At 38.1% G+C, this 57,671-nt stretch carries 46 protein-coding genes, 2 tRNA genes and 1 pseudogene (2 of these 49 running past the window's edge); 20 read left to right on the top strand and 29 right to left on the bottom strand.

All coding sequences use genetic code 11. The features are described from left to right. Together DYQ05_RS05025 and DYQ05_RS05030 are read left to right on the top strand one after the other, a co-directional pair. On the top strand, positions 1 to 1,265 hold the 3' portion of the coding sequence (locus tag DYQ05_RS05025) for an ABC transporter ATP-binding protein (protein ID WP_252723525.1). 538 nt of this gene lie to the left of the window's left edge; only the last 1,265 of its 1,803 coding nucleotides appear in the window; its start codon lies beyond the left edge, outside the window; its stop codon occupies positions 1,263 to 1,265. A 12-nt stretch (positions 1,266 to 1,277) separates the two neighbouring features. Continuing rightward, positions 1,278 to 3,029, top strand: coding sequence for an NAD(P)/FAD-dependent oxidoreductase (locus DYQ05_RS05030; protein WP_206183963.1), 1,752 nt, complete (start codon positions 1,278 to 1,280; stop codon positions 3,027 to 3,029). Positions 3,030 to 3,064: 35 nt separating this feature from the next. On the opposite strand, the gene DYQ05_RS05035 is transcribed toward DYQ05_RS05030, so the two are convergent. Then, a complete protein-coding gene (locus DYQ05_RS05035) occupies positions 3,065 to 3,922 on the bottom strand; it encodes a hypothetical protein (RefSeq protein WP_206183964.1) in 858 nt (285 codons plus the stop codon). A 386-nt stretch (positions 3,923 to 4,308) separates the two neighbouring features. Between DYQ05_RS05035 and DYQ05_RS05040 the strand changes: the two genes are divergently transcribed. Genes DYQ05_RS05040 through DYQ05_RS05055 form a run of 4 tightly spaced genes read left to right on the top strand, consistent with a single transcriptional unit; the run spans position 4,309 to position 9,669 of the window. After that, positions 4,309 to 5,325: a GumC domain-containing protein gene (locus tag DYQ05_RS05040; protein WP_206183965.1), complete on the top strand. Its 1,017-nt coding sequence runs from the start codon at positions 4,309 to 4,311 to the stop codon at positions 5,323 to 5,325. Continuing rightward, positions 5,322 to 6,761 (top strand): polysaccharide biosynthesis/export family protein, encoded by a 1,440-nt coding sequence (locus tag DYQ05_RS05045; RefSeq protein WP_206183966.1) that lies wholly within the window; start codon positions 5,322 to 5,324, stop codon positions 6,759 to 6,761. The genes DYQ05_RS05040 and DYQ05_RS05045 overlap by 4 nt, the downstream gene beginning before the upstream one ends. A 28-nt stretch (positions 6,762 to 6,789) precedes the next feature. Further along, positions 6,790 to 7,797 carry a phosphate acetyltransferase gene (pta, locus tag DYQ05_RS05050; protein ID WP_024468537.1) on the top strand — a complete coding sequence of 336 codons (1,008 nt, stop codon included), beginning with the start codon at positions 6,790 to 6,792 and terminating at the stop codon, positions 7,795 to 7,797. Positions 7,798 to 7,818: 21 nt separating this feature from the next. Next, a complete protein-coding gene (locus tag DYQ05_RS05055) occupies positions 7,819 to 9,669 on the top strand; it encodes a tetratricopeptide repeat protein (protein ID WP_020964867.1) in 1,851 nt (616 codons plus the stop codon). Positions 9,670 to 9,834: 165 nt separating this feature from the next. Here DYQ05_RS05055 and pepF read toward each other — a convergent pair whose 3' ends face one another. The 3 genes from pepF to DYQ05_RS05070 form a co-directional block, all read right to left on the bottom strand. Further along, positions 9,835 to 11,673 carry an oligoendopeptidase F gene (gene pepF / locus DYQ05_RS05060; protein WP_024466800.1) on the bottom strand — a complete coding sequence of 613 codons (1,839 nt, stop codon included), beginning with the start codon at positions 11,671 to 11,673 and terminating at the stop codon, positions 9,835 to 9,837. A gap of 123 nt (positions 11,674 to 11,796) precedes the next feature. Beyond that, the gene (gene clpB / locus DYQ05_RS05065) at positions 11,797 to 14,376 is read right to left on the bottom strand and encodes an ATP-dependent chaperone ClpB (protein WP_020964869.1); all 2,580 of its coding nucleotides are present in this window, start codon (positions 14,374 to 14,376) and stop codon (positions 11,797 to 11,799) included. Next, positions 14,373 to 14,900: a shikimate kinase gene (locus tag DYQ05_RS05070; RefSeq protein WP_024466802.1), complete on the bottom strand. Its 528-nt coding sequence runs from the start codon at positions 14,898 to 14,900 to the stop codon at positions 14,373 to 14,375. Before DYQ05_RS05070 ends, clpB begins: the two co-directional genes overlap by 4 nt. 49 nt (positions 14,901 to 14,949) lie before the next feature. Here DYQ05_RS05070 and DYQ05_RS05075 point away from each other — a divergent pair, with 49 nt between their 5' ends. Then, positions 14,950 to 15,630 carry a PrsW family intramembrane metalloprotease gene (locus DYQ05_RS05075; protein ID WP_252723526.1) on the top strand — a complete coding sequence of 227 codons (681 nt, stop codon included), beginning with the start codon at positions 14,950 to 14,952 and terminating at the stop codon, positions 15,628 to 15,630. Here DYQ05_RS05075 and truA read toward each other — a convergent pair. The 5 genes from truA to pgsA form a co-directional block, all read right to left on the bottom strand. Further along, entirely contained in the window at positions 15,617 to 16,429 is an 813-nt protein-coding gene (gene truA, locus DYQ05_RS05080) for a tRNA pseudouridine(38-40) synthase TruA (RefSeq protein WP_429615463.1), read from the bottom strand. The genes DYQ05_RS05075 and truA overlap by 14 nt on opposite strands. Then, complete coding sequence (locus tag DYQ05_RS05085) at positions 16,429 to 17,310, bottom strand: DUF2225 domain-containing protein (protein ID WP_024465231.1); 882 nt, start codon at positions 17,308 to 17,310, stop codon at positions 16,429 to 16,431. Before DYQ05_RS05085 ends, truA begins: the two co-directional genes overlap by 1 nt. A gap of 852 nt (positions 17,311 to 18,162) precedes the next feature. Beyond that, positions 18,163 to 19,011 (bottom strand): pyridoxal 5'-phosphate synthase lyase subunit PdxS, encoded by an 849-nt coding sequence (gene pdxS, locus DYQ05_RS05090; protein WP_024468213.1) that lies wholly within the window; start codon positions 19,009 to 19,011, stop codon positions 18,163 to 18,165. 572 nt (positions 19,012 to 19,583) lie between these two features. Further along, entirely contained in the window at positions 19,584 to 19,814 is a 231-nt protein-coding gene (locus DYQ05_RS05095; RefSeq protein ID WP_024467864.1) for a YdbC family protein, read from the bottom strand. Then, entirely contained in the window at positions 19,811 to 20,395 is a 585-nt protein-coding gene (gene pgsA / locus DYQ05_RS05100) for a CDP-diacylglycerol--glycerol-3-phosphate 3-phosphatidyltransferase (RefSeq protein WP_194076565.1), read from the bottom strand. The genes DYQ05_RS05095 and pgsA overlap by 4 nt, the downstream gene beginning before the upstream one ends. Before the next feature lie 114 nt (positions 20,396 to 20,509). Between pgsA and DYQ05_RS05105 the strand changes: the two genes are divergently transcribed. Then, on the top strand, positions 20,510 to 21,877 hold the full coding sequence (locus DYQ05_RS05105; RefSeq protein WP_020964880.1) for an MATE family efflux transporter: 1,368 nt from the start codon (positions 20,510 to 20,512) through the stop codon (positions 21,875 to 21,877). A gap of 125 nt (positions 21,878 to 22,002) precedes the next feature. Here the strand turns inward: DYQ05_RS05105 and DYQ05_RS05110 are convergent, their stop codons facing one another. From DYQ05_RS05110 to DYQ05_RS05140, 7 genes and pseudogenes are all read right to left on the bottom strand, one after another. After that, positions 22,003 to 24,096 carry a methyl-accepting chemotaxis protein gene (locus DYQ05_RS05110; protein WP_206183967.1) on the bottom strand — a complete coding sequence of 698 codons (2,094 nt, stop codon included), beginning with the start codon at positions 24,094 to 24,096 and terminating at the stop codon, positions 22,003 to 22,005. 385 nt (positions 24,097 to 24,481) lie between these two features. Further along, positions 24,482 to 25,732, bottom strand: coding sequence for an ATP-dependent Clp protease ATP-binding subunit ClpX (gene clpX / locus DYQ05_RS05115; protein WP_024465751.1), 1,251 nt, complete (start codon positions 25,730 to 25,732; stop codon positions 24,482 to 24,484). Continuing rightward, positions 25,719 to 26,319: pseudogene (gene clpP, locus DYQ05_RS05120) on the bottom strand (ATP-dependent Clp endopeptidase proteolytic subunit ClpP). The gene clpX and the pseudogene clpP overlap by 14 nt, the downstream one beginning before the upstream one ends. Positions 26,320 to 26,333: 14 nt before the next feature. Next, a complete protein-coding gene (gene tig / locus DYQ05_RS05125; RefSeq protein WP_206183968.1) occupies positions 26,334 to 27,701 on the bottom strand; it encodes a trigger factor in 1,368 nt (455 codons plus the stop codon). Between the two features lie 113 nt (positions 27,702 to 27,814). Then, positions 27,815 to 27,886, bottom strand: a tRNA-Gly gene (locus DYQ05_RS05130). A 35-nt stretch (positions 27,887 to 27,921) separates the two neighbouring features. Then, positions 27,922 to 28,001 (bottom strand) — tRNA-Leu (locus tag DYQ05_RS05135). Positions 28,002 to 28,187: 186 nt separating this feature from the next. Further along, positions 28,188 to 29,366, bottom strand: a complete 1,179-nt coding sequence (locus DYQ05_RS05140; protein WP_206184107.1) for a cystalysin — start codon at positions 29,364 to 29,366, stop codon at positions 28,188 to 28,190. A 268-nt stretch (positions 29,367 to 29,634) separates the two neighbouring features. Between DYQ05_RS05140 and DYQ05_RS05145 the strand changes: the two genes are divergently transcribed. Next, positions 29,635 to 31,506, top strand: coding sequence for an MFS transporter (locus DYQ05_RS05145; RefSeq protein WP_429615097.1), 1,872 nt, complete (start codon positions 29,635 to 29,637; stop codon positions 31,504 to 31,506). Between the two features lie 111 nt (positions 31,507 to 31,617). Continuing rightward, on the top strand, positions 31,618 to 32,253 hold the full coding sequence (locus DYQ05_RS05150) for a helix-turn-helix domain-containing protein (RefSeq protein ID WP_024469061.1): 636 nt from the start codon (positions 31,618 to 31,620) through the stop codon (positions 32,251 to 32,253). Between the two features lie 38 nt (positions 32,254 to 32,291). Here the strand turns inward: DYQ05_RS05150 and DYQ05_RS05155 are convergent, their stop codons facing one another. The 4 genes from DYQ05_RS05155 to DYQ05_RS05170 are packed head-to-tail and all read right to left on the bottom strand — an operon-like array spanning position 32,292 to position 37,039. Next, positions 32,292 to 32,729, bottom strand: coding sequence for a response regulator (locus DYQ05_RS05155; protein ID WP_020964889.1), 438 nt, complete (start codon positions 32,727 to 32,729; stop codon positions 32,292 to 32,294). Positions 32,730 to 32,746: 17 nt separating this feature from the next. Then, positions 32,747 to 33,211, bottom strand: a complete 465-nt coding sequence (locus DYQ05_RS05160) for a chemotaxis protein CheX (protein WP_020964890.1) — start codon at positions 33,209 to 33,211, stop codon at positions 32,747 to 32,749. A 41-nt stretch (positions 33,212 to 33,252) separates the two neighbouring features. Next, entirely contained in the window at positions 33,253 to 34,596 is a 1,344-nt protein-coding gene (locus tag DYQ05_RS05165; RefSeq protein WP_029409682.1) for a CheR family methyltransferase, read from the bottom strand. 22 nt (positions 34,597 to 34,618) lie between these two features. Continuing rightward, positions 34,619 to 37,039: a chemotaxis protein CheW gene (locus DYQ05_RS05170; RefSeq protein WP_206183970.1), complete on the bottom strand. Its 2,421-nt coding sequence runs from the start codon at positions 37,037 to 37,039 to the stop codon at positions 34,619 to 34,621. 218 nt (positions 37,040 to 37,257) lie between these two features. Between DYQ05_RS05170 and DYQ05_RS05175 the strand changes: the two genes are divergently transcribed. Next, positions 37,258 to 38,412: a hypothetical protein gene (locus DYQ05_RS05175; RefSeq protein ID WP_020964893.1), complete on the top strand. Its 1,155-nt coding sequence runs from the start codon at positions 37,258 to 37,260 to the stop codon at positions 38,410 to 38,412. Next, positions 38,412 to 39,272, top strand: coding sequence for a hypothetical protein (locus DYQ05_RS05180; protein WP_020964894.1), 861 nt, complete (start codon positions 38,412 to 38,414; stop codon positions 39,270 to 39,272). Before DYQ05_RS05175 ends, DYQ05_RS05180 begins: the two co-directional genes overlap by 1 nt. Before the next feature lie 70 nt (positions 39,273 to 39,342). On the opposite strand, the gene tsaD is transcribed toward DYQ05_RS05180, so the two are convergent. The 5 genes from tsaD to dut all read right to left on the bottom strand — a co-directional run bounded on the left by tsaD (position 39,343) and on the right by dut (position 42,919). Next, positions 39,343 to 40,359: a tRNA (adenosine(37)-N6)-threonylcarbamoyltransferase complex transferase subunit TsaD gene (gene tsaD, locus DYQ05_RS05185; protein ID WP_206183971.1), complete on the bottom strand. Its 1,017-nt coding sequence runs from the start codon at positions 40,357 to 40,359 to the stop codon at positions 39,343 to 39,345. Positions 40,360 to 40,386: 27 nt separating this feature from the next. After that, positions 40,387 to 41,634, bottom strand: coding sequence for a divergent polysaccharide deacetylase family protein (locus tag DYQ05_RS05190; protein WP_206183972.1), 1,248 nt, complete (start codon positions 41,632 to 41,634; stop codon positions 40,387 to 40,389). Positions 41,635 to 41,719: 85 nt separating this feature from the next. Next, a complete protein-coding gene (locus DYQ05_RS05195; protein WP_206183973.1) occupies positions 41,720 to 42,175 on the bottom strand; it encodes a hypothetical protein in 456 nt (151 codons plus the stop codon). Positions 42,176 to 42,178: 3 nt separating this feature from the next. After that, positions 42,179 to 42,406 carry a NifU family protein gene (locus DYQ05_RS05200; protein ID WP_020964898.1) on the bottom strand — a complete coding sequence of 76 codons (228 nt, stop codon included), beginning with the start codon at positions 42,404 to 42,406 and terminating at the stop codon, positions 42,179 to 42,181. Between the two features lie 78 nt (positions 42,407 to 42,484). Beyond that, positions 42,485 to 42,919 (bottom strand): dUTP diphosphatase, encoded by a 435-nt coding sequence (gene dut, locus DYQ05_RS05205; RefSeq protein ID WP_024465653.1) that lies wholly within the window; start codon positions 42,917 to 42,919, stop codon positions 42,485 to 42,487. A gap of 157 nt (positions 42,920 to 43,076) precedes the next feature. Here dut and DYQ05_RS05210 point away from each other — a divergent pair, with 157 nt between their 5' ends. Together DYQ05_RS05210 and DYQ05_RS05215 are read left to right on the top strand one after the other, a co-directional pair. Beyond that, the gene (locus tag DYQ05_RS05210) at positions 43,077 to 43,796 is read left to right on the top strand and encodes a DUF4912 domain-containing protein (RefSeq protein ID WP_024469954.1); all 720 of its coding nucleotides are present in this window, start codon (positions 43,077 to 43,079) and stop codon (positions 43,794 to 43,796) included. Next, the gene (locus DYQ05_RS05215) at positions 43,786 to 45,357 is read left to right on the top strand and encodes a 1,4-alpha-glucan branching protein domain-containing protein (RefSeq protein ID WP_206183974.1); all 1,572 of its coding nucleotides are present in this window, start codon (positions 43,786 to 43,788) and stop codon (positions 45,355 to 45,357) included. Before DYQ05_RS05210 ends, DYQ05_RS05215 begins: the two co-directional genes overlap by 11 nt. Before the next feature lie 108 nt (positions 45,358 to 45,465). Here the strand turns inward: DYQ05_RS05215 and gltA are convergent, their stop codons facing one another. The 3 genes from gltA to DYQ05_RS05230 all read right to left on the bottom strand — a co-directional run bounded on the left by gltA (position 45,466) and on the right by DYQ05_RS05230 (position 48,346). Next, positions 45,466 to 46,980: an NADPH-dependent glutamate synthase gene (gene gltA / locus DYQ05_RS05220; RefSeq protein ID WP_024466097.1), complete on the bottom strand. Its 1,515-nt coding sequence runs from the start codon at positions 46,978 to 46,980 to the stop codon at positions 45,466 to 45,468. A gap of 11 nt (positions 46,981 to 46,991) precedes the next feature. After that, entirely contained in the window at positions 46,992 to 47,828 is an 837-nt protein-coding gene (locus tag DYQ05_RS05225; protein WP_206183975.1) for a sulfide/dihydroorotate dehydrogenase-like FAD/NAD-binding protein, read from the bottom strand. 374 nt (positions 47,829 to 48,202) lie between these two features. Beyond that, positions 48,203 to 48,346, bottom strand: a complete 144-nt coding sequence (locus tag DYQ05_RS05230; RefSeq protein ID WP_020964905.1) for a hypothetical protein — start codon at positions 48,344 to 48,346, stop codon at positions 48,203 to 48,205. A 336-nt stretch (positions 48,347 to 48,682) separates the two neighbouring features. On the opposite strand from DYQ05_RS05230, the gene DYQ05_RS05235 reads away from it, so the two are divergent. The 6 genes from DYQ05_RS05235 to DYQ05_RS05260 all read left to right on the top strand — a co-directional run bounded on the left by DYQ05_RS05235 (position 48,683) and on the right by DYQ05_RS05260 (position 56,836). Continuing rightward, positions 48,683 to 50,257 carry a transglutaminase domain-containing protein gene (locus DYQ05_RS05235; protein WP_206183976.1) on the top strand — a complete coding sequence of 525 codons (1,575 nt, stop codon included), beginning with the start codon at positions 48,683 to 48,685 and terminating at the stop codon, positions 50,255 to 50,257. Between the two features lie 176 nt (positions 50,258 to 50,433). Beyond that, on the top strand, positions 50,434 to 51,993 hold the full coding sequence (locus DYQ05_RS05240) for an NAD-dependent epimerase/dehydratase family protein (protein ID WP_206183977.1): 1,560 nt from the start codon (positions 50,434 to 50,436) through the stop codon (positions 51,991 to 51,993). A gap of 245 nt (positions 51,994 to 52,238) precedes the next feature. Continuing rightward, positions 52,239 to 53,414, top strand: coding sequence for a DegT/DnrJ/EryC1/StrS family aminotransferase (locus DYQ05_RS05245; protein WP_206183978.1), 1,176 nt, complete (start codon positions 52,239 to 52,241; stop codon positions 53,412 to 53,414). 2 nt (positions 53,415 to 53,416) lie between these two features. Further along, positions 53,417 to 55,504 carry a molybdopterin cofactor-binding domain-containing protein gene (locus DYQ05_RS05250; protein WP_024468523.1) on the top strand — a complete coding sequence of 696 codons (2,088 nt, stop codon included), beginning with the start codon at positions 53,417 to 53,419 and terminating at the stop codon, positions 55,502 to 55,504. After that, positions 55,494 to 55,973, top strand: a complete 480-nt coding sequence (locus DYQ05_RS05255) for a (2Fe-2S)-binding protein (protein ID WP_020964911.1) — start codon at positions 55,494 to 55,496, stop codon at positions 55,971 to 55,973. The genes DYQ05_RS05250 and DYQ05_RS05255 overlap by 11 nt, the downstream gene beginning before the upstream one ends. A gap of 17 nt (positions 55,974 to 55,990) precedes the next feature. Beyond that, a complete protein-coding gene (locus tag DYQ05_RS05260; protein WP_024467760.1) occupies positions 55,991 to 56,836 on the top strand; it encodes an FAD binding domain-containing protein in 846 nt (281 codons plus the stop codon). A gap of 43 nt (positions 56,837 to 56,879) precedes the next feature. On the opposite strand, the gene DYQ05_RS05265 is transcribed toward DYQ05_RS05260, so the two are convergent. Then, positions 56,880 to 57,671 carry the 3' portion of a DMT family transporter gene (locus DYQ05_RS05265; RefSeq protein ID WP_206183979.1) on the bottom strand. The gene runs 120 nt beyond the window's last position, so 792 of the gene's 912 nt are visible here — the last part of the coding sequence; its start codon lies off the right edge, out of view; it ends in the stop codon at positions 56,880 to 56,882.

Here is a 57,671-nt window from a genome sequence, read left to right on the forward strand (position 1 = left end):
TTTGTACTTCCGTTATAAGTTTTATATTAACAAATGCGGTAAACACTTGGAAGTATAAAAATAAATCGGAAGAGGAAAAACATATTACAAAACTTCATTATATTACCGAGTGTAGTAAAAGTAAAGAGTTCGCAAAAGATATACGTATGTTCGGCATGCAAAATTGGTTTAAAGAGTTATACCTTAAGCATCTTAAACTTTATATGTATTTCCAATTAAAAGGAGAAATACGTTATTTTTTTGCAGACCTTTCAGATATTATTTTAACCGCATTAAGAAACGGCCTTGCTTATTATTGGCTTATTTCCTCAGTAATAAAAAATGCCTTAAGTATTCCGCAATTTATTTTATACTTTACGGCGGTAACGGTTTTTACTCAATGGATTATGGAAATATTAAATACGGTTTCAACCTTGCATAAACAGTCATTGGAGATTTCCTGTTTTCGGGAGTTTCTTGAATATAAAGAAGATTTTTTATTTGCAAAGGGTGAAGAGCTTCCCGTTTTAAAAGAAAATACAGTCGAACTTCAAAATATAACCTTCCGTTATTCGGAAAACGGTACTTGCATTTTAGATAATTTTAATTTAAAGATTAAGCCGAAAGAAAAACTTGCAATAGTCGGATTAAACGGCGCGGGTAAAACTACATTGGTAAAACTTATTACGGGGCTTTACGACCCTAATGAAGGCAGGGTTTTATTTAACGGAAAAGATATAAAAACTTTTACCCGCAGTGAATATTATAAGTGTTTTAGCGCGGTATTCCAAGAGTTTTCAATTTTACCTGCCCCTATTTTTGTTAATGTTGCACAAGCTGAAGAAAGCGCCGATAAAAACAAAGTTAAAGAATGTTTAGAACTTGCAGGTCTTTTAAAAAAGGTTTGCTCGTTACCTGATAAAGAAGACACGCGCCTTTGTAAAGATATTTTTTTCGATGCGGCGGAATTATCCGGAGGAGAAATTCAAAAACTGTTATTGGCGAGGGCTCTTTATCAAGATAGACCTTTTTTAATTTTAGATGAACCTACCGCCGCCCTTGACCCCGTTACCGAACAGGAAATATATTCCAATTTTAACGGAATGGTAAAAGATAAAACTTCCGTTTTTATTTCACATCGTCTTTCTTCATGTAAATTTTGCGATGAAATTATAGTTTTCGATGAAGGGCAAATCGTTCAACACGGGACCCATGAAGAACTTGTAAAAGATACGAACGGCGTATATAAAACTTTATGGGATTCGCAGGCCCGGCATTATTTATAAGGATTTTGATAAATGGATAAACTTTTTCAAAAAAAATTAAAACGTCTTAAAACAAAATTAAAAAAAATCGGACTTGAAAAAAAAGTTAATCTTTCCATTGATTTTAATTCCGTTGTTTTAACGGGAGACGTTTCTTCAATTGAGGAAAGAACTCTTGCAGGGTATGCCGCCGCCCGTTTCGGCTTTAAGGGAGTTGTAAACGATTTAACCGTAAACGGAAAAGGCGAAGAGCCTATGAGCCTTCCTTTAAGCGGCGGGAATTTTTTGCAAGATAAAAAATTCGACGTTGTTATAATAGGAGGCGGGGTTATAGGCTGTGCAATTGCAAGAGAGCTTTCACGCTTTGATTTAAAAATTGCAGTAATTGAAAAAGAAAGCGATGTTGCAATGCAAGCTTCAAGTCATAACGACGGAATGATTCATCCGGGTTTTGCGGATAATCCTAAAAAGAAAAAAGGCAAGCTGAATACACGCGGGAACCGTATGTATACAAAGGTGTCGGAGGAACTCGGTTTTGAAATAAACCGCTGCGGAAGTTTTCTGTTATTCTACACTCCTTTTTTAATTCCTCTTGTTCCTCTTATGAAATTGAGATGTAAATTAAACGGTGTTGACGGCGATTACGGTTACCGCTCCCGCTCCCAAATAAAAAAAACGGACCCGTATATGACCGATAAAAATTACGGAGGCTTTTGGCAGCCTTCTGCGGGAGTGGCATCTCCTATGCAAGTAACAATTTGCTATGCGGAAAATGCGGCTCAAAACGGAGTTGAGTTTTATTTTGATACGGCTGTTATCGGAATGAAGAAAACCGGTAATTTAATTTCGCAAGTGGTAACTACTTCAGGAACTTTCGACGCGGCTCTTGTTATAAATGCCGCAGGCGTATGGGCGGATAAGGTTGCAGGTTTTGCGGGAGACCGATTTTTTTCAATTCACGGAAGAAAGGGAACGGACGCAATTTTAGATAAACGTTTAGCCGGTATGCAAAAAACAAGCTCCGCAATGCCCAGTCTTTTAAAATTAAAAAAAGGGCATTCAAAGGGCGGAGGCATTATGCCTTGCGTAGAAGGGAATTTGTTAATAGGGCCTAATGCAATTGAAGTTATGAACCGTGAAGATTTTTCTACAAATATCGAAGCATTTAGCGATATAAAAAAACATTTAAACTTAAATGAAAAAGTTTCCGCTTCGGATATTATTACGTATTATAGCGGAGTGCGAGCATGTACTTGGGAAGAAGATTTTATAGTTGAAGCTTCGGAGCGTGTGGAGAATCTTGTACATGCGGCAGGGATTCAGTCTCCGGGTTTTGCCGCCGCTCCTGCAATTGCGGAAGACATTGTAAATATTTCCGTTTCGATTTTAAAAAAGAAAATGAAAGTGAACTTAAACAAAAATTTCAACCCGATACGTTCCGTCTCGAAACCTGTTGCCCGTCTTTCTTCCGAAGAGCGGCAAAAAATGATAGAAAGAAATCCTCTGTACGGAAAAATTATTTGTCGCTGCGAAGAAGTCAGTGAGGGTGAAATTCGCGATGCTGTAAATAATGTTTTAAACGTCGTTACCCTTGACGGAATTAAAAGAAGGGTTAGGGCCGGTTCGGGAAGATGTCACGGCGGGTTTTGCACACCGTACATTTTAAAGATAATATCCGAAGAAAAAAATATCGGAATTGAAAGTATTACAAAAAAAGGAAAAGGCTCGGAGCTTGTACAGCCTATAGAAGGGTTTGTACCCTTTGAAGGAAACAAAGAAATTTAAAAATAAATTTCCGCCTGCGCAGTACAAGTTCTTTTTTATATTTGTTTTACAATCCAATGCTTGGGATACTTCTTTTTTAACTCTTTATATTTTTGTTCTTTTAATTTCGGGTCATTTTCGAGTTGCCATGAATATACCTTAAACGGAATGAATTCTGGAAATGTGTCTATAAGAGTAGGTAACAGTTCGATAACATATTCTTTATTTTTTATTCCCAAATTCTCTTCCAATGCCCATAAAAATATGAGAGGATGAGCCGTTTCAAGTTTGAATCTGTAAAGGTATTCTAAAAGTACATTTTGCACATTGGTATAATTAAGATAGTGATTTTTTTGTGAGTTATATCCGTAATATAAGCATATACCGTAAATAAGGTCTCTGTTTTCGGTATCGATATTTACGGCAAGTTCAAAATTTTCTTTTATAAGTTTATTTAGTTTACCGCTTTCGTAAGGATTATCGTTGCCGTTAAAAATATCGTAAAAACTATTTAAAATTTTATCAACGTTATTTTTTTCACTTTTTTTTGTATGGTTTGAAAGGGATAAAACCCACAAAGGGATAACAGGACTGTGCGATATGATTTGTATTGTGCCGTCTCCGTTCATATCTAAAAAGAAAAGTTCTTGACCTTTTTCGTATCGGCTAACTCCTATGAGCTGTCCGCCTGCAAATAAAAAATTTGTATCTTTTTCGGAAGGTGTTTCCTGATAGCTTTTTACTTCTAAAGTCCCCTCAGGCATATCAAAGATTTTCGCTATTTTTATTGTATGTTTAGGGGGACTTTTTTTAATTCCCGATATGACATCTCCTACATTAAAATAATGATTTTGTGCTGTAAGTGCCGTTATTACAAAACATAAGATAAGTTTAATAAAAATGCGTTTATTCATATTTCCCTCCGAAATTTTACCGAACGGTTTTTATATCATATACCTTATATATACCGTTAAAAGCGGTATTTTTTAAAATTGTATATGTCGTATCAATATCCTTAAAGTATTAGTATATCATAAAACGAAAAAAAATGCTATTCGGTTTATTGTTTTAGGAGGTGTTTTAATTTTTCAAAAACCGCATATTGTACGGTAAATCCGTTTAAGCATATATAATCATAAATTTTTTGTAAGAGGCTGTATTCTGCTATTAAAATAAGACCTTCTCTATTTAACCTCGGCATACTTTAAATTTAACGTAACTTTTCCGGCTCAGGCTCTTAAAATACGTTTAAAAATTCATATCTGGACACAAAGAGAAAAAAATGATAGTATAAAGAAATATGAGTGCTCAATTCCAAGAAAAAAATGATGAAATAAGTTTGCTTGACTTATTTGTAGTTGTATTTAAATACAAAAAAATGATTATTCTTACGACTGTTTGTGCGGCCGTTTTTATCTTAATATATTCGGTTATTTCATTAATGCTTCCTCCTGAAAAATCGTTTTTGCCTAATGTATATAAGTCCACGGCTCTGATGCTTATAAAAACGCCCTCCGCCTCCTCGGCAGGAGGCTTATCGTCAAAACTGGAGTCAAGCGGTTTGGGTGATATAGCATCTCTTATGGGGTTCGGAGGAGCATCGGGACCTTCTTACAGTAAACTGGCGGCTTTTTTAGCTACTACTAATTCCCTCTTGGATGCGATAACTGAAGAATTCAATATTATTGAAAAGTATAAAATAGAAAAAAATCCTAAAACAAATGCAAGAAAAATTATATCGAGAAATTTAAAAGCGGCTTTAGACGAGAAAACCGGGGTATTTGCCATATCTTATGAAGATATCGACCCAGAATTTGCAAAAAACGTAACTTCTTTTTGCGTAAAATATTACGACAATAAATTTATGGAATTGGGATTGGACCCCGATAAACTCGAAAAAGAAAATGTTGAAGCCGCCATTGCGACATGTTTAAATGATATAAAAACAATAAAGCTTAAAATTCAACAACTTGAAGAAAGGACCGCTTATAATTACAGTGCGAATATTTCCGAAATAGCCACCGAATCGGAACACTTAAGAATGGAACTTGAAACTCAAAAAAATATATACAGTCAGTTAAAAATAAAATTCGAAATTCTTAAAATAAAAGTAAGCAGCGAACACCCGGTTTTACAAGTTATAGAATACCCTGAAGTTCCGGAATCTAAGTCCAAACCGAGCAGGGGAATGCTTTGCATTATCGTAACTTTTACAGCCTTTCTTTTATCTCTTTTTATGGCCTTTGTATTAAATGCGGTAAAAAATATAAAAAACGACCCGGAAGCATTGGCAAAATTAAAAGGAACGAAAAAATGAAAAAATTGAAATTTATATCCGCATTTTTAATCATAAGTGCTGTTGTATTAAATTTAAACGGTGAAGAAGCCGTTAACTTATCTACATCGCCTTCTCAGCATTCAGCTATTGAAGCTATGTCCAATCCCAACTATCTCGTAACCATAGGAGACGTTTACGAGCTCGGATACCTTGCAGGAGCAAAAGCCGTAACCTATAAAATAGTGGTGGACGCTTCTTATAACGTACGCGTTGCAAATTTAACGATTATAAATGCCCGAGGATTAACCTTTTTACAGCTTAAAAGGCAAATTGAAAACATAATAGTTAAAAATTATCCTATGAGCGGCGTACAATTTATTATGGTATCGCTGGGAGCTTTTACGGTTGCGGTAAGAGGTGAAGTAAAAACGGCCTTTGAAGCAAGCGTAACGGGATTGGTACGTTTATCTAATGTAATTAAATCGGGCGTTACGGATTATTCGTCCATTCGGGATATTGAAATTCTTTCCGTTACAGGTACGAAAAAAAAATATGATCTTTTTAAAGCAAAACGATACGGGGACTTTTCGCAAGACCCGTTTTTACGTCCCGGAGATACTGTTATAGTAAACAGAGTAAAACGCTCCGTTACTATAGACGGAGGCATAGAAAGACCTGGAAAATACCAGCTTTTGGACGGTGAGGACTTAAAAGAGCTTATCGAAATTTACGGCGGAGGACTTGTCGAATTTGCCAACGAAAATAAGGTAACCGTTAAACACAATTCCAAAAGCACCGAATTTCCGTTAGGACAATCGGTAACTTTGGAAAAAGAAGAAGAATGGGCATCTTTTGAGCTTAAAAATTACGATTCGGTTTATGTTGAAAATTCCGCCTCATTAAAAGGCCTTGTCTATTTTGAAGGCTCCTTAAATTCGGCCGAAAAGGTTGTTCCCGTTCAGTTCACTATGGGAGATGATTTAGTTTCCGTAATAAGAGAAAGGCGGACTCTTTTTTCCTCTATGTCGGATACGAAAAACGCATATTTAATGCGTAAGGGTCAAAAAATATATGAAAATTTTAACCGTATTTTTTACGACACGGAATATAGCGAAAAAATTCTTTTAGAGCATGAAGACAGAATTGTAGTTCCGTTTTTACAACAAGTTGTAATAGTGGCCGGAGCCGTAGTAAAACCGGGCTCATATCCTTACTCGCCGGGAAAGTCTTTTGAGTATTACGTATCCTTGGCTGGAGGATTTGACGTTACAAGAAACGTAGGTTCGGCAGTAGTTATAACCGACGCTTCAGGCAAAAAAATGAAAAAAACCGATGATATTTTACCGGATACCGTAATAACTGCAAAATCAAACTCTTTTGTTTATAATTTCAGCAGGTATGCTCCCGTCGTATCAATAATTGCAACGGTACTCAGTATAGTTACATCAGTAATAGCTCTTACACGAAATAGATAAATTTTAACCGAAATTAAGGAGTAAATATATGAGTTTTGTACAAAATATGAAACAAAAGGCAAAAGAATACGGCAACCGCCTTGTTTTGCCTGAAGGAACGGAAGAAAGGACTTTAAAAGCCGCCCGCGCCATTGTAGACGAAAAACTGGTTTCGGAGCTTTTTTTAATCGGTAACGACAGAGAAATCGTCGCCGCCGCCGGAAAAGCGGGGGTTAAACTTGACGGAATTACCGTCATTGAGCCGGTAAAATCGGAATGGCTTGATTCTTTTAGCGCCGCTTATTATGAAAAGCGTAAGGCTAAGGGTATGACCGAAGAGCAAGCCAAAACGGAAATGAGCTCCGCATTGGGTTTTGCGGCTATGATGCTTGTTCAAAATAAGGCGGACGCTATGGTAGCCGGAGCTTTTAACACAACCGCCGATGTTTTGCGCGCCGGATTGAAGGTTATAGGCACTCAAGCCGGAATGAAAACCGCATCTTCCTGCTTCTTAATGGATACTAAAAATCCCAATTTAGGTGCAAACGGAGTATTTATCTTTTCGGACTGTGCCGTAATTCCCAGCCCCTCTTCCGAACAGCTTGCCGACATAGCCTGCTCCGCTGCTCAAAGCTGTAAAACCTTTACCGGTGCGGAACCTATAGTAGCAATGCTCTCGTTTTCCACCAAGGGTTCAGGCGGCGACAAAGACGAAAACATTTTACGGGTACGCGAAGCGGTAAAAATACTTAAAGAACGCAAACCCGATTTTATTTTTGACGGAGAAATCCAATTGGATTGCGCAATCGTGCCTTCGGTAATGCAAAAAAAAGCTCCCGATTCTCCCGTAAAAGGAATGGCAAACACCCTAATCTTCCCCGATTTGGGCGCAGGCAACATCGGGTATAAACTCGTACAAAGAATTGCCGGCGCGGAAGCTCTGGGCCCCTTCCTTCAAGGATTTGCAAAGCCGATTTCGGATTTATCGCGCGGCTGCTCGGTTGACGATATTATAACAACCTCTGCCGTAACCCTGGTTCAAGCGGGGAAAAAATAATTTTTCCTAAAAATAAAATAAATGGCTAAGTCCGTACATACCTTAATTGCCGAAGCTGTAGAAGCGGGAAAAAAAAGAGATTATAAGACTTCCATTAAAATATTGGAAAATTTAGCCGCACAGGGCTTAGCCGAAACTTCTTCGCCCTTTGCCGCTGAAAAAAACGGCAATCCTGAAATATACTTATACCTTTCACGCAGCTGGGCTGCCGAAAAAAACTTTACGCGGGCAATTGCTTACGGACGAGCCTATATAAAACGCTGCGGAAACGACGGTACCGGCTGGTTTTTCTTAGGAAGAAACTATATTCTGGCGGAGCAATTCGACAAAGCCGCATACTGTTTGGAAAAAAGCCTTAAAATAAACCCCTCAATTCTTGAAACACGCGCAATGCTCGGTCTTGCATATTTAAAAGGAAAAAAAGCCCGTCTTGCCCGTCAGGTTTTTGAACAAGCCCTAAAGTATGACCCCGGCAATATAAAATTGAACAACGGGTACTTAAACTCGCTTTTTATAGAAGCCGTGAACGAACTTAGAAACGGAAGTCTTGATATGGCCTCCCAAATGTTCACTTTTGTAATAAACAACAAAATGGACGGTGTTCTTCCGAGATTATATCTTGCCCACTCATTAAAAATGCAAGGTCTCTTATCCGAAGCTCTCTTACAATACGAAGCCGCCTGTAAATTCGCTCCGGAAGATGCCTCTCTTAAATGGTACACCGCAATGATTAAAATGGAGCTGGGCGATGCGGCAGGTGCATGCGAGGATTTGGCGGGTTTAGGCATTCAAATACCTGATGACGGAATTTCGGGACAATTCTTTGCTCTTGGCGCCGTTAAAAAACACCTTGAATCCGGCAATTATTCACGGGCGGCAACGGCCGCAAGAATTTATATACGAACCTTCGGAAGCGACATCGAAATAAGACTGTTGGCAGCCGAAGCTCAACGCTTAATGGGCAATATAAACACCGCATTAAACCATTATAAATGCGCAATAGAGCATGACCCGCAAAGCCCGTATCCTCATTACGGTATACTGCTTTCTCTGCAAGAATCCTTCAGATGGGAAGAATTAAGCAGTGCAATTTTAAGGGCCGAAGCCGCAAATGTATGCGACGAAAATGAAATCTACTATTACAAAATAATTACCGCAGCCCATATCGACAACCCTCCCGAAGAAGTTTTGCCCCACCTTCAAAGCTTAATTCAAAACGGAAGGGCGGATTGTGCAATCTTTAACGCAATGGGGTGTTCATATGTTAAACTGGATATGCCTGAACTTGCCGTCAAATGGTACGAAAAAGCCTTGCAATTAAATCCCAATGACGAAGAAGCCGCTATCGGAAAAATCGCATGTTTTGAAGCTCTGGATATGGAAAAAGAAGCTCACAGCCAATATACAAGCTGCCTAAAAAACTACAGCGGCAACATATACCTTCGCCGCGACTTTATTCAATTTTTAGAGAAGGGTGAAAAATGGGAAGAAGCTGCAAACCAGCTTGAAATTCTGACGGGACAAACTGAAGGAGTAAACTTCGACCCGGAACTTGCATTATTCAGACGGAAAGCGGGACAATATCAAAAAGCGGCAATTTTATATAGAAAAATGCTATTGGCAAAACCTGAAGAGCGGATTTTATTGCATAATCTGGTATTTTGTCTCGATAAAATGAAACAGACAAAAACAGCTCTGGAGCTGCTGAAAACAGCCCGTAAAACCTTCGGAATAAATGCGGATACGTTTTTAATTGAAGGTATTTTGCAAATGCGTTTAAAAAATAAAGAAGATGCGATACGGATTTTCCAGTACATTGCGGAAAAATATCCTCAAAACAGACACGCTGCGGAATTTTTAAAGAAAGTTTAACCTGTCGAACCGCCCATACACGTTTATTTTAAATTGATATTTATGTTTTAAAAAGAAATCCCCTTGAACCTCTTGAGTCCGTTATTTTAACTGCGGGTTTGCCTTTCGGCAAACGTCGTGATTGTATGCCGTTTTTCATACTTACAGAGACTCAAGGGATAAAAGCTATTTTTTCAGTTCTTCCAAAACTTTTTCAAGTTCGTCTACGATTTTTGCAAAGTTATCGCAGGCGGCCTGTACGGGTTCGGGGCTTGACATATCCACTCCCGCAACCCTAAGCGATTCAATCGGGTAGCGGGAACCGCCCGATTTTAAGAATTTAAAATAATCTTCACGCTCGGAACTGCCGCCCGAACAAACCCGTTCCGCAAGAGCCATAGAGGCTGAAATACCGGTAGAATATTTATAAACATAAAACGCTCTATAAAAGTGAGGAATACGTAAACCTTCCAAATCGCTTACATCTTCAAACACCATTTCGGGACCGAAATAAGTTGTCAAAAGTTTTTTGTACTCGCTTCTCAAATTGTCCACCGTAAGAGGAGTTCCGCTTTCAACGAGAGCGTGAGTTATCTTTTCGTATTCGGCAAACATAGTTTGGCGGTAAAGAGTTGCAAGCACATCGGACGCCCTTACACTTAAAAGGTAGGCTTTCATTTTCGGGTCGGAGGCGGTTTTAAGCATATACCTGAATAAAAGCTCTTCGTTAAATGTGGAGGCAACTTCAGCTTCAAAAATGGTATAGTGATAGCAGGGATATGGATTGTTGTGTGTAGAATACCATGAGTGCATTGAGTGCCCGCCTTCGTGGATAAGGGTAAACACATCACGTATAACATCTTCCTTATAGTTCATAAGAATGTATGGGTCACCGTCATACCCGCCGGCAGAAAAAGCCCCGGAGCGTTTTCCTTCATTTTCGTACTTATCGACCCAACCGTTTAAAAGTCCGTTGCGGATTGTTTTTACATACTCCTCTCCCAGAGGTTGAAGAGCTTCCGTAATAATATCTACAGCTTCATTATAAGGTGTAATTTTTTTTACTTCGCTTACAAGCGGAATATACACATCGTAATGCCTCAGTTCTTTTACGTTTAAATTCTTTTTTATAAGCCCGTAAAATTTATAAAGAGGTGCCAAATTCTTATGTACGGTATCGATTAAATTATCGTAAACCGAAACGGGTACCTTATCGGGATAAAGCGCACGTTCGCGTGCGGAATTGTATCCGCGTATTTTTGAAAGAGCAACATTTTGTTGAACCTGTCCCGTATATAAACTTGCAATAGTATTTTTATGGTTATTGTAAACTCCGTAAAGCTGCTTATACGCTTTTTCGCGCAAAGAGCGGTTAGGGTTTAACATCAATTTCGAATATGAAGATTGGGTAAGTTGAATCTCTCCCTCTTCGGTTTCAATTTTACCGAAATCCAAATCGACATTGGTTAAAACCGAATAAGTTTGGCTGGGTGTTCCGTGAGGCTCACGTAAAAGGCTTAAAATCTTTTCTTCTTTGTCGGAAAGAGTATGAGGTTTTAAGTGAAGAGTTTTTTCAAGAGATACTTTAAAATCGGCAAAATCTTTTCCCGTAGGGCCTTCGGGGTCAATCCAAGAGCGGATTTTTTCTTCAGGGATTTCCATAATGGCGGGCATTAACCAGCTTGTTGCGGCGGAAAGTTCGGTAACCGTCATCATATATTTTCCCATACGCTGAATATTTTCCGCATCTCCCTCATTTGAAGATTTCATCAAAAATGCATAATTGCCGACCTTTTCCGCAATACGGTCAACATTTGTAGAAGCTTTTAAGCAGGCAAGTAAGGTTGCCGCATCAATGGTTTCGGGTTTTGAAAAAGCTTCTTTGTATTTTAAGATTTCTTTTCCTCCGGCGGGAATGGAAGCGAGAGCGGCTTCCCATTCTTCATCATTTTTAAAAAGCAATTCAATGTTCCATTTATCGCAGGCAGCAATTTCGGAACGTTTCGGTGTAGTTAAGTTTTTCATACTTTAATTATACACTAAGTATGTGTAATTGGCAAGAGAAAGATTTAAAAATATCGGGCATAAATAATGACGCCCGATATTTTTTATATTAACTTAAATCGTTTAAAAATAAAACGGCAACCGTTACCCTTTTTTAAAAGTTAATCCCGCTTCTCCCTTATCGACAAAGATAGTAGAGCCTTCCGGGAATTTACCTTCAAGCACTTCACGTGCAAGTTTATTTTCAAGTTCTGCTTGAATTGCTCTTTTTAAAGGTCTTGCCCCGAACATCGGGTCAAAGCCTATGTCGGCAAGTAAATCCTTTGCGGCGTCCGAAACTTTTAAATTCAAGCGGCGGGCTTGAAGACGCTCCGCAACGGAAGCGAGCTGGATTTCGACAATCTTACGTATATGTTCTTTTTCGAGCCGGTTAAATGTAATAATTTCATCAATACGGTTTAAAAATTCGGGTTTAAAGTTAGCGCGCAAAATTTCGGTAATTTGCGGTTTTATACTCTTCATATCTTTTGCACCGAGAATAAATTCCGAACCGATATTGCTCGTCATAATTATAATCGTATTTTTAAAATCTATTATTCTGCCCTGTCCGTCCGTAAGTCTTCCGTCATCTAAAATCTGTAAAAATACATTAAACACATCCTGATGTGCTTTTTCGATTTCGTCGAATAAGACTACGCTGTAAGGACGGCGGCGGACGGCTTCGGTAAGCTGACCGCCCTCATCATAACCGACATATCCCGGAGGAGCTCCGATTAAGCGGCTTACGGAATGTTTTTCCATATATTCGCTCATATCGATTCTTGTCAAGGCTTTTTCATCGTTAAATAAAAAATCCGCAAGCGTACGGGCAAGTTCGGTTTTACCGACACCTGTAGGGCCTATGCACAAAAAACTTCCCAAAGGACGGTTCATATCGGAAAGTCCCGCCTTGTTTCTGCGGATTGCGTCCGCAGTAACCCGTACGGCTTCATCTTGTCCGACAACTCGCTGTTGTAAAACCTTTTCCAAATCCAAGTATTTTTGCATTTCGCTTGCCATCATTTTTGCAACCGGAATCCCCGTCCACATTGAAACTATTTTAGCTATATCTTCTTCGCAAACTTCTTCGCGCAAAAGCTGCCCTGCGGAACCCGCTTTTTTTTCAAGTTCGGCGGTAACCGCCGCAATCTTTTTTTCAAGTTCCGGGATTTTTCCGTATTTTAATTCGGCAGCCTTATTTAAATTTCCTTCGCGGCTGTAGCGAGTTTCTTCATTTCTAAGCTGCTCCAATTCTTTTTTATATTCACGGGATTCGTCTATGCGGGATTTTTCATTTTGCCACTGAGCCTGCATAGCATTCCGTTTTTCGCTTAGCTCTGCGAGTTCTTCTTCCACTTTTTTAAGCCTTTCTTTTGAAGCCGCATCGGATTCTTTACCGATAGAAACTTTTTCTATGTTTAATTGCAAAATTTTCCGTTCGACCTGGTCAAGCTCTACGGGCTGACTTTCAATTTCCATTTTAAGACGGCTTGCGGCTTCATCAACCAAGTCTATTGCCTTATCCGGCAAAAAGCGGCTTGTTATGTAGCGGTCGGAAAGAACGGCGGCTGCAATCAATGCTTCATCGCGAATTCTTACGCCATGATGCACTTCATATTTTTCCTGTAAACCGCGCAATATTGCAATCGTATCTTCCACTGTCGGTTCCGGGCAATACACTTGCTGAAAACGGCGCTCAAGAGCGGCATCTTTTTCTATATATTTACGGTATTCGTTGAGAGTAGTAGCACCGATTGCTCGAAGTTCTCCCCGTGCTAAGGCGGGTTTTAAAAGATTTGAAGCGTCCATAGACCCTTCACTCGCACCGGCTCCTACCAGAGTATGAAGCTCATCTATAAATAAAATAACCTTGCCTTCCGATTTTTGCACTTCGGAAATTACAGCCTTAAGCCGCTCTTCAAATTCGCCGCGGAATTTAGCCCCCGCAACCAAGGCTCCCAAGTCAAGCGATAAAAGGCGCTTTCCTTTTAAGCTGTCGGGAACATCGCCTGAAACAATTCTCCGCGCCAAGCCTTCAACTATTGCGGTTTTTCCTACACCCGGCTCTCCTATTAAAACCGGATTGTTTTTCGTTCGGCGTGAAAGCACTTGCATAACACGTCTTATTTCTTCATCGCGGCCTATAACGGGGTCTATTTTTTCCTGACGTGCAAGCTGTGTTAAATCGCGGCAAAATTTTTCCAAACTTTGAAATGTGGATTCGGGATTATCGGTTGTAACACGGTTATTACCGCGTATTTCTTTTAATGCGGAAAGAACCGCTTTAAAATTTATTCCGCGCGAGCGTAAAAGATTTCCCGCAGAATCTTGCGCTTCGGTTAAAGCTAAAAGAAAATGCTCTGTAGAAACGTAATCGTCTTTCAGTTTATCGGCATATCCTTCCGCATGGGCAAACACTTTTGCCAAAAGCGGCGACATATAAGTTTGTGCCGACTGTCCAGTAACTCGGGGCTTTTTATCGAGGATTTTATCAAGTTCATCTAAAATAGAATCAGGCTGAACGCCTATCTTTTCTACAATCGGCGGAACAATTCCGTCTTCCTGTTCCAAAAGAACATACAAAAGATGTTCGCTTTCAATTTGACTGTGGTCGTCCCGCTGAGCAAGGGACGAAGCTTCCTGCACGGCTTCGCTTGCTTTAACGGTGTATTTATCCATATTCATATAAAAGAATTTAATAAAAAAACGGAAGAAAGTAAAGAGTCGGAGGACTTAAAGATAAGTTCCGATATATTTTTATATATTTTTATTCTTTTATTGTAAATGGAATAAAGAATATTTTTTGCTTTTTCTTCCGTCGGATTTTCCCCCAGAAATTTGGGATAACCTTTCCCCGAGGAAACTTCTTTTTTTATACGCTCGAAAATTATTTCAATATCCGTATCAAGTAAAACGGTTCTCTTGGAATTTTTTAAAAACTCTACGGCATCGGAATTTTCTGCAATGCCGCCGCCCGTGCATATAACCGAACTTTTGTCGGCGCAGTGTATGCTTATTTCTTTTAAAATATCGAACTCGGCTATACGGAATTTTTTTTCACCTAAATTCTTATAAATATCGCTTATTTTAAGTCCGTATTTTTTTTCAAGCTCTGCATCCGTATCGAAAAAAAATGCGCCGCATTTTTTTGCAAGAGTTTTTCCCGTTTCGGTTTTGCCTGCACGGCTCATTCCGACTATAAAAAGCATTTGTTTTCTCCACTTGATTTTAATTTTTATTCATTATATTATAAATAATATGAAAATTATAGCCGTTATGTTGTTTTCTTTTACTTCGGCTCTTATTTTTGCATGGATAATTACGAAAAAAGAAAACTTGTCGATAAAGCCGTTATTATATATTTTTTTATTTTCATTTTCAGCTGTACTCATATCTATTTTAATTCAAACCGCTGTAGAGTTTTTCTTTTTCGATTTTCTGCGGAAAGCGGATTATATAAAAATTATTCTTTTCGAGAGTTTTGCAGCCGCAGCTCTGATTGAAGAATTTACAAAAACCGTTATTTTTTATGCCTTTGTAAAATTTTTGTGGTCGGATAAGATTACTAAGGTGGACGAAAATCTTCCGGGAGAAATGCGCGAGCAAATACGAATTCTTTTATTTCTTTCAATCCTTTACGGACTTGTTTTTGCCTCCTTTGAAACTCTGGCATATACTGTCCGCGAGGGAAAATTTATTTGGGCACGTCTTTTTACCTCAAATTTTTTACATGCGGCATTCGGCATTTATTATTTGCAAATAAGTATGAGCCGCAAATTTAAAAAAACGATTTTACCTTTTTTTTCCGTTTGGATTTTACACGGCTTATATAATATGTTTTTATCTATGGGGATTTTCTTTTCGGTGTTTTCATATACAATTGTTTTATTTTTAATCGGTAATGTTTTAAGGCAATATGACAGATTTAAAGAGAACTGAAAGATATTCGGTTTTTTTGCAGAAGTCTTTCAGGATATTCAGCTTTCCAAAAAAATAAACCGTGCGGCGGAGCCGTAGGACCTGCCTCTATGCGGTTTTTATCGGAGAGTATTTTTTTAAATTCATTTTTTGAAAAACCTTTTTCTTCAAGCCGCAAAATTGTTCCGGTAATTGCTCTTACCATTTTCCATAAAAAAGCGTTTGCACAAATTTCAAAAATCAAAAAACCGTTTTCGATAAAAAAGATTGAGTTTTTTATAAATCTGTGTTTACTTACACTTTGGTCTCCGGCTGCGGAAAATGCGGTAAAATCCATTTCGCCTGAAAGACAAGAAGCCATTTCGTTTAAAACCTCAAGGTCGGGATATCGTCTTATATGAAGACAATAGGGGCTTTCATGCGCAAAAACGGTTTTGCCGCATTTTATAAAATAGCGGTAAGTACGCGATAGGGAATTAAAGCGTGCGTGTAAATCCGGAGAAACTTCCGCCGCATTTACAATGCGTATATCTTTCGGCAAAATCGAATTTAATGCGGGAATAAAATTTTCAGCCTGCATACTTTTTATATCGGTAAAAAAATTTACGGCTTGCCCTACGGCATGTACCCCGGAATCCGTTCTGCCGGAGCCTATTGTTTCTATATTTCGTTTATGGATTTTAAAAAGAGCTTTTTCCAATTCGCCCTGTATCGTTCGATAGGTTTCATTCCCGTTCTTTGTCTGTTTTTGCCAACCGCAAAAATCGGAGCCGTCATAAGAAACGGTTAAAAGAATATTACGCAAATCTTCGGACTTCATTATTCTTCGTCCGTTTCTTTTAATTCTACTTTTAAAGCGTCATAAAGGTCTCGTGCAGCCTCTAAAAGAGGACCGGGTTTTGATTTACTCGATTTTCCAAGCCCGAACATTTTTGCTAAAGCAAATTTTTGATACTCCATACGCTTTAATCTTGCTTCCATATCGGTTTTTTGACCGTACTTATACTCAAGTAAGGCAGAAAGATAAATAATACCGTCATAACCGTAATTTTTATCAACATCGGGACCGAAAGATTTTAAACCTGCAATAATTTCTTTTCCGCCGCTTTCAAGCTCCAAGGCTCGTCTGTATAAAAAAGTCGCTTTCCGGTAAAACACATCGGAAACATATTTATAATTTTCTTCAGGGTATTTTTTCCCCAAATCGTCAAAAAGCCAAGCGGCTCTTATTGAAGAAATTGCCTGCTTTATTGTGGGCGAAAATTTTTCTTCAAAAAGTTCGTAACACAAAATTGCCAAATAGTATGAAGCGGCTCCCTCATTTAAACCTCTGGACTTGGAAAAATCCACATTATGAAAAAGCCTCTTTATTGAAGTATAGCGGGCTTCCATTTCATCAAACAGTTTTTCAATTACCGGTTTTGAAGGAATATTAAAGTCTTGAGGAAAGGCTGTAAAAAGGCATTTAGGACAAACCGTAAGATTATAAATTGCCGGATATACTTCGCCGTACTTTGCGGAAGGTTCGTATAAACGCCTAAGCTCATCGGTTAAATCTCCGGCAATCAATCTTCCCCCGCCTGAATGAAGTTCTTCCCGTTTAAATTTTGTATGGCATACGGGACATTCGATTTGTTCTTTAGAATAAAACGTAATACTTCCCGTTTTGGTTTCTTTTTCGGAATGTTTTCTTCCTAACATGATATTCTCCCTATAAATTCATCAAGCGCAGATTTTATCAAAAATCGAGCATTGATGAATTTCCGCCGTTTTGCAAGAGCAGCTGAAAAACGGCATACAATCCCGACGTTTGCCGAAAGGCGAACTCGCAGTTAAAATTAAGCGACGCTATCTTAGGAGCTTAATTTTAACCTCCCTATAAAATAAACAAGCGCAGAAAATATCAATTTTCGAGCATTGTTTATTTTCCGCCGTTTTGCAACGGAGTGAAAAACGGCATATAATACACGATGTTTGCCGAAAGGCAAACTCGCAGTTAAAATTAAGCGACGCTATCTTAGGAGCTTAATTTTAACCTCCCTATAAAATAAACAAGCGCAGATTTTATCAAAAATCGAGCATTGATGAATTTCCATCGTTTTGCAAGCACAGCTGAAAAACGGCATATAATACACGACGTTTGCCGAAAGGCGAACTCGCAGTTAAAATTAAGCGACGCTATCTTAGGAGCTTAATTTTAACCTCCCTATAAATTCATCAAGCGCAGATTTTATCAAAAATCGAGCATTGATGAATTTCCGCCGTTTTACAACGGAGTGAGAAACGGCATATAATATACGATGTTTGCCGAAAGACAAACTCGGCAGTTAAAATTAAGCGACGCTATCTTAGGAGCTTAATTTTAACCTCCTTTTTTATTATCGGCACAATATAAAGGGATTTTTAGAAAAAGTTATAAAATGCCTTGTAAGTAAATTATAAAAAATCCTATTTAAATTAAAGCCGGTATAGCCTTATCTTATATAAAAAAATTAAAAAAACGGGGACTTTTTAAAGTCCCCTTGCAGCTGCATAATTCCGTAAGTATAGAATTTATACACCTCTTTCACTCATAATTGTCTTTATTTCTTCTTCATTTATGCCTACCATAGCAGCCCCCAAATCTTCGGAAACTTCGGCAAGTATTTTAGGGTTGTTATAATTTTTTACGGCCTTTACTATTGCCGCAGCTCTTTTTTCGGGGTTTCCTGATTTAAAAATCCCGCTTCCTACAAAAACGCCGTCGGCACCCAAGTGAACCATAAGGGCCGCATCGGCAGGTGTTGCAACTCCTCCAGCCGAAAAATTCGGAACGGGCAGTTTTCCGTTTTTATGAACATATTCCACAAGGGAATAGGGTACTTGATAATTCTTTGCGGCAACATAAAGTTCGTCTTCTCTTAAAACCGTAAGCTGTTTCATTTCGCTTTGAATTTGCCTCATATGTTTTACGGCTTGAATAACATCGCCTGTTCCCGCTTCGCCTTTTGTGCGAATCATTTTTGCCCCTTCTTGAATACGTCTGAGAGCTTCGCCCAGATTACGTGCTCCGCAAACAAACGGAACTTTAAACTGAGTTTTATCGACATGATAAACTTCATCGGCAGGCGAAAGGACTTCAGATTCATCGATAAAATCTATATCGATTGCTTCTAAAATTCTTGCTTCAATAAAATGTCCGATACGGACCTTTGCCATAACAGGAATGTTTACCGCTTTCATAATTTCGCGTATCATCTTAGGGTCGCTCATTCGGGAGACCCCTCCTGCAGCGCGGATATCGGCGGGGATTCTTTCAAGAGCCATAACCGCAACGGCTCCCGCTTTTTCCGCAATCTTTGCCTGTTCAGGAGTAGTAACATCCATAATTACTCCGCCTGCCAATTTCGTTAAAATATCCATAAAGCCTCCATAATCAAGATTAAAAAGATATTTATTTTGTTAAAGGTGAGTATACACTATTTTAGTGTCGATATAAATAGGGCCTTTGAAGATTTTTCCATATTTTTTTTAAAGATAAAATCTCTTAATTTTTCTAATGTACAAGACGGAAAAATACAACTGAGATTGGATATAATTATAAAGTCGGTTTTTGTAAATTTAAACCGAGGCTTATTTTAGACAATGCAGATAGCATTGTCTAAAAACGCTGTCGAGTTTGCCTTTCGGCAAACGTCATGATTGTATGCCGTTTTTCACTGCGTTGCAAAACGGCGGAAATTCTGCAATCCTCAGAATTTGAAAATTCTTGCGGTTACAGAATTTATAGGGAGGCTTATTTTAGACAATGCAGATAGCATTGTCTAAAAACACTGTCGAGTTTGCCTCTCGGCAAACATCGTGATTGTATGCCGTTTTTCACTTAGTTGTAAAAGTGCGGAAAATAAACAAGCGAAGAAAAGATCAATTTTTTGCGCTTGTTTATTTTGTAGGGCCTTTTAATTTCCGGGCATTTACCGCTATGCGGATAAAAATTAAATATCTATGGAATTTAACAGTCTTTTTAAAGATACCGCTTCTTCTTGTGTAAGAGTTACACCTTTCCCCATTTTTTGGTGATCCGGAGCCCATGTTCTTATGTCGAATTTACTCGGACGGTCATTCCATGAAACCTCGTTTAGTTCCATATTCCAGCCGCCTTTTCCTTCGGAAATAATTCCGTAAGATTTAGTAATTTCAAATTTAAATTCGTCGTTATTGTTCATCTTATTTTTCCTTTTTTATATGAAGTAATATAATCAATAAACGATGTAAGCGATAAAATCACTGCAACACCGTATAGAAACCAATTAAAATAAAGAATGTATTGTATATATAATTTCGGCAAAAACGAATATATCCTTTCAAGTTTTAAAAACATTGAAACGCTTGCAGCAATTATATAAAAGACGGTTTTTGTCTTTCCGCCTTTTTTTGCACCTATGGTAATACCTTCTCCACGAGCTTTCATACGCAAAAACATAATTCCGAATTCGCGGTACACAATAATCAAAAAAAGCGGTGCAAATAAAAATCCGTCCAACATAAAACAAAATAAAACGGTTATATTTGCAAAGACGTCGGCAAAGGGGTCGAATATTTTTCCAAAGTCGTCAACTTCATTTCTGAGCCGCGCATAATACCCGTCCAAATAATCGGTAAATTCCATATAAATGAAAATCGGAATTATAAGTAAAATAGTAATTTTAGGATTAACCGCCGAAAACCAGTGAGGTAAAAAATATAAAACATAAATCAGCGGAGCGAATACCAGTCTTGACGATGTAAAAACATTCGAAATTTTCATAACATTATGATGTAGCTTTATAGCTTTTTTGTCAAGCGGGCATAAACTTTTGCTTAAAACTTTTATTCCGTGTATCTTCCATATTTCTTTATAATCTGTTACACTGTTTAAATTATGAAATTAAAGCTGACAGGTCAAACTACGGCACAGCGAAGGGAATTAATTTTAAATTCTTCACCTATTAAAACTTTGCTGATTCTTTCGGTTCCCGCTTTGATGATGGCGCTTTTGCAAGCAATGATGCCGTTCACCGACGGGCTTTTTATCAATAGGCTTACGGACCACGTAACTGCAAGTGCGGTAAGTTTTTCCCAACCTATCATTTCCATAGTTCTTGCCTTGGGACAGGGGTTAAGTGTGGGAGCTGCGGCTCTTATCGGGCAATTAAACGGACGCGGCAATATCGATGAAAGTAAAAAGGTTGCAACTCAAATTTTCGTATTCGGCTTTTTACTCGGAATTGTTTCGCTTCCGGCCTTATTCGGTTTGGGAGCCTTAATAAGCGCAACTTTAAAAAGTGAAATAGCGCCGAAAGTTTTCCGTTATATTTCGCTTTACTGTATAGTTATGCCTTTCAGTTTTATGGAATCCATTTATAACGGAATTAAAAATGCAAACGGAAAACCGGAAGCTCCGTTTGTAAGAATGGTAATAATGCTTATAATTAAACTTATCGGCAATTATGTATTTCTATATTTGTTCAGACTCGAAATTGACGGTTGCGTTCTGGCTTCGTTTTTTGCAAATCTTGTAGTTGCCGCATGGATGTTTTTCGATTTGTTTATTAAAAAAACTCCCGATAAATTAACATTAAAGAATTTTAAGTTTTCACCTCCGACGATAAAAAAACTTTTAAAAATAGGCTTTCCCGCAATGATAAATTATGCTTTTATTTTTGCCGGTTTTTTTCTTATAAATAAGGAAATGGAACCTTACGGTGCAATTGTTTTAAACGGGCAAAGTATCGCAAATAATATTTCTACGGTTTGCTTTAATATTCCGGGCTGTTTCGCCGCCGCCGTTACAACAATGGTAAGTATGCACATAGGTTCGGGGAATCCTGCAAAGGCAAAACGCTCATGTCTTTTAGGCTGCCTTGTAAGCGCATTAAGCGGAGCGGTTCTAATCGGTTCGGTTGTTCCTTCTTCGGCATTTTTAGTTTCGCTTTTTAAACCGGAACTTCCCGAAATAGGAGAGATTGCCGTTATCGCTTTGCATATTTATACTTACTCGGTTATTGCTTTCGGAATTTGTATGACCATTCAAGGAGCCTTTATAGGTTTGGGTAAAACTAAAATTCCTCTTATTTTGGGCGTGCTGCGTATTTGGTTTTTACGTTATATTTTTATTCTTGCAACGGAGTCCGTTCTTTCGTATTATTCCATTTATTGGGGAAATCTTTTTTCAAATATTACGGCCGGGCTGCTTGCAATTATCTTAATTTTAAATACAAAATGGGTTTCGGGAATTAAAGAAAATTAATCCAATCACTAATTATCCGATTCGGATAATTAGTGATTGGATTTTTACAAAACTTTTTAATCTTGTTTTTATGTTATAAATTGCCGGAAAATAAGAGATGACCTTAAAAATAAGAACCGGTTAAATCATACCTTAAATTTGCCGACCTCTTTAGCCAAGGCTTCAATACTCATCTTATTCTTTTGAGTAATCTCATTTACTTCCTGTACCGCATTGTTTATCTGTATTGCCCCCGAAGCCATCTCGTTCATACTGTCCGTTATAGTGCGGGTTAACCCGTCAAGTTTATTCATCTCATCGGCTACCCCTTCCCCTCCTTTAAGCATCTCTTCGGAGCCCGCCTTTACTTCCACAGTTACCTCATTTATATTGCGTATTGCGCTTAACACTTCCTTACTTCCGTTTTCCTGCTCCCTCATAGCTTCCATAATACGGTTACTCATCTCCTTTACATTTTCTGCCAAAGAAAAAATTGCATTAAACTTTTCTTCTACGGTATCGGCGGAAGCGGAAAGAGTTTCTATCTCCCCCGAAAGAGTTTTTAGCGTCGAAGTAATGCTCTTCCCTTGAGCCGAAGATTCCTCCGCAAGTTTTCTGATTTCGTCGGCTACAACTGCAAAACCCTTTCCCGCATCTCCGGCATGAGCGGCCTCTATTGCGGCATTCATAGCTAAAAGATTGGTCTGACTTGCTATGTGCTGAATAACGCTTGAAGCTTCCATAAGGGAGCCGGATTCTTCGGCAATCTTTTGAGTAACTGTGTTGGAAGAGGAAAGAGTTTCTTTACCGTCTGCGGTAGCGGCGGCAAGCTCTTTAATGATGTCGTCGCTTTTTTCAAGTGTTTGAGTAATGGAAGCTATGTTTGCAACCATTTGTTCAACGGAAGATGAAGATTGAGCTACCGAAGCGGCTTGAGTTTCAATACTGTTATTAAGCTGCTTTATGGTGCGGATAATCTGCTCTACTGTGGCGGCGGTTTCGGTAACGCTTGCCGCCTGGCTCATAGTTTGCTGCTTTACCCCGTCGATGTTAGCGCTTATCTGGTTTATGGAGCTTGCCGTTTCTGTCATATTGGAGGAAAGCTCGGAACCGATGGACTGCATAGCGTAGGAATTTTCTCCTACGGATTTAATTGAAGAGCTTATTTTTTCTATAGTTTTATTAAAGTATTGGGAAAGGTCTGTGATTTCGTCGTTACCGTGAAGAGGCAGGCGCACCATTAAATCGCCTTTGCCTTGAGAGATGTCTTTTAATGCCATAACAACTTTTGTAATAGGTTTTACCATAGAATGAGAGGTAAAAAAGACCGTTATAAGAGATGTAATTAAAATAATGATGCCTATAATGTAAATTGATGAGCGTAAAGTATGTATTGTATTCATAAACTCTTCTACAGGAGCGGAAATAATGACCGTCCAGTCGCTTGTTTTCATTTTTGCATAAGAAGCAATGCTTGAAATTTCACTGTACTCATAAAATACAATATCAGGCTTTTCAGATGATATTGCTTTGGAATGAAGATTTGAAACGGAAGAAAAAGAGCTGTCCGTTTTTGCAGTTTCTATAGCATTAAATTGTTCGGTTACAAAATCAAATTTTTTATGGGCAATTGCGGTGCCTGTTTGACTTAAAATAAAACAGTAGCCTGAATTACCTATGACAATATCTTCAATTGCATCGGTAAGCCACTCCGCCGGAACTCCCGCAGCCAATGCTCCTATTATTTTTCTGTTACTGTCGTAAATAGGAGTAGAAAAAGTGATTATCATTTTATTGGTCAATCGTGAAATATGCGGCTCACTTACAAAATGCTTACCGCTTGTTGCAGAAATAAACCAATCCTTATCCGAGCCTTTTACAGTATTTCCGTCAAGCATATACATATTGCCTTCAGAGTCGGTTATTGTTGCTTCGGATAAAGCGGCATTAAATGCAACTTCTTTTTTAAGCAGCGATACTTTTTCTCTATAAGAGCGGGATTCATCTACAAATGCGGGCATACGGGCAAGTCCTTCAAGAAATTGAAACATTGACATTACTTTTCCGTCAATAACTTCCGCCGTGTCCGTCGCCTTATCTATAAGGTGAGTTTCCACCTTTTCGGTTACGGCTTTTTTTGCAAGCTGCATAGCTAAAAGCCCCAATACCAATGTTGCCGCAGCAACCAATAAACCGAAGATAATCAATAGCTTAATTTTAATGGAAAACCGTTTTTTCATTTTATAACTCCTCTTAACCGATTATTTAATAAGATGTATTGCCGACATAAAAGTCATAATTTATGTTCTAAAAATACGGTATAATAAAAAAAGCTTTTGTTTATTTCGTGTAAAATTGAAATAAACAAAAGCTTTATTGCGATAAAAATCTTTTATTTCGGATTGAATGATTTTCAGATTAAAATTTATTATCGCAACGGCCGCAAAGAGCGACAGCGGCTGTTGAAAATTGTAAACCTCCGAGCCTGCCAGGTAGGGGGGGGGGGGGTATTATAATTATTTTTGCATTTATGTCAATAGACCTTCTTGCATTCGTCATAGGTGTATTTTACACTACTTTTAGAAAATATGCAAGATGTTTTTATTGAGAACCTGTTTTTATTCTTTATGCCGTTTTTTCGTCCAAGAGCCGTATTTTCGGTTTGACGGAGGTATTTCCTATCATTTTTTTGCTTATTGTAAGCTCTTTTTTACCCTTAATGGACGGAGCTTCAAACATAGAGTCAAGCATAAGTTTTTCTACAATGGAACGCAAGCCCCTTGCTCCCGTGTTTTGGTCAATTGCCTGTTGTGCGATTGCGGTAATTGCTTCATCTTCAAAATTTAAATCAACATCGTCAAGTTTAAGCGCCGCCTTATACTGTTTTATAAGTGCATTTTTAGGCTCTACAAGAATGCGTTTTAAATCTTCTTTTGTAAGCTCGTTTAATGCTACCTTAATTGGAAGTCTTCCTATAAGTTCAGGAATTATTCCGAATTTTACAAGGTCATCGGGGGAAAGGCTATCGTAAAGTTCCGCAAGATTCTTTTCGGCGGATTTTTTTACCTCCGCACCGAAACCGATAGGCTGCGAGGCAATACGCGATTCCACTATTTTATCCAAACCTATAAAAGCTCCGCCGCAAATAAAAAGAATATTTGTCGTATCGATTTTAAGCATATCCTGATTCGGGTGTTTACGTCCGCCTTGAGGAGGAACGGAGGCAACGGTTCCCTCTATTAATTTTAAAAGAGCCTGCTGCACGCCCTCACCTGAGACATCGCGGGTAATGGAAACATTTTCACTTTTTCTGGAAATTTTATCTATTTCATCTATAAAAATTATTCCGCGTTCGGCTTCTTTTATATCCCCGTTTGCATTTTGAATAAGCTTAAGCAAAATATTCTCAACGTCTTCACCTACGTATCCCGCTTCGGTAAGAGTTGTCGCATCCGCAATTGCAAAGGGAACTTGCATTTTTTGGGCAAGCGTGCGAGCTAAAAGCGTTTTTCCGGAACCTGTAGGCCCCAATAAAAGCACGTTGGATTTTTCCAAAACTACGTCCTCGGTGTTTGCCGGAATATTCATAATGCGCTTATAATGATTGTAAACGGCAACCGATAAAACGCGTTTTGCCGTGTCCTGGCCTATGACATATTCATCAAGATATTCTTTTAATTCTTTAGGTGTAGGCACAGTCTGCGGACGTGAAACGGGTTTAAGCGTTTTATAAGATTTTATATAACTTTCGCATAATGCTATACAATGTTCGCAAATGCAAATCCCCCCCGGCCCCGGAACTATAAATCGTCCGTCATCTTCGGGTTTATTACAAAAGGAACAGGTTAAAACATTATGCATTCTATTTCGAGCCATCTTTCCTCCTGTTCATAACTCTGTCTATAATTCCGTATTGCATTGCTTCTTCAGGCGACATAAAAAAGTCACGCTCCATATCGGAGGCAACTTCTTTTTCCGTCTTGCCGGTATTTTCGGCAAAGTACTTAATCGTAAGTTTTTTTAACCGTATAATTTCACGGGCTTGAATCGTAATATCCGCAGCTTGTCCCTGTACGCCTCCCCAAGGCTGATGAATCATTACTCGGGAAGAAGGCAGGGCGAATCTTTTATTTTTTGCTCCGCCCGCCAAGAGCACCGCTCCCATACTTGCGCACTGGCCTAAACAAATAGTTTGAACATCCGGCCGTATATGCTGCATTGTATCGTAGATTGCAAGTCCGGCAGTTACGGAACCTCCCGGACTGTTTATGTAAAGACTTATATCCTTATCGGGATTTTGAGATTCCAAAAATAAAAGCTGGGCAACTTACAAGGTCCGCCGAAACATCATTTATTTCTCCGTCTACAAAAATTATTCTGTCTTTTAAAAGACGCGAAAAAATATCATAACTGCGTTCTCCGTTTCCCGTTTGCTCTATTACATAAGGAACAAGTGTACTCATAATAACCTCTTAACCTATGCTTGGTTTGTTTCAAAAAACTTTTCAACGCTTAATTTTTTACCTTTTGAAATTGTGCATTTTTCGTAAAGAGCGTTAAAAAGTTTATCCTCTTTTAATTCATCAATAAAATACTCTTTTTGTCTTTCGTCGGCATAGTGTTTTTTTACTTCATCTACGCTCATACCGGTAAGCTCCGATAATCTCTTGTATTCGGCTTCCATTTCTTCATCGCTTACTTCTATATTTTTCTCTTTAAGCAAGGTTTCAATTAAAACCCTTCCCTTTAAACTTTTTTCCGCTTCAGGTTTCCATAATTCCAAAAAGTCCGCCTTGGACTGACCGTTCATTGAGGAAACAATTTTTTCAAGGTTTTCAGGAGTTGTGCGGAATTGATTGGCCATCATAATCCAGCGGGATTCCAATTCCGCTTTTAACATGGATTCGGGCAATTCTATGGGGTTTTCTTCAACAAGCCGCTCCGTAAATGTTTTTTCTTTAAGCTTTTTTATTTTTTCATCGATACCGTTTTGAATGTTCTTTTTAATATCGGCTTTAAGCTCCTCAAGAGTCTTATATTTTTCGTTGATATCCTGAGCCAAATCGTCGTCAATTGCAGGTAAATCCTTGTATTTAAGAGCCGTAAGCGTTACCTTAATCTTTTTTGTTTTTCCGGCAAGTTCCTTGTTTTCTTCATTTTCAGGATAAGTTTTTGTAATTTCCTTAGTATCGCCTTTTTTCATTCCGATAACATCATCGTCAATTTTAAAGAAATTTTGTCCGGTTCCCAAGGTAAAGGCAAAATCCTGTCTTTCCGAACCGGCAATTGTATTTCCGCTTTCATCAAGCTCGCAATAATTAACCGTTACGATATTATTTTTTTCCGCCGAAGCGCCATCTTTACAATCGGCTACGAGGGCATTTCTGTCCTGCAAGCGCTCCAATTCTTTTTTTACATCGGCATCGGAAGGTTCCACTTCGGGCACTTCAATTTTAAAACCTTCCGCCTTTTTAATTTCAACCTTGGGGAATACGTCGTAATGAACGGTAAAAGAAAAATCTTCTTCGGGTTTAAGCTCGGCTTTTTCCGTCATTTCGGGATAAGAATAAGGAAGAGGTCTTTCATATTCATTCATAGTTTCAAAGATTTCTTTTAAAGAATCTTCAATTAAATTTCCCGCCAAATCACCCCTTATTGCCTCTCCGTATTTTGTTTCTAAAATTTTAGCGGGGATATGTCCCTTTCTAAATCCGGGGATTTGCAGTTCTTTTGAATATTTATTTACCAGGTTTTTATAACTTTCCTGTACATCGGCTTTCTTAATTTTAACCGACAGCTCCGCATGAGATTTTTCTTTAAGCGTTAGATTTTTTTCGTATTCCATTTTTCCTTCCTTAAAAGTAATTCGTAAAGCCCTAGTTTGAGACTAAGCGGATATAGGCTGAACTCAAGCCGCAGGCAAAAAAAAAAGCGATCCGTTCACCGAATCGCTTAAAAAGCGGGAAACGAGGATTGAACTCGCGACATCCACCTTGGCAAGGTGGCGCTCTACCACTGAGCTATTCCCGCAATTTTTGCTCCACTCTTTTGACTTTGTGGAATTGTGCGAGAGGAGGGACTTGAACCCTCACGCCGAAGCACTAGATCCTAAGTCTAGCGTGTCTGCCAATTCCACCACTCTCGCTTAACAGTGAGCAGTGTTTATAATATACATAAAGCCAAAAAATGTCAAGTGTCGCATAAGGCGCCGGAATTTGGCATTCGGCACCGAATATGGAAAGCATATTATAAAAATATTGCTTTTTTGTCAATATGATTTTGCCGGAAAAATTAAAATAATCAAAAAAACGTAATTTCGGCGGGTGATTTTTTACTTCTTTAAAGCTCCTATAAGTCTTTCCAAACTTTCCAAAATAACCGAAGAGGGTGCCGCCAAATTAATTCTTTCAAAACCTTTGCCTCCGTCTCCGAAAATATAGCCTTCATCAAAAAACACTTGAGCCTTATAAATCATAAAATTTTCCAAATCCTTATAATCCATTTTAAGAGCTCTAAAATCAAGCCATTGTAAATAAGTCCCCTCAATTAACGGAGCTTTAATTTCAGGATATTCCTTTTCAAAAAATTCTTTTACGTTTCTCTGATTTTTATCTATTATTTTAATGCATTCATCCAACCATTTTGCACATTCTTTATAACAAATTTCGCAAGCCTTATACCCTAAAGGAGTAGTAGGCATACCGCTTGAAATATCCCTTGCCTTTATAAATCTTTCTCTCATATCGGGATTTTTAATTATAATATTGCTTATTCCCATGCCGGCAATATTAAATGTTTTTGAAGGTGCGGTAAAAGTAACGGTTCTATCCGCAAGCCTTGTATCTAAAGATTGAAATACGGTATGTTTATAACCCGGCATAATCAAATCAAAATGAATTTCATCGGAAAAAAGCAATAAATCGCTGTTTAAAATGATATCTTTTACCCTCTGAAGTTCCTCTTTTTTCCATACCCTGCCTACGGGATTATGCGGAGAACAAAACAGAAGCGCCTTGTTATTTTTATCTTTTGATAAATTTTCCAGTTTGTCAAAATCTATTGTATAATTTCCGTTTTTTTCCGATAAACCGCATTCCGCAATCTTACGGTTTTGTAAATTTACCGCCTTAAAAAACGGATAATAAACGGGAGTAATTATAATAACTCCTTCTCCGGGTTTTGTAAATTCACGCACGGCATTATATAATGCGGGCACTACTCCGGAAACGGGTACTATCCAGTCGGTTTCAATTTCCCAATTATGTCTTTCCCCCATCCAATTTTTTACCGTTTTTTTATATTCTTCGGTAGGTCCCGTATAGCCTAAAACGGTTTCGTCAAGAGCCTTCTTTAAACCGGCAATCAGTTCGGGCGGATTTTTAAATTCCATATCCGCAACGGAAAGAGGGACGATTTCATCTCCGATGTCGGAATTTACCGAATACATTAAATCCCATTTAAGAGAACCGGTGTTTTTTCTTGAAATTTTTGTAGTAAAATCATACATTATCTTAAGCCTCCCTATAAAATAAACAACCGGAAAAATCTTCAGATTTTGAGCATTGATGAATTTCCGCCGTTTTGCAAGCGAAACTGAAAAACGGCATACAATACACGATGTTTGCCGAAAGGCAAACTCGATAAGTGTTTTTAAGCAACGCCGTTTGCGTTGCTTAAAATAAGCCTCCCTAAAAATTTTACTTATGTATTACGTTATATTTCTTGCATTATACTTCATTCTATTGTATAATATCAATATGAATGCGAAACAAAAAAAAATGACATGGCGGACTTATCTCGCTTACGGTGCGGCAGACCTTTACGGCGGAGGCTGTTTTTTTATAGTTACTACATTTTCAATGTATTATTTGGTAAACGTAATAGGGCTACATCCGGCATTGGCAGGGTTAATTCCTGCAATCGGAAAATTTTGGGATGCGGTTTCCGACCCCATGATGGGATATATTTCGGATAACACACCTCAAACCCGCTTCGGGAAAAGACGCGTATGGTTTTTAATTTCCATTCTTCCTATTGCTCTGTCCTTTATTCTTATTTGGTTTCCGGTAAAAATAGAAAGTCAGGCCGGTAAATTTATTTTTTACACAATCGCATACATTATTTTCTTTACGGTTTCTACCGTTTCATATATTCCATATGCGGCTTTAAGTGCGGAAATAACAAAGGATTTTTCGGAACGGAATAAATTAAACGGCTCAAGGCTTATGTTTTCGTTTATTGCTACCCTGCTTGGAGGCGTTTTAGCTCAGCCGATTATCGATTATTTTAACGGAAGTGCGGCAGGTTATTTTGTAATGAGCTGTGTATTCGCCCTTATCTTTGCTCTTCCTTGGATTCCTCTTTATTTTGAAACTTGGGAATTGCCGGAAGAAAAAGAGGAAAAAAAATCAAAACAATCGTTTATAAAAAATTTTCTTTCGCTTTTTCATAACCGTTCGTGCAGAATTCACATTGCAATGTATGTTTGCTCTTACGGAGCTTTGGATATTTTTATGTCTTTTGTTTTATTTTATATCGTAGATTATTTAAACAAAGGCAGTGTTTTCGTTATTATACAGGGAACTCTTTTAATAAGTATGATGGCGTCCCTTCCCGTTCATAATTATCTTATAAACAAAAAAGGTCATAAACCGGTTTATCTTACCGCTCTCATAATTTTTGCAGTTTCGATTTTATTGATGATGTTTCATACTCCCGCATCGAGTAATGTCTTTTTAATATTAAATATGATACTTATGGGAATAGGAATTTCCGCGAACAATTTAATTCCGCACCAGCTTTTACCATTTATATCGGATATAGACAGGGTTATGAGCGGAAAAAACCGCGCCGGAACTTATTCCGCTGCAATGACGCTTACGAGAAAACTTTTTTTGGGACTTATAATTATGACTACCATAGGTTTTGTTTTAAGCGGCATAGGTTATAAAAATCCGGTTCCTTCCGTTTTAACTCAAAAACAATTTAAAGAAGCGGAAGAGCTTTGCAAAAAAACGGGCAAAGACTTTTCGGATATAACAAAATATTATTCGCTTTGCGAAGACGGAAATATGCACTTAAAATATTTAAGCAAAGATACGGACGAAATTATAAAAAAACTTTATAAAACAAAAAAAGAAAACGCCTCCGCCGAAGTTTCCGCCTTTTTTGCGGACAAAACAAATTTTAAAGAAATACCGGAAGATATTTTCGAAAATTTTATTGTTTCTTCTTTTAATAAAACGGATTTTATTCAAACGGATAAACACTTTCTTTTATGCGCTTCATATCAAAAGGACGGAGCCGTATATAAAAAAATCAATCCCGAAAATTTTTATACAAAAGCGGATTTATATAATTTAAAAGAATTTCTTGATAATATCGATTTCAGATATTCGGGTATAGGACAGGTTCAAAAACCGCAGCAAAAAGAAAATACATTAAAGGGAATAAAACTCTCGTTTATTTTAATGCCTGTCTTTATGTTGATTATGGGTATTATAATTGCCTTAAAATTTAAAGTAACACCCGAAAATCATCAAATTATTTTAAACGAAATTAAGCGCCTTGAAGCCGGAGGTAAAAAAGAAGATGCCGATGAAAAAACTAAAAAGGTATGCAAACTTTTAATCGGGAAAGAATATAAATGACGGACTAACGGTACACCGGCTGTGTACCGTTATTTCACTTTAATTAAACACCGACCGGGATAAAATATCCTAAAATTTAAGAAAGACTCTAAACTGCCCGATAATATACCTATGGTAAAAGTGTTGTTATTTGATAGAAAAGTAAAAACCCTTATTTTCTTATGCAAAAAGTTGGAAAAATTCGGTTTAAAAACAACCGCCGCCGAAAACGGAAGCAAATTTTTAGCAGCCTTAGCAATAAAAAAATTCAATGCAATTATCATTTCAAAAAAAGAGCTGAAACACTACAATTGTACCGAAAAAACTTTATTAAAGCGGCTTAAGCGGAATTTGGTTGTTTGCAGTTATATACCGGATAAGGTAAATTGTATAAAAAAAATAAAAATGGTAAGCCTTAAATTATATGAACCGAATGTAAAAATCCAAATGACAAAAAACAGTTTAAAAAAATTTTTTTTAACTCTTAAACGTAATAAAAATTTTATTCTTACTTCCGAGTTTATATACAAACTGCCTAAAAAATCCGCAATTTTGCTGCGTCAATTGGTGTTAAACAAAAAAGACGGTATTACCGATGAAGAAATATCTTATTTGTTTTGGGGGAATAAATTACCGGACAAAAAACATTGTATATATAACCATATTTATAATCTTAAAAAATCATTAAAAACGGAATTCAAGGATACTTACACTATTTATAAAGATAACGACAGATACAGACTTGTAAACTTAAAAGAAATAACATAAAGACCGATGAGTTCATCGGTCTTTACTGAATTTAATATTTATATGCCTAAAACACCGGCAATTCTTTCCAAAACTTTTTTTCTATCAAGCGGTTTTACGATATAATTTTTTGCACCGAGCAAAAGAGCTTTTTTTACAAGCTCTTCTTTACCTAAAGCACTTATCATTACAACCTTGGCATTTTTATCAAAGGCCATAATTTGTTCAAGAGCCGTTATTCCGTCCATCTTAGGCATGGTAATATCCATTGTTACAAGGTCAACATTAGGGCATAATTCCTTATATTTTTCTACACCTTCAAAACCGTCAACCGCAGTGGCAACAACTTCATAACCTTCGCTGCTTAAAATCTGTCCTATTTGTTTTGTAACGAAAATGGAATCATCGACAACCAATACTTTAAAAGGTGTACCGTCGGGTTTTTTACCTTCCGGCGCTCTTTCGTTAATATTCGGAAAATCCTGTTTCGATATCATCTTATACCTCCAATCCTTTATGTCCTATCACGGATAGCAACATTAATTTCAACCTTACCGTGCGGCGTTTCCATTGGAACAATTAAAGCTTCAATATTATTGTTTGAAATTTGCATATTATCTCCGCTAAAAAGAGCAGGCGGAGTTAAATCAAACTTAAACCCTAAATCATGCAGCTTGGTTACCGCTTGTGCCGTAATAAGATTAGCCAATTCGGTAATAGTAGCGCGGGCTAATTCATCAAATGTTTTCAAGTCTTCGCTATTCATTGCAGAAGCGATTTTTAATGCTGTAGGCATTGTCATATCAAAAATAACTCTTCCTTCAACATCTCCCGCAAGACCTACAATAGCAGCTACACCCATAACCGGCATACATGTCGATTTTAGGTACAAATCTCCCCGCTTGATTTCTCCTTCCAGCACTTGTGAAAGAATATTGTAAGCGGCTTCACTAAACGGATTAATATACTCTACACGCATTTAACACTCCTTATAATCCTTAATTTATATGTTATTTGTCCTTACTCTTTTGTAAACGTTACCACATCGCCTTCGGCATTTCGTAACCAACCGCTTTGTTTAGGCATTGCTTCATTTTTACCCAATATAATAATACCCGTATTTTTAAGTTTTTCCCTGAATTCTTCAACCAAAGAATTTTGAGATGCCGGATTCATAAACGATAAAACGTCCCTGGCCAATATTATATCAACATCAGGCACGGCATTTTGATGTGTACAATCGTGATATTCAAAAAGAATCATATCTTTTATTTCTTTGGAAAAAGTCAAACTGCCGTTTGCAGTACGCGTAATGTACGGCTCGTAAATACCGGAAGCCGCCTCATCGGGAACCGAAAGCATCGGAGCGTTTGAAATTGCCAAAAGGTCGAAGTCATTGGCATAAATTTTTATATGCGCCCGCTGATACTTTTGTTTTAAAAGAACCGCCAAACTGTATGCTTCATATCCCGCGCCGCAGCCTACGCACCAAACATTAATTACAGCGGAATTATTTTCCGGTAAAAGTTTATAATATGCGTTTATATAATCCTCGCTCCAAAATTTCTTTGTAAACGGAGATAAAAACGGCGTAAGAAATTCGTCCGCATCCTGCTCGTTTTGAATTTGCAAATTTCCCGACGGGCGCATATCCTTCCATTCCAAATAACGCTTTTGAATCCAATCTTCGTTTATGGCGGTAATGTAAAATTTACCCATTGCCGCAAGCGTATCGCCTATAAATTTAATATCCAACCCTTCGGTAGATTGCCGTCCCACGGCGGATTTTGTATTTTCCGCTGCGGTTTGAGTTTGCGGCAGGGCTTCTTTAGTATCTTCTTTTTGATTTCTCGAAGCAAATATCTTATCGACATCAAGCAAAATATACAAATGCCCCGCACTTTCAACAACACCGTGAATATATTTTATATTGATATCGCCGAAAATTGGGTGAGGAGGCTGGATAGTATTACTTGAAACCCCTACAACCTTATCGATATAATCCACGACAACACCGAAAGTTTGCTCCTGTACGGTAATTATAACCATACTTTCAGCTTGGTTTTTCTTACGTGTAGCTACCGGAATATTAAAGAAAATACGAAGGTCTATAATCGGTATTATATCTCCGCGCAAATTATAAACCCCCAAAACAAAGGGCGGAGTATTCGGTACATAAGTAAAATTTCCCGCTTTCGCAATTTCTTTTACGCGCATTATATCGATAGCGTAATCTTTTCCCGCAAGCGAAAAAGTTACCATTTTAAAATCGAGTATCGTCATCTGGTCATGTAAGGTTTCGGAATCGCTTATCCCAGTCCCTACATTAGCTCTTATTTCTCTTATCTCTTTAGTTTCCGACATTCTATTGCTCCTCAAGTAAAAACTACCAAACGGAAGCTTCACGGCGTTCTCTTGCCATAAGTTCCTGCTTTAAACCGAGCTCAAGAAGCTGAGCTACATCTATTATCAACGAAACGGAACCGTCTCCTAAAATTGAAGCTCCCGCAATTCCGGGTGAATTTGTAAACTGGTCTTTCAGAGGCTTAATTACAACGTCTTCTTCACCTATTAAGCTGTCAACCATTAAGCCTACTTTTTTCTCTTCGGTTCCTATAACAACTATATAATTATAGCCGTCTTCATCGGTTTCCGCGGAATTAATACCGAATAAACGGTTCAATCTTAAAAGACTGTATACTTCATCTCTGACGTTAAAAACCTCATAGTTGTCTATTCTGTTAATTTCTTCCGGTTTTACACGATGACTTTCAATAACCGAAGTAATGGGAATTGAGTAAACTTCTTCTCCGACCTTAATTAAAAGACCCTTTATAATAGCCAAAGTAAGAGGCAATTTAATTATAAACCTCGTACCTACGTTCGGTTCGGATTCTACCGTAACCGTTCCGTTCAGTTTCTCAATATGAGTCTTTACTACGTCCAATCCCACTCCGCGGCCGGAAACGTTGGAAATTGTTTTACTTGTGGAAAATCCGGGTGCAAATACAAGCTGAAAAGCCTCTACATCCGTTAAATTTTTATTGGGATGAAGAATACCGCGCTCTACGGCCTTTTGTTTTACCGCTTCGACATCAATACCGTGACCGTCATCGGTAACTTCAATTACAATCATATTTCCTTCGTTGCTGGCCTTTAAAAGAAGCGTTCCCTGTTCAAGTTTTCCCAACTTTTTTCTCTCCGAAGGAGATTCTATTCCGTGGTCGAGGGAGTTTCTTACGCAGTGCATTATAGGGTCAAGCAAGTCTTCTACAACCGATTTATCAAGCTCCGTATCTTCACCTTCAATTACAAGCTGAACGTCTTTTTTCAAGTCGCGTGAAAGGTCGCGCACTACACGCGGGAAGCGGCTGAAAATCTGACTTATAGGAACCATTCGTATTTTCATTACGCCTTCCTGAAGCTCTCCTGAAATTCTTCCCAAGTTTTGAGCCGAAGACTTAAATTTGGTAACCGCCGCTTTCATGGAAGAATCGAATGAACCGAAAAGTTCTAAAAGGTCCGAGTACTCGTTTACCAAATCCTGTTTTATCGTATTGATATCGTAACCTTGCTGTATTTTTCCAAGATAATCCGGAATTTTATCCAGCAATTTTCTTGTTTTATCTTTATATATTGTGTTGGAATTTTGAAACCCGGAATACAAATCGCTGAATTCCATTGCGCTTTGGTTTAAAGAAGCCTTTGTAATAACGGTTTCGCTTACAAGGTTTAAAAGATAATCTATGCGTTTTGCATCTACGCGCAAGATGGAACCGGAAGAGTGCATTCCCCCTGAGGGGCCGCCCTGAGGGGCACCCTGAACGGCTTGAGGTTTTTTATCGGTTTGTTCCGAAGCCTTGGAAGCGGCTATTTCGGCATTTACCGCACTTTCCGTTTTCGATGCGGACGGGGCGGCTTCTTTTACCGGCTCTGCAAGTTTTTCTTTTTGAGCGGAAACCTGCCCTTCTTTTACATGTGCGGTTGCCGCCGCAAGAGAAATTTGCTCCGCATTTACGGAAAGCGTTACATCGCTTATAAAACCGGCTTTTTCAACGGCGTTTTTATTTGCCGAAGAAGATATAAAATAAACTACGGTTTCGTGAAAAACATCTTCATATAAGGCGTCAAAATCGGGAACGGTTTTTAAAACGCTTCCCTGCTGCTTAAGTGCGGCAAATACCTGAATACCGCCTACGGAATTCATCAAATTGGATTCATCGAATTTTACCGTAACCGCATAAAGGTTTTCGCCTTTTTGTACCGTTTCGTTCAGCTCTAAAATTTCGTATTCGGAAAAATAATCCGTAAGTTGTAAACCGGAGCTTGAAGGTGCCGGAGCCTGTTTGACCGGCTGTACGGCGGCAGGCTTTGGAGCCGCCTGTTTTGCCTGTTTTTGCGCTCCCTTTTTTTCAGGGATAAACGACCTGAGCTGAGCTACAATTCCTGAAACATCATCCGAATAAATATTTCTTGAAGCTCTCGCATTAAGCATAAGCTTAATAATATCAATCGATTTTAAAAGTATATCGACCGTTTGCCCCGTTACTTCTACAAACCCGCTTCTGATTGCATCAAGCAAGTCTTCCATGGCATGAGTAAACTGTGATAACTCAGTCATTTCAACGGTGGCAGAACCCCCTTTTAAGGTATGAGCGGCTCTGAATATTTCATCGATAGCATTGCGGTCATTAGGATTTTGCTCTATAACCAAAACATTGCTCTCAAGCGTTTCTACCTGCTGTTCGGCTTCACTGAAGAAATCTTTTAAAAGCTCTTCATTATTGATGTCAAGATAATCACTCATACTTATATTTTATACTATTTTAGAGATTAGTCAATATGTGAAAGGCTTTTTTTACGTTTTTATTGAAAAAACTTATCATAAATCGCTAAAAACCGTAGTCTTACGCAAAAACTAATATTTTATGTATTTTTTCCCGATAATATTAAAAACCGTTATAAATAATAGCCAATCTTATAGATTGACAATTATCGGTTAAGATTGTAAAATTAAGTATTATTATGTTTGCAAATGTAAAGAAACTGTGCTGTTTGACGTTTTTGCTGTTTACGGTTTTAACGGCACCGGCTCAAAATATATCCATTCCTCATTTTGAAAGCGTTAACACGTTTTACGGTATAGGTTCTTCGCCTTATATAGGCGCAAACTCCGTATCCGATTTAATATTAAGATTTTCCCCTTCACATATTTTGTATATGGATTTAAGTATAAATGCCGATATACAAAAACTGTTGAATTTTTTTTCTCCCGTTTCCGACTACCGCAAACCTGGAAAATTCGATTTTTTGGGAGCGTCCGTAAATTTTCCGCATATTAAAAACAATCTTCTTTCGGTAGGCGTTTTTACCGGTTTTTACGATTATCTGGGCTCCGATTCGCTTTTACAGGAACACATAAAAGAAAAACTGCCCGAACCGGATTTCAGAAAAAGATACCCCGCTTCGGCTTTCAGGCCGCAAAATACGGTTAAAGGAACAGGATTTACGGTTCACGGGGCGCTTAAATCGGGTTTTTATATGGGGCTTTATTCATATTGGAACGAAGAGTTGCGGGAAAATCTGAGAATAAGCGGAGATGTCCGTTTCGGCGGCAATTTCGATTTTTTTTCATTCGACTTTTTTGCAGGAGCGGCCTTGCCGCTAAAAATAAAGCAGTCGGAATTCAGAACCGGAATTACAATGTTGTTTAAGGCGGACGATTATTACGAATTCTTTACCGAAGCGGGAGTTGCGAAAATAAGTATTGCGGATATATCTCCGAATCTGTTTATGTCCAATTTTTACGCTTCGTTTGAAGCCCGTATAAAACATGATAAGGTTAATACCGCAATAGCTTGTTTTATATCTCCGGTATTTTTACTTCCGGCCGGCATAAACGACCCGGCTTTAAAAGATTCTTTTTTTACGGGGTTAAATACAATGCTTACTTTCGGAAGCCTTAATTTATATAATGTGGAAGGAGGGTTTTCCGTATTGGCAAGCGTAAACCCGCAAAAGCCGGCTCTGATTACCCCTTTTTCGTTTTCCATAAGCCCGTTTATTGCATTTAAGATAAACAAGATAGAATTCGATTGCAGAATTCCTATAAATCCTTTAATGTATAATAATTTAAAACAAATGTTTACAGGTCAAATTTCCATAAAGGCGGTGTTTTGATGAAAATTTTAAAAAAGCTGATAATTTTAACGGTTTTATTTACGGCAATAAGCGCCGCTTATACAGTTGAAATCGAAATTGCCGCGGAAGCGGGGAATTTCGCGTTCAGCTCGGACGGTGTTTTAAAAAAAATGCCCGATTTCGGCTTCAGGCTGATTTTGGACGAAGATTTGGGAAAAAACATTCACGGACGGCTTGCCGTAAGACGTACGCCCGGTTTCGGCAATTCCATATGGGGAAGAATAGCTTATGTAACCGATTCCATAAAAATTTCAATAGGCCCCGCCTTGGGCTTTTTAAATTCCAATAAATTTGAAAAAGATTTTATAACTCTTTTTCAGCCGGGCTTCGGAACTTCAATGTCGTTTAGAACGCCTAAGGGTTTTTTGGCGGAAGTGGATACGAATTTTGCGGTTCCTCTTACACCGGCAAAAACAAGCAGAATTTATTTGCAGGACGGTTTTTTCGAACTCGGTTGGAATTTCCCGAACATAACCGCATCGTTAAAGATTTCACAAAAAACAAAAACTTCCGTTAAAGATAATGATGAAATTTTTATTTCGCTTACGGATATGGGAATGTACACAATGGTATATTCAAAACCTTCACGTTTCAGAATTCCTTTAAATGTTTTTTTTAGAATTAACAGATATGAAAAAAGAGCCGGCTCTCTTTTAAAAGACAGTATAGGAAGTGTTGTTTTGGAAACGGGACTTGAACATACTATAAGCAGCGAAGTTGAATGGTTTGTAAATTTCGGCGCGGGCTTGTTCTCGTTTTCATTTGAAAAAAAAGGCGAAGCTGTAAAAGGGTTTTTCTTTAATACGGACGCGGGCGTGAGAATTTCCGTCGGCAGTTAAACAAACCCACGTCCGTTTATTTTAAGTTGCCGGTTTATAAATCAACCGGAACTTAAATTTTTAATTCTCTTTATCTTTTTCCTTTTTTGCTGAAACCTTCAACTCTTGCGGAAGCTTCAATCGTAAAGGGACTTCTGTCGCCCCGCTTTAAAAAGTGATACCCTAAACCGGCAATCATTGCGGCATTATCGGTACAAAATTTTAAAGACGGAAAAATACATTTTAATTCCGTATGCTCGGCAAGTTTTGCCCGCAATAGAGAATTTGCCGCAACTCCTCCGCCTGCAACAACGGTTTTAAGTCCCGTATCGATTGCAGCGTCTATAAGAGGCCGTAAAAGAATTTTTACCGCGCGCAGCTGAAATGCCGCCGCTATATTTTCATTTGTTTTTTCAAAATCTTTATTCCAAAAGCGGTCAAGCTGATTTATAACCGCCGTTTTTAAGCCGGAGTACGAAACATCGTATTTATGCCCTTCTTTGTGAATTATCGGCATAGGGAAATTAGCGGCCTTGGGGTTGCCTTTTTGTGCAAGTTTATCTATTACGGCTCCTCCCGGATAGCCCAGATTATAAAACTTTGCAACCTTATCAAAGGCTTCTCCCGGTGCATCGTCAATTGTCGTGCCGAGTACTTCAATATCGTCGAAATTATTTACTTTACAAATAATGGAATGGCCTCCCGAAACTAAGAGCCCCAAGTACGGATATTCTATTTCATTTTCCAAATGACCGGCATATAAATGCCCCAACATGTGATTTACCGCAATAAAGGGCTTTCCTGAAGTCCAAGCTAAGGTTTTTGCAAAGGTTAAGCCTACCAAAAGGGAGCCCATAAGACCGGGACGGCTTGTAGCGGCAATTCCGTCAATATCGTCTATTGTTAATCCCGCCTCGCTTAAGGCGTGTTTTACAGTGGGCAAAATCCATTCGGTATGTTTACGGCTTGCTATTTCGGGAACCACTCCGTTGTATATTTTATGAAACGGAATTTGGGTTGCAACAATATTGCTTAAAATTGTTTTACCGTCTTCTACAACCGCCGCCGCCGTTTCATCGCATGATGTTTCTATTCCAAGTATTTTCATAATTATAAAACCTCTTTTTTACCGGTTTTATTGAGAAGCCCGATTTTCTTTAGAAATTGTAGAAAACGAATAACCTTCTTTTATAAGCTCCGGGTACATTTCTTTAAGCAAAATTGCAAGTTGCGGTGTAAATATGTGTCCTATCATAATTGCGCTGCCTCTTGCCGAAGCTATTTCAAGTCCCTGTGCAATTTGCTTTTGCAAATGTTCCACAGTTTTTTCGTTATCAAGGAAAACCGCTCTTTCCCAAATTTTAAAATTCATTTCTTTTGCCGTTTTAGGCACAACACTTTTTGCCGTAGTTCTTGAATCCAAAAAATAAATATTTTTTTCACGGCAAAGCTCAAGTACTACCCGCATTGCATTTTCATCGGAAGTTATGAGCGAGCCTTCGTGATTATTCATTCCTGCAACCGGGGCAATTTCTTCGATGTTGGAAGAAACGATTTGTCTTATTTCTTCCGCGCTCATTCCGGGCTGGATTGAACCTTCTCCCGGGTTAATGTTTAAATTAACGGACTGCATAGGCTGATGTAAAATAAGCTCCTTACCGGAAGACCGGATTCTTTTTGCGGCTTCCGCAGAATGGGCAAGCCTCGGCAATACCGCAATAGTACACGGAAACGGCAAGTCTAAAAAAAGCTTCAGCTGTTCCAAACTATGACCTGCATCGTCAAATACGAAAATAAGTCGTCCCTTTTCGGGAAGTTCCGGCAAATCTTTTATGGGGACATTTCCTTCATTAGCCGTAAGCTTTGCAATGCTTTCCGTTTCGGAAGGTTTTACCGGTTTAGGAATATCTTTAGGGGGCTCGGGTCTTGGCTCTTTCCCCGCACCGCCGGTTTTAGGTTTTTCCGTTTTTTCGGAGGGTTCGGACTTATGGAGCTTTGCAGAACCTTCAGACTGTACAGGTTTTTCGGAAGTTGCCGGCTTGGACGGTTTATCCGCCGTTTCCGTCCTATCTTTTTTTACGTTATCTTTGAGTTTTTCATTTTTGTTTTCCGAAAGAGGAGATTGTATTTCCTCTTGCCTTACGGAAGGTTTATTTTCAATTCCGTTTTGTGTACGGCCTGAAAAATTTTTTCTTTTATCCTGTTCTACCGCAGGTTTTATAAATAAAAAAACGGCAATTAAAATAATACAGACGGCAAAAAGCCCTGCCGCCAAACCCGTATAATTAAGGGTATTTTTTTTTGAATTTTTCCGTTTTGTTGATTTTTTAGCCGCCGTTTTTTTCGGAGAGGCTTTTTTTGAACTTTCTTTTTTTTTCGCCATAGCCGGAAAACAGAATAAACCTTAGTTTAAAATTTGTCAACAGGGAAATCAATTTATCAAAGACATAGAAAAATCAATGCGGAGTTTACGGGGTATTCAGCTTTTTTAATACCATAATTTCTTTCAGACTGCCGGTATAAGGCTTTTTATTATCGTCTAAAAAAGAAAGAGAACCGTCTTCATTTTTAAAAAAGAATTCGGAAGGCACATTGTTGGGAAAATATAAAACAATTACTCCGTCCTTTCCCAACAGCCAATTACCCTGTATTATTTTCGGTACGGCGGAAGTCCGTCCGCCCGCTTTTTTAAAAAGTAAAACTCTGGCTGTTTTATCGGCCTTAAATTCTACGGAATAAACCGAAATGCCGCTTTTTTCGGCAGGAAATTCCGTAGAATAAACACCTAAAAAAGCATCTTTATAAGGCTCGGAAGGTTCGGGTTCGGGCCCTGCACTTGGAGCGCTTTTGCACGAAGATATTCCGCTTAAAAAAAATACGGTAAAAGCGGTTAAAATTAAACCCTTTAAAAGTTTTATTTTCAAAACTTATTCCGCAATAACTTCGGTAACTTCGGGGAACATATCTTTTAAAGTCTCTTCCACTCCGAGTTTTAAGGTATAGGTAGCCATAGGGCATGAGCCGCAGGCACCTTTTAAGCTTACAAACACTTTTCCGTCTTCCGAAACCGAATTAAGCTCTATATCCCCTCCGTCCGCCTGTAATCTCGGCCGGATTATATCTATTGCTTTTTGAAGTTCTTCTTTAACCAACATAAAATTCTCCTACAATTAAGTTTTATAAAAACAAATATATAAAAATAAGGCTCTAAAGGCAAATTTTATAAAAAAAATTTAAGCAATTCCCGTAGAACCGTATCCTCCCGCGCCCCTTGCCGTATCGGAGAGTTTTTCTTTTTCCGTAAATTCGGCTTGAACGACGGGAGAAATTACCGCTTGAGCTATGCGGTCGCCCTTTTCTATTTTAAAATCTTCGCTTCCGAGGTTTATAAGCAAAACGCAAAGCTCTCCTCGATAATCGGAATCGACGGTGCCGGGCGTATTTAATACGGTTATCCCGTGCTTTAAAGCAAGTCCGGAACGCGGACGTACTTGCAGCTCCATGCCTTCAGGTAGTTCTACGGAAAGCCCGGTAGGTACGAGATATCTTTGCATAGGCTTTAAAATAACGGGCGTTTCAATATATGCGCGTAAATCCGCTCCGGCAGAACCTTGTGTTTTATACTCCGGTACGGAAGCCTCTTTTTTCAGTTTAATAAAAACGGGAATTGACATAGAGCTTAGTTTAACACATTTTTAATTTTAAATCTAGAATACAAAAAGCGATAAAATACCTGCCCTGTTTACAAAGCTGTAGACATAAGTTTAAATGCGAACCCTTGACACAAACCGTTTTTTTGCATTATACTTTTAAAGAGGAAAACGTGTGAAGTTATCAAAAACTTATTTAGAATCTGTTGCCGCAGATGAGCTTTTACGGCTTGCAGAAATATACGGGCTGTATGTTCCGAAAGGACTTAACCGTAATTTTATAATTGAAGAACTCTTGGAACTTGAAGAATACGGTGAAGACGAAATTTCTCCGCACACGGGAAACCGTAAAAAGAAATTTTATGAAGAAGAACCTGACGATGACCCTAAGAAAGTTAAATTGTTTAAAGGACTTCCGTCTTCTTACAATTCTACGGAAATACGGATACTTTTAAGAGATCCTATGTGGCTGTTTGTTTTTTGGGATTTTTACAGACCGTCTTTTAAAACTATAACCGAAGATATGCAATTCGATTCTTTTATTTTACGCGTTATGCTTTTTTATGAAAATAACCGAAGCGAACCTTATGATTATTATGATATAGATATAAGCAAGGAAGATACGGGAAGATATATTTTTCTTTCTTTTGATGATGTTTTGACGCGCGTAAATCTTTGCGTACGGTTTTCGGACGAAACCGTTAAGGTTTTAGCGGAATCGAATTTTATTCACCTTAACCGAAAAAATATCCCGAATGCTCTTTGCCTTCTGGAAAATAATGTTAATACGGTTTCGGCTCTTTCAGGTATTTCAATTTTAAAAAAGAGCCATTTTAAAAATTACAGACAAGCATTCCGCGATAATAAAGATGAGGAGGAAAAAAGTGAAAAATAATAAATTTGTTTTTATTTTAGATGCTCATCTTCCGTATATACCCAGCGAAGCGGACGGCGGAATTGAACAGGACAGACTTTTTGATTCTCTTTCGTATACATATTTGCCCGTTATAAAAATGTGTGAAAATTTAAAAAAAGATACTCCGTTTAAAATGGGTATTGTTTTTGAACCGGCTCTTTGCGAAATGCTTGCAGACGTTTTTTTTCAAGAGCGGTATAAAAAACACATTGAACGTAAAATTGAATTTGCAAAAAAAGAATTGGAACGCTGCGCAGGTTGCGAAAAAACCAAAAAACTTATTCAATATAATTTAAAGGTATTCAGCGACGATAAGCGCACCTTTGAAGATTGCGGCGGAAATATTTTAAAAAAATTCGATATGCTTTCAAAAGAAGGATATATAGAAATATTGGCTACAACTGCAACCAGTTGTTTTTTACCGTTTTTTGAAAGTATGCCTGAAGCCGTTTCGGCTCAAATTGAAATGGGGCAGATAAATTACAGAAAGCATTTCAGCTCCATACCTTCGGGATTTTGGCTGCCCGCTTTGGCTTACTGCGAAGGTTTGGAAGAAATTATCAGAAGTTACGGTTACAGCTATACTCTTGTAGAAACAAGAGCTTTTTTGCTTGCCGATAAGGCTCCTCCCGCAGGGATATTCGCTCCGGCCGCCGCTGAAAACGGCTTGATTTTTTTAGCTTCGGATGCACCCGCATGCCGTTCGGTTTACGATAAAGCCGATTCTTTTTCTTCAAATCCCGTGTACATGGACGTTGAAAACGATGTGGGATTTAAATTACCCGAGAAGTACCTTGCCTCCGTGTTCGATACGTCAAGGGGCAGAAGACCTATAGGTTTCAGATATTGGGCAAAAGACGAAGATGAGTCTATATATGATATAGAAAAGGCTCGGGAACAAATTGAAATAGATGCGAAAACTTTTGTAGAAGCAAGAATTTCAACATTAAATTCGGTACGGGATACAACTGTTGTTAGAAGCCCGGTTTCCGTGTTTATTTGCTCTTCCGATTTTTTAGGGAAAAGATGGTGCGAAGGAATTGCTTGGATTGAGCGTGTTTTTAAATTGATAAGCGAAAGCGAATCAATAGAAGCCGTTTTACCCGAACAAGCCGCTCATATTTCAAAACAGGTTTATACCGTTAAACCGTTTTTTTCCTCTTTATTTGATTCCGGATATGCCGCAGAACTTTTAACCGGTAAAACCGATTGGATGTATAGATATATGCTGAAGATGACGGAACGTATGATTAAACTTACGGAAATGTTTCCCGAAGAGGGAGGCTTAAAAGAAAGGGTTTTAAATGCTGCTGCCCGGGAAGTTTTTTTAATGCAGGCATTTTACTGGCCATTTTACGGCGCAACAACGGAATTACAAGAATTTGCGGAAAACCGTTTTTTAGAGCATATTAAAGCCTTTACTGTAGCCTACGAATCACTCGGAGCGGACGCTCCCGATGCTAAATGGCTTTCCGAGCGGGAACATAAGTATCCTATTTTTAAGGAAATCAATTACCGCTCTTTTTGTAAAAAAAGGTAATTTTTTTTAAAGAGTTATAAAAAGGGATATGAACCTTCTTTGCCGGACAAAGCGGCGCGGAGGGTTCATATCAAGCTTTAACTGTTTTATCCCTTTTCCATTCGGGTTTTATTTTGTTTTTAAATACTCGTTTATAGCGGCGGCGGCTTTTCTTCCTTCGCCCATTGCCAAAATAACCGTTGCGGCTCCGAGAACAATGTCTCCGCCCGCCCAAACGCCTTCGATTGAAGTTTTTTGGCTTTCATCTACAACTATGTTTCCTTTTTTGGTAACTTCCAAACCGTGGCTGGTTTGCGCCATAAGCGGGTTTGAGTCGTTACCCAAGGCTACTATTACGGCATCTATTTTAATTTGATGTTCGGTACCCGGTTTTGCAACAGGTTTACGTCTTCCCGATTCATCAGGTTCGCCGAGCTCGTAATCCAATACTTCAATTGCACAAACCTTTCCGTCTTTATCGCCTATTATTCTTGTGGGGTTTTGCAAAAAGCAGAATTCCACACCTTCTTCTTCGGCATGGGCTACTTCTTCTATACGGGCAGGCATTTCCGCTCGGGTACGGCGGTAAATACAGTATACTTTTTTACAACCCAAGCGATAACCCATTCTTGCGGCGTCCATCGCAACATTTCCGCCTCCTATTACCGCCAATGTTTCCGCTTCGTAAAGAGGAGTATCTGAGTGTGAAGCATCATAGGCTTTCATCAAATTGGCTCGAGTTAAATACTCGTTTGCACTGAAAACGCCTATCAGATTTTCTCCTTCTATTCCCATAAATTTCGGTAAACCTGCCCCGGTTCCTATAAAGGCCGCATCAAAGCCGTCTTCTTTTAAGAGCTGTTCCAAAGTTTCCGTTCTTCCTACTAAAAAGTTGGTTTTAAATTCGACTCCCATTTTTTCGAGGTTTTCAACTTCTTTTGCAACAATTTCTTTAGGCAAGCGGAACTCTGGTATTCCGTATACCATAACACCGCCCGTTTTATGAAAGGCTTCAAAAACGGTAACGGAGTGTCCGGCTCTTCGGGTATCGGCGGCTACGGTTAGACCGGCGGGGCCTGAACCTATAATCGCAACTTTTTTCCCCGTTTCGGGAGCAATTTCGGGTACGGTAATTTTATTATTATTTCTTTCCCAGTCGGCGACAAAGCGTTCAAGCCGCCCTATTGCAACCGCCTGTTCGGGAGATTTTAACATTTTTCCTATAGTACAAAAGGCTTGACACTGCTTTTCCTGCGGACAAACACGGCCGCAAATTGCAGGCAAAAGATTGGTTGTTTTTATAACATCAACGGCTTTTTTATAATCGCCCTTTTGAATTTCCGCAATAAATTCCGGAATCGGAACACCTACGGGACAGCCTTTTACACAGGGGCGGTTTTTGCAGTTTAAACAGCGAGCCGCTTCAACTTCCGCCTGTTCGTTAGTATAGCCAATCGCAACTTCGTCCATAATAGCAGCCCTCTTATGAGGGTCGAGGGTAGGCATATCTTGCAACGGAATTTGAGTTCGCTCTTTCGGAGTTAAGGTTTTATCTTTTAAATCATTCCAAAGTTTTTTCGCTTTTTCGGAAAGTTCATCGTAAGTTAAATGTCCGGCACGGTTTTCACAATTAGTATTTTCCATCATGTTCCCTCTTAATTAAAAATACCTGAACGGCATTTATGTTTATCCTGCTCTTCGCGTCCACGGAAAGCCCTCATTCTCATCATCATATTATCGAAATCAACCTTATGCGCATCGAATTCGGGGCCGTCTACACAAACGAATTTTACATCATCGCCTATCGTTACGCGGCAGCCTCCGCACATTCCCGTTCCGTCAATCATAATTGTGTTAAGGGAAACCGTAGTTTTTATTCCGAAAGGACGGGTAGTTTCCGCACAAAATTTCATCATTATGGGAGGCCCTATTGCAAAAACCTCATCCGGCGGTGTTTGACTTTCGCAAAGTTCTTTTAAGGGAACGGTAACGAGAGCCTTTCTTCCATAAGAGCCGTCGTCGGTAGTTATTATAAGTTCATCGGCTATAGCCTTCATCTCGTCTTCAAAAACGACCAAATCCTTATTTCTTGCTCCGATAATAACAATAAGTTTGTTTCCGCAATTTTTGAACGCTTGAGCGATAGGATACATCGGAGCAACCCCGATACCGCCGCAAACGCAGGCTACAGTTCCGCACTTTGTTATATGCGACGGCCTGCCGAGAGGTCCTAAAATTGCAGCAATGTAATCTCCTACATTTTTACTGCAAAGTTTAATTGTAGTTGCTCCTACGGCTTGGATAACAAGGGCTATCCAGCCTTCATTTGCATTAGCGTCCGCTATAGTTAAAGGAACGCGCTCGCCGAAATCGGTATCTATCTGAACGATTACGAATTGACCGGGATATCTGTTTTTGGCAATTTCCGGCGCTTCAACCTTAAGATAGAATACTTCAGGCGAGTACTGCCTTTTTTCAAGTATTTTGTGCATACCTATACTCCTTAGTATATTCTATAAAAAAATAATGATTTATACAATACTTAATTGTCAACAGTATATCAAATTTATCTAAAAATTTCAACAGTAAAATTAAAAATATATAGAGAAGGTCTTATTTTAAGCAATGCTATCCCGCAATGCTATCCCCGCATTGCTTAAAACAGCTTAATGCGTTTGTAAAACGGATACACACTATTACAATGTATGTTTTTATTTCATTGCAAGATTTACGGGAAATAAACACTTTCCCAATTTGATAATTGCGAAAGTGATGATTTTATATGAAGATTTAAATTAAAAAATAGGGAGCCGTTAAAAATCGAATTTTTAACGGCTCCCCAGTGTAAAACTTAAACATTAAACGGCTACATAAAAAGATTTGTCGCCGGCACGGAAGCCTTCCAAAGAAGAGTCTGTTCGTGTAATTTGTTCTGGTATGTCAAAGTTTCAACCCTTAAAGGCTCGGTATTTTTACGGTTAATTTTAATTTTTTTAAGTAAATTTTTCATTTTCAACTCCTGTTAAGTTTTATTTAATGTATCAATGCAAAAGTTTTTATACTCTTGCAATTACGTTATGAAAATAAGATATAAAAATTCCCGAAAAAAGTCAAGTAAATTTATACGAAAATCAATGTTTTTTATGCAATTTTATTGAAATATTTACCGTTTTTTACTGTTTATTACATAACTCTTAAATATTTTATATGTTTTGGAGCTTTTATATACTTGACTAAAATCTTATGTTATAATATTATTACCCGTAAGGTATTAAGCTATAACTGAATTAAATTGTTAAGCGCATTTATTTTAGAGTATGCTTTATACAATTTAAGGAATAGCTTAATGAAAAATACGACAATCAAACCTGTTTTTTTTCTGACAGGTATACTATGTTTAGCGTCTTGTGATAACCGAACGGCATTACAGGTACCCGGTTTTATAAAAAATAACGGTACGGTTTCATTGCAAATGCAGCAAGTTCGGAGAAAAGAAACTGCCCCGACGTATAAAAAAATAACGGATAAAGCTCCCGATTATTTATCCTCAGCCGACAGTAAAAAAAGAAAAGAAATTCTTTTTGAAAGACTTCTTAATGCCTGTTTGCGTTATGAAGATGATGTTTATGTAGGAGATTTAGGTATAAGCTGCAGTAACGATAATCCCGAACATAAAAGACTGTATGAAGAATTTTTAACTTTTTATCCCTTTGTTTTTCATATAATTGAAGACGGAGGAATCTCAATTAATTATAAAGCTCAAAATAATGATGAACTTGATAAATACAAATTTATTTACAAAATAAGTAAAAATTCATTTGAAGAAAAATTTAAAAAATTTGAAAATACTTTAGAAAGATTTTACGGCGTTATGCAGGAAGGTATGGACGATGCGGAATTGAGCTTCGTTATTTACAGAGAATTGCTTAAAAATACGGTATACAGCGACGGTTCCGTACATTCATCGGACGCATTGGGAGCCCTTATTGACGGAAAGTCCATTTGTCAAGGTTACGGATTAAGTTATCGAAGGCTTATGAACGGTATCGGAATAGAAACCGAAGCCGTTACTGGCGCTATGATAGGATACCCTGAAGGGCATATGTGGAATAGAATTAAACTTAACGGTAAATGGTATAATGCTGAACCTACATGGGACGATAATAAAGCCGGAAATGTTTATAGACAGGACGACTGCTTGGGGCGGTATTTTTTAACTTCAGATTATAAATTTCATAACGAATTAAACCATCCGTATGTATTTTCTGAAGAATATCCGGAATTGCCTGCCGCAGATGATAAAAAATATGACAGCGATTCTCCGGTTTTCCGCAATAGCGATAAAAAAAGCAATATTACATATCATAACGGATATTGGTATTATTTTTTAGATACCGATAGAAGCATATATAAAAGCAACTTCGACGGAAGTGAAAAAAAAGTATTGTATGTAAAGGAAGAAATAAGTATAAGAAATCCTGAATTGCACAGATTGGAATTCGGAACGGATAGAATATATTTTATAGATTATGTAAAAGGGCACTATTATTTGCAATCCGAAAATGAAAAATATCGTATATATTCTATGGATTATGACGGTGCAAATCTTAAAGAAGAAAAACTTTTGCCCGAATTCAGAGCTCCTTTAAAACCCGAAAGCGATAAGCCCTTACAAAAAAGAAGCTGCGTAGCCCTCAGAGGCGAAATAGCCTTATCAAAAATAAAGGATGCATATTTTCACGGAACGGAAAATTATTTTAACCCGCAATCGGAGCAGCGCAAAGAATTTATCAATACTATTAAAGAAGCTGAGAACTTATTAACAACCGAGCCGTCGGACGGGGATAAGGCCGCTTTATTATATGTAAAGCTGCAAAAAATGCGAAAAGAATATACAATGCCCCAAACCTGTTCCCCTTAAAATATCGACTCGAAACGAATTAAAGGCTTTACTGAAAACTTAAAACGGTTTTCCGTTTTTAAGACTTTCAGTAAAATCCGAAAATATTATTTTTAAAAGTTATCCGTTAAAAATTCTTTATTTGTTTGCAAACCTTATCTATTGCACAAAATTAAAACTGTGTATATTATAATTAAATGAAGAAAACAGTATTTATTACAGGGGCTTCGGGAACTATGGGTGAGGAAGCCTTAAAGCAAATAGCCGAAACCGATAATTATAATATTACCGTAATTTTACGGCAAAAAAAGAAAAATTTAAAACTTGCAAAGAAACTAAAAAAACGGTACGGCAAAAATGTAAATATTATTTTCGGCGATTTATCGGTTTTTGCCGATTGCGTAAAGTGCACTGAAAATGCCGATTATATAATTCACTGTGCGGCAATTATTCCGCCTGCGGCGGATCATAATTCCGATGATGTATATAAGTCCAATTATTTAGGCACTCTTAATTTAATAAATGCGGTAAAAATATCTCCTAAATGCAGCGAGGTTAAATTTATTTACATCGGTACCGTTGCCGAATACGGTAACAGAACTTTTAAAGCGCCTTGGATACGTACGGGAGACCCCTTGTTAACCTCCGCCTTTGATTTTTACGGAGCGACCAAGGTAATGGCCGAACGTGAAGTAATCGAGTCGGGATTAAATTCTTGGGTTTCGCTTAGGCAATCCGGAGTTTTATATGACAATATAATGATGAAAAATATGGACGACGGTCTTATGTTTCATACTTGTTGGAATACTCCGATTGAATGGGCAACGGCTCGCACTTCAGGGCTGCTTTTAAAAAATCTTTTACAAAAAAACGAAGACGGTTCTCTTCCTAAGGAATTTTGGAAGCGGGTTTATAATATAGGAAACGGAAGCTCCGCCAGGGTAACCGGCTATGAGACTCTTGACCGCGGTTTTAAACTTATGGGAAGAAGTGCAAAAGATGTTTTTAAACCTAATTGGAATTCTCCTCGTAATTTTCATTGCGGCTGGTTTTACGATTCAAAAATATTAAACGAATATCTTGATTTTCAATACGAAGGCTTTGAAGAATTTTTTAAACAACTCGATAAAAAATTTTGGTATTTTAAACTCGGAAAACCCTTTCCGTCTTTAATCCGTAAATTTGCAATAGAACCTCTTTTGAGAACCTGCAATGCCCCTATGTATTGGCTGAAAAATAATTTTGAGGGAAGAATAAAAGCCTTTTTCGGCTCACGTGAAAAATTCGAAAAAATTCCGCAAACTTGGGAAAACTATCCTCTTTTGTGCGAAAATAAAAATCCCGAAACGGGAGAATATTTGGATTATAGTTCCATAAAAGATGAAAGCAAAGCAGCGCAATTTCTTTTAGCTCACGGCTACGATGAAACAAAGCCGGAAAGCAGTCTTAATATTGATGATATGAAACAAGCTGCACGGTTTCGCGGAGGAAAATGCTTAAGTGAAGAAATGATTCCGGGAGATTTATATACCCCGCTTGAATGGGAATGTTCTTGCGGACACAAATTTAAGGCAACTCCCTTCCTTATTCTAAAGGGAGGACATTGGTGTCCCGAATGTGCCGTTCCGCCGTGGAATTTCGACGAACATGCGAAACACAGTAAATTTTATGCACAAATTTGGTACAATGACCATGAAGAAAATGAAAACAATTTTTATGATAAAAATTGTTTTAAGGATATTGCAGGTCTTAAATAAACCGTCGGGAAGGCTTTCTAAAAACCTTTATTATAAAACCCGAATAAATAATGCTTACCCTTACCTCTGTTCTAAATCTGCGATATAAGGTTACAGTCGATTTTAAACAAACTCCAAAGCAGACGGAACTTTAACTTCCGCCTGCTTTGAATTCATTTTGCCGCCCGCCCTTAATAATTGAATAATCCTAAAATTTATTGTATACTCAGTTTTAAACCGCAAGGGTATATAAAGGGTTTAATATAATGCAAATCACAAACTGTAAAAAAAATATTCCGTTTTTTGTGCCGTCTTTTTCCGAAGAAGAAGAGAATGCCGTGTGTCGAATTTTAAAATCCGGCTGGCTTACTACCGGGAAAGAAACCTTGGAATTCGAAAATGAATTCTCGGAATTTACGGGGAGTAAATTTTCTCTTGCAGTTAATTCGGCTTCAAGCGGTTTAATTTTGGCTTACGATGCGTGCGGAGTAAAAAGCGGCACAAAAATTCTTACAAGTCCTTATACCTTTATTTCAACGGCAACCTCGGCTCTTCATTTAGGAGCGGAAATTGTTTATGCCGATATTGAAAAAGATTCATATAGTATAGCTCCTGAAAAAATTGAGGCGGAATTAAAAAAAGATAAAACTATAAAAGCCGTTGTTCCTATCCATATTGCGGGAAATGTTTGCAATATGAAAGAAATAAATTTTCTTGCAAAAAAGTACGGTGTTGCGGTTATAGAAGATACGGCTCATGCTTTCCCTTCAAAAACTGAAGAAGGATATGCAGGCACTCTCGGTACTTGCGGCGTTTTTTCTTTTTATGCTACAAAAACGCTTACTACCGGCGAAGGCGGAATGATTTGCACAAACGATGAAGAAATTGCAAAAAGAATCCGGCTTATGCGTTCCCATGGAATTAACCGTACAATTTGGGACCGCTACACCGACACTAAGGCTTCTTGGAAATACGATGTAACGGAAGCGGGCTGGAAATTTAATCTGCCTGACATTCTTTCCGCTATAGGAAAAGTTCAGCTTAAAAAAGCTCTTTTATTTTATGAACGGCGGAAAAAAGTTGCCGAAAAATACAATAAGGCGTTTTCGGATAATCCGCTTTTTATTCTTCCGCCTGACGGAAACGGGAATGCATGGCATTTGTATATTTTGCGTTTAAACCTTGATATGCTGAAAATTACACGCGATGAATTTGCCCGCCTCTTACAGGAAAGCGGACTTGGAATTTCCATGCACTTTATTCCGCATTTTGAAATGACGTATATAAAAAAACGGTACGGGTTAAACGGTGCCGATTTTCCTGAAAGCCGTTTAAAGTATGAGCAAAGTTTAAGTTTACCGTTTTATCCTTCAATGTCAAATGAGGATATAGAGTATGTTACCGATACGGTTTTAAAGATAGGGGAAGCTAATAAGCGTTGAACATGTGTAAAGATTTTGTTTCGGATTTAACGTTTGAAAAAACGGAGTATGCTCAAATTATACGCTCTTTCGATACGGATTCCAAATTGCTGGGGATAGAAAAACCGGATTTGCCTGAAGGTTATGCTTTTTTTTCGGCGGAAGATATTGTAGGGAAAAATTCGGTTTCTTTTTTTGATTCGGCTATTCCGGTTTTTGCCGAGGATAAAATAGAGTATGCGGGACAGGCTGTAGGGGTATTAACCGGTCCCGATAAAAAAATTCTTTCGGAACTTGCGCCTCTTTTTAAAATAAAAACTCAAGCCGCTTTAAGGCCGAAATCTCAATTTACTTTTGAAGAAGAGGTAAAAAATTATTTCGATTATCCGACTATAGCAAAAGAATCTTTGTCATGCGGGAATACCGAAAGTATTTTCGATAAAAGCAAAAATATTGTTTATTCTACATTTTCTCTTAAACAAAAATATCATTATCATGCGGAAACGGCATGTGTAAAAACAAATTGGAATAAGGGGCGATTGGAAGTTCATATTGCATCTCAATGGCCTTTTCATATTTTAAATTCGGTATGCGATGTTTTGGCGGTTTCTAAGGGGCAGGTAAATGTAATACTTCACAATGAAGCGGAATCTCTTGACGGAAGAATTTGGTTTCCCTCTCTGCTCGCAGCCCAAATCGCTCTTGCGTCATATCTTACAAAAAAGAATATTTCGATTCAGTTTACACGTCAGGAAGATTTTTTATATACTGCAAAATCTCAAGGTCTTTTAATACAGCATAAAACCGCCGTTTCAAATTCGGGTTTAATTGAAGCTATGGATGTTTCCGTTATTGTAGATACCGGCTCATTTAATCCTTTTATAAATCAAATATTAAAGCAAATTACGGTAACCGCGGCGAGCCTTTACCGATTGCCTTCTTACAGTATAAATGCCGTTGCGATTAAAACCAATTGCGGTCTTACCGATTTATTCACCGGTTGGGGAGATGCATATATAACGGCCGCCTTGGAAAAACATATAAACGAAATTGTAAACCAGCTTAATTTATGTCCGATTAAGTTCCGCTTGGATAATGCTTTGCGCACGGGTCAGGCAAGAATTTGCGGAGTTAAAAATGATGAAGAGTTGTCCATAGAGAATCTGTTTAAAGCGGTATGCTCCACAAGCGATTTTTATAGGAAATACTATGCTTATCGCTTGATAAATACGGGGAGAAAAAACCGGTATGACGGAAATTGGAGAGGTATCGGAATTGCGGCGGGGCTTCAATATAACGGGTCCAATATTCTTGTAAAATCGGGAATGAATTACAGTGCGGAAATTACGTTGACTATTGACGATAGGGTTATTGTTAAAGCGGAGCCCGTTTCGGACAGTTTAAAAAAAATATTGCGTAAACAAATTGCCAAAGAGCTTGAAGCAGACGAAAACTCGGTTATTTTTTTGGGCGGCAGTACCGACGAGATGAGTATTACGGGAGCTGCTACTTCTTCATGCGGTATTTCCATTATCCCCGAGCTTATATCGAAGTGCTGTACCGGAATTAAAAATCAAAGGTTTAGAAAACCTCTTCCCATTACCGTAAGTAAAACATATAAGATTACAAAAACTAAGGACTGGGATAATACGCTTCTTAAAGGAGTTCCTTTTATTTCAATGACCCCCGCCGTTTGTGCCGTAGAGCTTGAACTGAACCGCAGCAATTATTCGGTGGAAATAAAGGGTATTTGGTTTGCATGTAATCCGGGTAAAATTTATTCAAAAAAAATGGTTATGCACAATATTCATAAATCTATTGCAAATGCAATTTCTAATATATCGATAGAAAAACTTCAGGAAAGAAATATCCTTCCGTCAAGATATAAAATTCTTCCTACCGGGCATATCCCTCCAATTAGGGCATTTATTATCGAAAGTGAGCTGAAAACACGCGGTGTAGGAGAGCTTGCGGAAGGATTGGTTCCGGCTGCATATATTTCGGCATTAAATCAAATTATGATTAAATACCGCCGTATAGATACTCTTCCCGTGTTTACCGAGGATATTTTTAAAGCTTTTGCAATAAGTGAGGAATCCGATGAGAATTAGTTTTAACTTAAACGGAACAAATGTACAAATTGAAGCCGTAGCCAATGAAAGGCTTGTTTATGTCTTACGCAGAGAATTCGGTCTTTTCAGTTTAAAATCCTCATGTCTAAACGGCCAATGCGGTTCATGTACCGTGCTTATGAACGGTAAGCCGGTTCCCTCGTGTCTTGTGCCGGTTTTTAAGGTTGAAGGTGCGGAAATAATAACCCTTGAGTATTTTAAAACCACCGAAGCTTATAAGGTTATAAGTGCCGGTTTTGACCAGGCCGGAGTTGAAATGTGCGGATTTTGCGATGCGGGTAAAATATTTTTTGCTCACTCTATTTTAACTTCCGGCCTTGACGCTTCGGCACAAAGTGCGGAAGAAAAAATACGCAGGGTTTATTCCAGCTCGATGTGCCGATGTACAAGTTTTGAGGATTTATTTTCCGCAATTACACGTATCGGTAAATCTCAAAAAAGAAAATAAATTAGCCGGAGAAAGTTATGGAATCTTTGACAAAAAAATCAAATATATACAGGGCTCGCTCTTTGCAGGAAATGCAGATTATGCTGAAAAATATTTCGGGAGTTGTTCCTATTGCGGGGGCTACGGGGTTTTTAAATAATCAAACCGGCGATATTATCGATTTACCTCAACATCTTTTGGATATAAATCAAATACCGGAATTAAAGGAAATTTTTAAAACGGAGCGCTATTTTGAATTCGGGGCGGCGGTTACTTTAAATGAAATTTTGGATTTGGGGAAAAAAAATATACCGCCCGTTTTATATTCCGCAATAGAAAAAATATCCAATAATTCGCTTCGCTATCTTGCTACAATAGGCGGAAATATTGCAAATGCTGAAGCGAGCTCAGGTACGTTTTTGCCTATGCTTGCTCTTGATGCAAAGTTGGAAATACGTACGGGTGAAGAAATAGAGTGGGTGCCTTTTGCAAAATACATAGATACAAGTTACAATGAAAAAAGAAGCTCATCTTATGTAATAACGAAAATACGTATTCCCAACGAATCGTGGACAAAGAATTTTTATGCGAAGCTCGACTCTCATTATAATTTGAGCGAAGATGCCGCATCGTTTTTATTTTTAATTAGAATTCAAAAAAATATTTTATCCGAAATGCGGCTCTTTTTTTCTTCTAATCGGCTTATCCGTGAAAAAGAATTCGATAATTTACTTTTGGGCAGGAGTTTGCCTTTGCCGCATCGTGAAGTTTTAGGTATTATGGAAAAAGCAAAGCAAATTTTTACCGTAGATAAATTCGGCTCGGATTTTCATCGTACTTATTTTTTTAATTTGCTTGAGGATAATCTTTATAAATTAACTTAAAAACCGGGAAGTCCGTATAAGGGACGTTATTTGCCGCCCTTATTTATTTTTTAGACTTTTCCGGAAACTGAGCGATAATAACTGCGGTAAATAAGACGGCGCAGCCTAAAAGTTCTTTTATGCTTAATATTTCTCCTAAAAAATAGTAACCGGCTATTGCACCGAATACGGCTTCCAAACTTAGGATAAGAGAAGCTATTGTAGGGTCGGTGTTTTTTTGAGCTATCATCTGTAATGTATAGCCTATACCTGACGAAAAAACTCCCGCATAGAAAATCGGAAACCAGCCCGCTGTTATGTTGCTCCATACGGGTGTATCCGCAATAAACATTGCCGCCGCAGATAAGATTGAACAAAAGGCAAATTGCAAAAACGACATATAAACTGGGTCTACTTTTTTGCTGAAATAATCTATAGATAAAACGTGCCCCGCCCATACGAAAGAGCTTGCAAAAATAATTAAATCGCCGTAACCTATACTGAAACCTTCTTTTATTGTTAAAAGGTATAAACCTATTATTTCAAAAACTACGCCTATCCAGACAAGTTTTCGTATTTTTTTTCCAGTAAAGACTCCGAATAAGGGGACAATTACTATGTACAAAGAGGTAATAAAACCTGCTTTTCCTACCGTAGTATACAATATGCCGGTTTGTTGAAATGTGGAACCTAAAAAGAGAAAAAATCCGGTAACAAGTCCGCTTAAAACCGTGTTGCGTCTTTTTATTTTACAAAGGGGCTTTTCGTTTTCCGCAAGGATTTTTTCTCTTTTTTCGGTAAGTTTTATCACTGCTGCAACAATCCCAAGTGAAATAAATGCAAGTACATAACGTCC

Origin of the sequence: Treponema pedis, assembly GCF_017161325.1 — a bacterium.
GTDB classification, from domain to species: Bacteria; Spirochaetota; Spirochaetia; order Treponematales; family Treponemataceae; genus Treponema_B; species Treponema_B pedis.

Bases quoted from the DNA above. Each gene is read 5' to 3' on its own strand.
- DYQ05_RS05160 (WP_020964890.1), bottom strand. From the start codon at position 33,211: ATGCGTGTAGAGTATATTAATCCGTTTAGTGAAGCCGCTTACAATATT.
- clpX (WP_024465751.1), bottom strand. From the start codon at position 25,732: ATGGCTCGAAATAGAATGCATAATGTTTTAACCTGTTCCTTTTGTAAT.
- DYQ05_RS05085 (WP_024465231.1), bottom strand. From the start codon at position 17,310: ATGTTAGGAAGAAAACATTCCGAAAAAGAAACCAAAACGGGAAGTATT.
- DYQ05_RS05180 (WP_020964894.1), top strand. From the start codon at position 38,412: ATGAAAATTTTAAAAAAGCTGATAATTTTAACGGTTTTATTTACGGCA.
- DYQ05_RS05070 (WP_024466802.1), bottom strand. From the start codon at position 14,900: ATGCTTTTTATAGTCGGAATGAGCCGTGCAGGCAAAACCGAAACGGGA.
- tsaD (WP_206183971.1), bottom strand. From the start codon at position 40,359: ATGAAAATACTTGGAATAGAAACATCATGCGATGAAACGGCGGCGGCG.
- DYQ05_RS05035 (WP_206183964.1), bottom strand. From the start codon at position 3,922: ATGAATAAACGCATTTTTATTAAACTTATCTTATGTTTTGTAATAACG.
- DYQ05_RS05030 (WP_206183963.1), top strand. From the start codon at position 1,278: ATGGATAAACTTTTTCAAAAAAAATTAAAACGTCTTAAAACAAAATTA.
- pepF (WP_024466800.1), bottom strand. From the start codon at position 11,673: ATGAAAAACTTAACTACACCGAAACGTTCCGAAATTGCTGCCTGCGAT.
- truA (WP_429615463.1), bottom strand. From the start codon at position 16,429: ATGAAGTCCGAAGATTTGCGTAATATTCTTTTAACCGTTTCTTATGAC.
- DYQ05_RS05075 (WP_252723526.1), top strand. From the start codon at position 14,950: ATGAAAATTATAGCCGTTATGTTGTTTTCTTTTACTTCGGCTCTTATT.
- pta (WP_024468537.1), top strand. From the start codon at position 6,790: ATGAGTTTTGTACAAAATATGAAACAAAAGGCAAAAGAATACGGCAAC.
- clpB (WP_020964869.1), bottom strand. From the start codon at position 14,376: ATGAATATGGATAAATACACCGTTAAAGCAAGCGAAGCCGTGCAGGAA.
- DYQ05_RS05040 (WP_206183965.1), top strand. From the start codon at position 4,309: ATGAGTGCTCAATTCCAAGAAAAAAATGATGAAATAAGTTTGCTTGAC.
- DYQ05_RS05145 (WP_429615097.1), top strand. From the start codon at position 29,635: ATGACATGGCGGACTTATCTCGCTTACGGTGCGGCAGACCTTTACGGC.
- pgsA (WP_194076565.1), bottom strand. From the start codon at position 20,395: ATGAAAATTTCGAATGTTTTTACATCGTCAAGACTGGTATTCGCTCCG.
- DYQ05_RS05230 (WP_020964905.1), bottom strand. From the start codon at position 48,346: ATGAAAAATTTACTTAAAAAAATTAAAATTAACCGTAAAAATACCGAG.
- DYQ05_RS05255 (WP_020964911.1), top strand. From the start codon at position 55,494: ATGAGAATTAGTTTTAACTTAAACGGAACAAATGTACAAATTGAAGCC.
- DYQ05_RS05165 (WP_029409682.1), bottom strand. From the start codon at position 34,596: ATGTCGGAAACTAAAGAGATAAGAGAAATAAGAGCTAATGTAGGGACT.
- DYQ05_RS05045 (WP_206183966.1), top strand. From the start codon at position 5,322: ATGAAAAAATTGAAATTTATATCCGCATTTTTAATCATAAGTGCTGTT.
- DYQ05_RS05245 (WP_206183978.1), top strand. From the start codon at position 52,239: ATGCAAATCACAAACTGTAAAAAAAATATTCCGTTTTTTGTGCCGTCT.
- tig (WP_206183968.1), bottom strand. From the start codon at position 27,701: ATGGAATACGAAAAAAATCTAACGCTTAAAGAAAAATCTCATGCGGAG.
- DYQ05_RS05175 (WP_020964893.1), top strand. From the start codon at position 37,258: ATGTTTGCAAATGTAAAGAAACTGTGCTGTTTGACGTTTTTGCTGTTT.
- DYQ05_RS05250 (WP_024468523.1), top strand. From the start codon at position 53,417: ATGTGTAAAGATTTTGTTTCGGATTTAACGTTTGAAAAAACGGAGTAT.
- DYQ05_RS05235 (WP_206183976.1), top strand. From the start codon at position 48,683: ATGAAAAATACGACAATCAAACCTGTTTTTTTTCTGACAGGTATACTA.
- DYQ05_RS05240 (WP_206183977.1), top strand. From the start codon at position 50,434: ATGAAGAAAACAGTATTTATTACAGGGGCTTCGGGAACTATGGGTGAG.
- pdxS (WP_024468213.1), bottom strand. From the start codon at position 19,011: ATGGATATTTTAACGAAATTGGCAGGCGGAGTAATTATGGATGTTACT.
- DYQ05_RS05105 (WP_020964880.1), top strand. From the start codon at position 20,510: ATGAAATTAAAGCTGACAGGTCAAACTACGGCACAGCGAAGGGAATTA.
- DYQ05_RS05055 (WP_020964867.1), top strand. From the start codon at position 7,819: ATGGCTAAGTCCGTACATACCTTAATTGCCGAAGCTGTAGAAGCGGGA.
- DYQ05_RS05200 (WP_020964898.1), bottom strand. From the start codon at position 42,406: ATGTTGGTTAAAGAAGAACTTCAAAAAGCAATAGATATAATCCGGCCG.
- gltA (WP_024466097.1), bottom strand. From the start codon at position 46,980: ATGGAAAATACTAATTGTGAAAACCGTGCCGGACATTTAACTTACGAT.
- DYQ05_RS05155 (WP_020964889.1), bottom strand. From the start codon at position 32,729: ATGATATCGAAACAGGATTTTCCGAATATTAACGAAAGAGCGCCGGAA.
- DYQ05_RS05225 (WP_206183975.1), bottom strand. From the start codon at position 47,828: ATGCACAAAATACTTGAAAAAAGGCAGTACTCGCCTGAAGTATTCTAT.
- DYQ05_RS05170 (WP_206183970.1), bottom strand. From the start codon at position 37,039: ATGAGTGATTATCTTGACATCAATAATGAAGAGCTTTTAAAAGATTTC.
- DYQ05_RS05110 (WP_206183967.1), bottom strand. From the start codon at position 24,096: ATGAAAAAACGGTTTTCCATTAAAATTAAGCTATTGATTATCTTCGGT.
- DYQ05_RS05095 (WP_024467864.1), bottom strand. From the start codon at position 19,814: ATGAACAATAACGACGAATTTAAATTTGAAATTACTAAATCTTACGGA.
- DYQ05_RS05260 (WP_024467760.1), top strand. From the start codon at position 55,991: ATGGAATCTTTGACAAAAAAATCAAATATATACAGGGCTCGCTCTTTG.
- DYQ05_RS05190 (WP_206183972.1), bottom strand. From the start codon at position 41,634: ATGGCGAAAAAAAAAGAAAGTTCAAAAAAAGCCTCTCCGAAAAAAACG.
- DYQ05_RS05150 (WP_024469061.1), top strand. From the start codon at position 31,618: ATGGTAAAAGTGTTGTTATTTGATAGAAAAGTAAAAACCCTTATTTTC.